We start from the raw sequence: 45054 nt of genomic DNA on the forward strand, positions 1-45054 counted from the left end.
GCCGGATCCTACAGTGGCACAATTGAAGTCATCCGCTTCGTGGATGGACGCCATCGAAAAGGCGGTCGGCTTCTACGAGGACCCACCGAGTGCGCCGGTCACTGTTGAAAGCGATTGGGGCGATGTCGTGGTCACTACGGCCGATTGGGTACAAGCCTTCGACGCTCCGCAAACTGGGACTCCGCATAACGAAGCGCGGGAAGACATTTGGCAAGAGTTAATCGACATCGCCACCGACAGATATCCCGGCATCCCTGGCCAAGAGTTGGTGGCGGCGCTCCGCTCGAGTGTCGAACTCGTCGCAGCACTCAACCGCGGTTGGCCGATGCTCAACGCTACCGACATCGTCGGTGACCTATGGACGGTGCCCGCCTACCTCAGGATGTGCGCCCCGTGGCTAAGCGTCCACGACCGAGAAATGCTGCGGCAGAACGAAGTGAAGACCTGGTCCTCCAGCGATTTGCCGCTACTCGACGCGGCGCGACGTCGGCTCGGCGATCGCGACGCCGTCGCACACGGTCGGCGGCGAGCAGCCGCGGCTGCCGCCGAGATGCGACGCAAGGCGGATGTGGTCGCGGAAATGGTTGCGGCCGAAGGTGACCGGGAGAGTCTACTGACCCAATTTGTCCGCGGCGGTTTGAGCGAGGCCCTGGTGGACGAGGACTCGCTGCCGCAGCACGCGATCGATCGTTTCTCGGAAACGTTCGCACACGTGGTCGTGGACGAGGCGCAGGAACTCACCGATGCCGAGTGGCAGATGCTTCGAGCGCGCTGTCCATCGGGCAGCTTCACCGTTGTCGGGGACCGCGCGCAGGCACGGGCGGGCTTCACCGAGTCCTGGACGGAGCGATTGAGCCGCAACGGTCTACGCGGCGTCGACGTCGCACACCTGCGAGTTAACTACCGCACCCCGCAGGAGGCGATGGATGCCGCTGAACCGGTGATCCGGTCGGCGATTCCCGATGCCAACGTCCCGACGTCGATCCGCAGCAACGGTATCCCGGTGACATACGGCAGTCGGGCCGACCTCGATGCGGTGCTGACCAGCTGGCTCGACACCAATGACGACGGGATCGCATGTGTCATAGGCGATTCCGAATTCGAGGCGTCCGATCGGGTATCTTCGCTGACCCCGCAGACCGCGAAGGGACTGGAATTCGACTTGGTCGTATTGGTGGAGGCGGATGTTCCCGCGAATGTCACCGCCGCCGGGAGCGAAGCGAGCGGGGCGAATGTCACCGCCGCCGGGAGCGAAGCGAGCGGGGCATATGTAACCGCCGCGGTCGACCGGTACGTCGCGATGACCAGAACTACTCAGCAACTCGTGATTCTGCGCTGAGCCGCGGCCATCGCAAACCCCACAGAAGCGGACATCCCCAGCACCTTTTGGCGCTGGGGATGTCCGCGTGTATGGGGTTTGCGATCTAGCTAGGTCTACGCACTCTTGTCGCGGCGTTCGTTACGTCGATTCTTGCGCGGCACGATGGTCGGCAGAACATTGTCGCGCACCGTTTCACCCGTGACGACAACTTTTTCGACGTCGTCGCGGCTGGGGATGTCGTACATCACCGGAAGTAGCACTTCTTCCATGATGGCGCGCAGACCTCGCGCACCGGTACCACGGTGGATCGCCTGGTCAGCGACGGCTTCCAGGGCCTCGTCGGTGAATTCCAGCTCGACGTTGTCCATGTCGAACAGCTTCGTGTACTGCTTCACGAGCGCGTTCTTAGGCTCCGACAGGATATTGACGAGCGATTCCTTGTCGAGGTTGGTCACCGACGCCACCATCGGCAGACGGCCGATGAACTCCGGTATCAGACCGAACTTGATCAGGTCTTCCGGCATCACTTCCGCGAAGTGATCACTGGTATCGACCTCGTCCTTGGTAGAGACTTCATTGCCAAAGCCGATGCCGCGCTTACCAATTCGGTCGGAGACGATCTTCTCCAACCCGGCGAACGCGCCAGCGACGATGAACAGCACGTTGGTGGTATCGATCTGGATGAACTCCTGGTGCGGATGCTTGCGTCCACCCTGCGGTGGTACGGACGCCTGCGTGCCCTCCAAGATCTTCAGCAGCGCCTGCTGCACGCCCTCACCGGAGACGTCACGGGTGATCGATGGATTCTCGCTCTTGCGGGCGATCTTGTCGACCTCGTCGATGTAGATAATGCCGGTCTCGGCGCGCTTCACGTCGTAGTCGGCGGCCTGGATCAACTTGAGCAGGATGTTCTCGACATCCTCACCGACGTAGCCGGCCTCGGTGAGTGCCGTGGCGTCCGCGATCGCGAACGGAACGTTGAGCATCTTGGCCAGAGTCTGCGCGAGGTAGGTCTTTCCGCATCCGGTGGGACCGAGCATCAAGATATTCGACTTCATGAGCTCGACTACCTCGCCAGTCCGAGCATCCTTCTTGTCGCCCGCCTGGATCCGCTTGTAGTGGTTATAAACCGCGACGGCCAGAGTCCGCTTGGCGGTGTCCTGCCCGATCACGTACTTATTCAAAAACTCGCGAATCTCAGCGGGCTTCGGGAGTTCATCGAGTTTAACTTCGCCGTTCTCGGCAAGTTCTTCCTCGATGATCTCGTTACACAGGTCGATGCACTCATCGCAGATGTACACGCCGGGTCCGGCGATCAACTTTTTGACCTGCTTTTGACTCTTTCCACAGAAAGAGCACTTCAAGAGGTCGCCACCGTCTCCGATTCGTGCCATCGCCCTTTGTACCTGCTTCCAAGAACTCGGTTGCGACATCATGCGCCGCCACCATCGTGTCGTGGTGTACCTCGACGGTACCCCTACTTACTGCCGATCTTCGATCGTAAAGCTATTTGCCCCGGAGTGTCGGGCCGACGCGCACATCTTCGCACTTGTTCGCCGGATGCGTTGCGACGAACCTACTTCTTCAGGGACTTCTTGCGATATTCGAAAACCTCGTCGATGATCCCGTATTCCTTGGCCTGCTCGGCGGTGAGGATGTTGTCGCGGTCGGTGTCCTTGCGGATCTTGTCGGCCGGCTGACCGGTGTGACTGGACAGGATCTCATCGAGGCGGTTACGGATCCGCTCGATCTCCGCGGCCTGGATCTCCAAGTCGGAGACCTGTCCCTGATACGCGCCACCGGTACGCGGCTGGTGGATCAGAATCGTGGCATTCGGTAGCGCGGCACGTTTGCCCGGCGTGCCACCGGCCAGCAGGATCGCGGCCGCGGATGCCGCTTCGCCGAGGCATACGGTCACGATGTCGCAATGCACGTACTGCATGGTGTCGTAGATCGCGAGCATATCCGGCACGCTGCCGCCGGGTGAGTTGATGTACATGGTGATGTCGCGGTCGGGATCCTGCGACTCCAACACCAACAGTTGCGCCATCACGTCGTTGGCGACCGTCTGGTCGATCGGTGTACCCACGAACACGATGCGCTCTTCGAAGAGCTTCGCGTACGGGTCGTATTGCCGTTGACCGTTGGGAGTGTGCTCGATGAACTGCGGCAGGATGTAACGGGCTTCGATGCTCTGCATGAATCGGGTGGAATCGGCGATTCCCGCAGCGACGGCGTCGACGGTGCTCTGTGTCATGTGGTCTATTCCTTCTCTAGGCACTGCCGTGGTCAGTTGGAACCGAGTCGGGACACGACGTGATCAACCAGGCCGTAGTCCTTGGCCTCGTCGGCCCGGAACCACTTGTCGCGGTCGGCGTCGGCCTCGATCTTCTCCAGCGGCTGGCCGGTGTGCTCGGCGTTGAGCCGGTTCATTTCCTTCTTGGTCAGCGCGAACTGCTCAGCCTGGATCGCGATGTCGGCGGCGGTACCGCCGATGCCGGCCGACGGCTGGTGCATCATCACCCGCGCATGCGGCAGAGCGTGACGCTTCCCCTTGGTGCCCGCGGTCAACAGGAACTGACCCATCGAGGCAGCCATGCCCATCGCGTAGGTCGCGATGTCACATTCGGCGAGCTGCATGGTGTCGAAGATCGCCATACCCGCGGTCACCGATCCGCCCGGCGAGTTGATGTAGAGGCTGATGTCTTTGGTCGGATCTTCGGCAGCGAGCAACAAGATCTGCGCGCACAGACGGTTGGCGATATCGTCATCGACCTGCGTGCCGAGGAAGATGATGCGTTCGCGCAGCAGTCGTTCGAACACCGAATCGGTCAAGTTCAGTCCGGCAACTCCCGAACTCATGGTCAGCTGTGAATCGCTCACAAAGTCCTACCTTCGACTACTTGATGGATATCTACTCGGCATATGCGACGCGGATGCGTAGCGCCGAGGTATTGCGTCGTTGTCACCGAGGTTAACCAATCCCTCGGACGAAACCCTCCCGAAGACACCGCTATTCGCTCACAGCAGAACGGCGGCCATCGGCCTCGAACAAACACACCGCCGCCCCGACACGCGCCAGGATGAGGCGCGGTGGGACGGCGGCGTAGAGGTTGTCCGGCCAGACCTACTCGTCGTCGGCCGCTGTCTCGTCTTCGAACGGACCGAAGAATTCCTTCGTATCGACGGCGGTGCCGTTGCTGTCGGTGACGGTCACATCGCGAACGATCTCGGCGAGTGCCTTGCCTCGGCGAGCGTCGGCGTAGACGGCACCGATCTGTCCGGCCTGCTGCAACTGGCCGATGAATTCCTGCGGCGCCATGTTGTAGCGCTGCGCCTGGAAGATGATCTGCTGCGTCAGCTCGTCCTGGCTGACCTCGGTCTCGCCCTTCTCAGCGACGGCGTCGAGCAGCAGCTGGGTACGTACGGACTTCTCGGCCGACTCCCGAGCCTCGGTCTCGAACTTCTCACGACTGGTGCCCTGCGCCTCAAGTAGCTGCGCGAAAAGGTCTTCGTCGTGTCCGATGCTGTGCAGCACCTGTTCAAGCTGTCCTTCGACCTCGGCGTCGACGACCTTCTCCGGCAACGGGAACGGTGCCTTCTCGGTCAGCTGCTCGAGAACGGCATCGCGAATCGCATTGGCCTGCTCGGTCTTCTTCGACTGCTCGACACGCTTGGCCAGATCGGCCTTGAGCTCGTCGACGGTGTCGAATTCGCTTGCCATCTGGGCGAATTCATCGTCGACGTCGGGTAGGTCACGGACCTTGATCGAGTTGACCTTGACGGTCACCTGAGCTTCTTGCCCCGCGTGATCGCCAGCGACGAGCGTGGTCGTGAATTCCTTGGTCTCACCGTTGGAGAGGCCGATGATCGCTTCGTCCAAGCCATCGATGAGTTCGCCGTTGCCGACCTCATGTGACAGACCCTCGGTCGATGCCTCTTCGACCTTCTCGCCATCGACGGTCGCATCGAGATCGATGGACACGAAGTCACCGTTCTCAGCGGGACGGTCGACGCCGTTGAGGGTGCCGAAGCGGGCGCGCAAGCCGTCGAGCTGCTCGGCGACCGCGTCATCGTCGACCTCGATCGCGTCGACGGTGACAGCCAGCGTCGAGTAGTCGGGCAATTCGATCTCGGGCCGGACATCGACCTCGGCGGTGAAGGTGATGGACTCGCCGTATTTGAGCTCGGCCAGGTCGATATCGGGCTGCCCGAGGGCGTTGATGTCTGCTTCGGTGACAGCTTCGGTGTACTTAACCGGCAGTGCCTCGTTGACGACCTGCGCGAGCACCGAGTCGCGACCGACGCGCGCTTCGATCAATTTGGCCGGAGCTTTACCCGGACGGAACCCTGGGATGCGAATCTGCTGAGCGAGGGACGCGTAGGCCCGCTCGAAGTCTCCGGAAAGTTCCTCGAAGGGAACTTCCACATTCAGCTTTACTCGGGTCGGGCTCAGCTGCTCGACAGTGCTTTTCACGCCTCTGGACTCCTTGGCTTCGACTTCTCACGTGCTACTCGATCGCCGTCGCCTGGACCGGCGACACGAACTGTCGGGATGACAGGATTTGAACCTGCGACCCTCCGCTCCCAAAGCGGATGCGCTACCAAGCTGCGCCACATCCCGGTCGGTTCCCCCCTCGCTAATCAATCACTCGCGACACACAACGCGTCGTCGGAGTCGAAACGAGAACCAACCGCACATAGTACGGTGCCGACTGCCGGTTTCCACAATCGGAGGGGCGATTTCTCAATCCGGTTCGGCACGTTGTAAGGTTCTGTTCCGCACGCGGAGCCTGGCGATCCCAGACGCCGCATGCTCGCGGGTGTAGCTCAATGGTAGAGCCCTAGTCTTCCAAACTAGCTACGCGGGTTCGATTCCCGTCACCCGCTCCACAGGTCAGAGGGCATTTTAGCCTTCTGACCTTTTTCTTTGCCTGAATCTTGCATCCTTGGTGCATCCTTCGTGTCTCCGTAGACAAGTTCGGCCCCGGCCAGCGTTGCACCGCTGATCGAGGCCTAGATCACAACATCGGAGACAATCGCTGTGACCTTGCCTTCCACAATATCGGCATGCGCTTTTGCCGCATTCGTATACCTAGTCCCCCTCACCGCGCTCTACATCGCCGTCTCGAACGGCTGGTGCGCCGCATGAGCCGTCTCGTACTCACCAAAACCGGATTACAACGAGTCAAGTTCGCAACAAGTTGCTCTAGCACTGCAGCGCTGGCCCAGTTGATCGGTGTCAGACAGTCCGATTTGTGGCGGGTCATCAGCCAGGTCGAGCAGCCAAAGGGCAGCCTGGTCGCCGCGATTCTGACGGCCTCGTGTGTGCCGTTCGATGAAGTGTTCGCCGTAGTCCCGACATAGTTTCCGCCCCGAGCGCGCTTTCATGGTTGACCATGAAAGGCCTGCTCAAGGCCCGATTGGCTTACTCCGGGGTTCGAGTCCCTGGCGGGCACTAAGCGCGCGTAACCGATTCCCAACAACGCGCTCGGTCGTTCTGCTCTGCCCGACCGCAAAACCAGTAGACGGTACCTAGCCCAGTCTCATGCGGTGCCCGTGAGCCACGACGACATGCTGTGATCGAGTTTGCCGACGTGCCATGAATCAACCTGCTGTCGTTGACGGTGGGCTATGAGTCGTGGTTCTACGCGGTAAGTGCTTGGTCCGTGGGTCGATTCCGGCGATGGGGTTCAATGCTTGGCCACCCGTAGGGTGTCGAAGCCTCGTATGTTTGCAGCGTGAACAGGTCAACGGCAACGTCGATAGCTTTTGAATTTCACATGACCCCAGGCTGGTCAAGTCTTGGCGTCATGCTGGTCGGCCTCTTGAGTCTTGGTGGCACAGTCTGGTACAACCGGAAGTCCTTACAGGCAATTGACGCCCGTCGAGTCTCCGACATAAGCGAGGATCGCAACAGGCAGATCCGGGAACTTGGAGTCCAGATTTTGAGCGAGACGTACGAGTACAGCGTGCGCTCAATGATCCTGGCGAGTTGGGTGGAACGCTGCATCAGTCAGCAGTCTGATAGAAGCGCGGTCCTTAAGGAAAATCTAAAGCTCCGCAATGAACGAATACATCCCATCGAACGTCGTATCGTCTCAGCCGCACAATCACTGATGCTGCTAGACACTGGCGGCCCGGCGTCGTCGCATGCTGGCACTCTCCTAGTACTCGCCGCCGAGAGTATGAGATATGCCGCAGACGCCCACGATGCAGTTGCGCTTGGCAAGATCGCGAGCGGATACCAAGCGTCAGCTGAGTTGGTGTCCGAGCACTCGGCGAAGCTATGGAATTGCTTGAAAGACGAATACGCTCCGAAATCCAGTTAGGAACGACCTAGAGCGCCCGCCAAATCCGTATTCGGGTTGCCGACCGGGTGTGGCCCGTATTCGTGGCTCATTGGACACTCCGGCGGTTGTGATGCTCGCGCACGGCCCGGCCTTGAGGACGAGCTAGTACTGATGATCTGGTTGAAAACAGCACGCCAATGCGCACCATGGTGGCACTCTTTCCCAATGACATGCCGCGTGCGCCACTGCCCTGAACAAGCCGTCACAGCAATTGATTTGGACCCCAACAAAATCGGTGGCCACTTCAGTTATCCCATGCAACCCCCAGTCTGCCAACGACATTTCGATGAGTTGTCCGATCCCGCAACACAGTGGGCGTGCGACGACTTTTCGGGGAACGGCCCTGAGGTGCTGATTGGCGAGACACTGAGCGAGCTGAACGAGTGGTACATAACCGGGAACGCCAGGATATCCATCGGTGGTACCTACCGACGTCAAAGCGCTGACCTTCCAGATCTCAAGCACATTGAACTGGCAACCAGGCAGGTCGGCACCGACAAAGATGGCAAAGTCGAGTTCCACGCAACGCGGGAAAACCTTGCCAAACTAGCCCATCTTCTTCAGGGCCATGCGGGCAATTGATACGCGAAAAGCGCCCCGCTGCAACCACATTCGGTTGCGCGGGGCGCTCTCGTTATTCTGCTATGCGCTTGCGGTGCCGATCTTCACCACACCACCAGCACGCAATACTGACACGCCGAACCGGCCCTCAGTGCGCACACGGACAAGGTTCTGACCGAAGTCATCACCCTTAGTGCCCCAAGCAACCCGGATACCGTGCGTGTCGGTGTCCACACGAACCGACGACTGATCGAGCAAAACACCGGTCTTCGTGGGCAGCCCCGTCGACACAACCACCGGCACACCATGCAGGCGTTGCGCAGCGCGGTCCACGGCAACGTTGCCTAGATCGAACGTGCCTGACCCACTCGCGCGCTGAAGGCTGATCGCCTCCCATGCCTCAGGCCGCAACACGAACACGTGCGGGGCGAAGCCCGATGATTCGAGCTTGGTAATCGCCTTGCGTGTCGTCGTGATGGGGTCGACGGCATAGGTTTCGTCCACAATTCCGTTGGTGTTGAGGATGCCCTGAAGATTTGGTTCTGTCCCGGAGCCGTTGAGCACCTGCGCTTCAAGGGCTTGACTCAGTCCGAACAGCATTTCGGCTTCAACAAACGCGGCTAGCTCGGCGTTGTCGAGTAGGTCGTAGGTCGATAGGCCGTCGCTGATATGGGCAACGACTTCCAGTTTCGCGTCTACGCTCTCAACACCGAACGTCGATTTGGCTTTGTCGCCGCTGACCCACGGTGCCGCGTTGAGGTTGCGTGCAGTCTGTCGCAGGTAGCGGTACTTCGGGCTGTCATGCTGCTTGACCGGCAGCAAGTCGAGAAACGACGTGGGAATACGCTGCATCTCAATCGGTGAGCGATCTTCGAGCGGTACCCCGACCGCGCTTGACCCAGCGGAAACCAACGACTTGATACCGACACCGCCCAGCATTGCCTGCGACAAGGTGCCTGCGGTGGCGCGTGCTTTGCGGCCCGTAAACGACAGGAACTTTTGGCTGCTCAGCGTCGCCTTCTCGGCTTCGTCTGGTTTGGCAGGTTCGCCACCGAGCGCGGCCACTGCCTCAATGAGCGCTTTCGATTCGAGCGCCGCCGCCGCCTTCGCGTCGAACTCCTTCACGGCGTCGATCAGTCCGGCAAGTTCTGCGCGCCCCTCCGGCGTAATCTCGCCCGATTTCACCTGTGCGGCCAGTTCGTCGGCCTTGGCTTTGGCATCGACGCGCTGGTCGGCGTTCTTGATTTCCACGGTCATGTGTTCCCCTCCGAGATGTTGACCGGCAGGTCCGGCCTTCACGTTGTTGATCGACGTCGCACGATTCGCGCCGATCGGAACCACTGAAACCTCAAGCAACTCAAGGTCTTTCAGCAGTAGGTGATCTGATTTCTGCTCACTGTCGCGGGTCACGTACCCGATCGACATTTCACCGATGCGGCCCGCCGCGAGCATTCGATGTGTCTGCGCCGCCTTGGGCGAATCCATATCGAGTTGGCAGGTCACTTTCAGGCCGTGGTCGTCCTCGACAGCGTTGACGACGTGCCCGATGCACATTTCCGGGTCATCGGTGCGATGCCCGTAGAACACCGGAATGTGGCCCTTGCGCGCCCATTCGGCGATCGTGCGAGCGAACGCGCCGCGCTGAACTATGTCGCCATAACTGTCCAGGTTGCCGAAGGCTGACGCGTACCCCTCGAACGTGCCGGTCTTACTGTCGGCGGTCTTGATCTGGGCGTCATTTTGCTTCGTCAGCATGCGATTCCCCCGAGTTTCCTTGTGTGGCAGCCATATTCAACGGGACGCGCAACGTGTCCCCGCCTGGCAATGCGGGCAGATTGAGTCGTGCTCGTACCTCGTTGACGGTCATGTATCCCGATACAAGCGCCGATGCGAGTTGTTCGGATTGTTCGGTGAACGATCCTTCGAGTTTTTCGCGTATGTTGAACTCCGCGTATAGATTTGAGTCGCGGAACCGTGCCACCAAGTCAGCATTGAGGCGTGCCTCAATCTGGGCGATGATCGGCCCGAGCGTGTCTCCGTACAGTCCTTTGCGGAACTCGACCACGTTTGAGTAGTTGGCGTTATCGAGCAGCCCGAGCATTGTCGGGTTGACGTGATAGACACTCGCCACTGTGGTCAGCGCGAGTTTCGAGCCTTCCACGTAGTCTTCGTCCTTGGCGGAGAAGCCAATTCGTTTGAGTTCCATGCCGTCTTCGAGCACTGGCACGCCGCCAACCTTGTTGCCGTTGCCGGTGTAGGCAGCTCGCCACCCGGCAAGGAATCGCTTGCGACCTGCATTCGACCACACGGGCGCGTCCTTAGGACGCGTCAGATATGAGCCGATGCGTCCGCCGTTTTCCCATAACTGTTGACGGAAGGTCTGCGCGTGAATCTGTTCTGCTAGAACGCTTTTCAACGCCTCAACTGGGCTAGCGCCGATGCGGGTATCGGCTGGGTTCCACCCGTGCAGTTCGATGACGTCAGATGTCGGGACAGTGATCCTGTGCTCAGAATCGGCGTCGGGAGCGAGCACATAGGCCCCAACCGCGAAAGGGGTGGACCCTTCAGTGTCGACAATCCAGCGTTCGGGGATGACCCGAAGTTGCGTGGGTTGCCCCGAGTCGTCGGGTATGACCCAGATCAGCACCCGGTCGAACAACGCCAACGCTGCCACAGTCTTGAACACGAAGTCGTAGCCCGTGTCTTGCTCATTTGGTGCGGCGAGCAATTTCGGCAGCGGGTGATCGCGGACCCGCTCCCGTCCACCATCCGCGCTACGCCTGTAGGTGTGCAGGCCGAGTTGTGCCACATTGCGCGCGAGGAATGTCACCACTGTGCGCAAGTACGGCTGTTCACGCCACAACTGCTCCGGCGATTTGCCAAGAACCGACACCGCTTCAGTTACCAATGGTTCGTCATCCACTGGTAACGCGCCTTGACGGCCCCGACTCACCTTCCCCAGCCAGCCGCGAGCCACTAGGCAATCACCCCCGTAGCGACCGCCTGAACCTCGACGTCGGCAAGATCGCGCCGGGCCAGCAATTCCCGCCGAACCTCGAAGGCGTCACCCGAGTGCCGCGCTGCCATTTCAGCAATCAGCTCAGAAGCGAGCGCATGAATTAGCGATTCCACACCGCCGAACCGCTCGAATGCTTCCGTGATGACCCGCGCCCATCCACGCGAGTCGCAATCATGGACGGACCGCGCGGCATCAATCGCCGCTAGAACGTCCTTGGGCGTCCGTTTCACCGTCGCCAAGGCAATCACCTTACCTAGATAGAGAAAACCCGCCAGCGTGGACGCCAGCGGGTCAGAATTGGTTGTCAGTCTTTAGTTGTGGGCGAGTATCGAACAGATGTTCGTGGGCCTCGCCTGACACGTGTGCACGCGCGCGATGGGCCTACACGGCTGGGGGGGAGAGGACCACTGCCGTAGGGTGTGGGCCGCTGATCTGCGGTTCTAGTGATCTATGCGCCCCCCCGCCAGACTTTCTAGCGGCGCCGCTAAAAAGGGCTGGTCACGTCTCAACATGTCAATCGGGTCTGGGTTTCGACCAGATGAACAGGTGACCGAGTTGTCCGCGTGCGGCGTCTCGCTGCTGCGCACTCGCTGTGAGCTGCTGTTGCCGTTTACGCCGCCCGATATGGGCTGGTGTTGCCGCATAACCATTGAATCCACTCTTAGGCATCTCACCACCCACTTTCATATGTTCGACGTTCAGGTTCAGCGCGCGCCGGTTCATCAGCAATGATCTTGCGGAGTAGAGCCGCTGGCCTGCGTGCTCTCGGTATCGCCCTGCGCAGATCGCCAACTGCTAACCGTTTGGTGACGGCCTGTTGCCAGTCGTCGGCGTTCAGTCCCGCGTTGCTGAACCATTCGGGCATTGCCCCGGCTGCGACCTCAGGTGATCCACCAACCTCTTCATACAGCCGCGCTGCTCCTAGCTTCATCGGCTTGTCATCGGGTGCCGCTTTCGGCGACTCAGGTTCGGGCGCTGCTGCTAGTTCTAATGGGTCTAGTTCTGGTGGGTATAGTTTGGGCGGGTGTTTACCCGCTACCGTGGCGGGCGTTTTCGGGGTAGGGGTAGCGGGCGTTTTTCGGGTAGGGGTAGCGGGTAAATCAGTCAACTTGTACAGCGTTGAAGTCGGCACCACATGACGATCAGATTGCACAAATGATCGGTCAGACGGGTCGTCGGCGCTACACCAGCGTTTGCGCATGGTGATGACCCCGGCGGATTCGAGCGCCTGCAAGTGCCGGTCAACGTCATCGGCGTTGCGGTACCCGCATTCCTTCGCGAGTGTCCTTCGAGACGGCCAGCATTCGCCGGTCTCGTTATCAGCGTGCCGCGAAAGGACTGCGTAGAGACCAAGGTGGTTCAGCTTCAGTTCGCGCGTTTCAACCTTTCCAAGTACCGCTGACGGCACGCGTGCGTAGGTCACCAGAACTTCACCACCGCTCCCAGGTCAGGCATATAGACCCCGCCCTCATAGTTGTCTATTGGCTCAATCAGGCCGACCTTTTCGAGTTGGTCAAGGTGATTGAGCGTCGCCCGCACACTCATCCCGCCGCACTCGATCCCGATTGCCCGCGCGGCAGCGCGACGTGCACGTTTCTGTCGGCTAGTCATCTGTTCGCGGTCCGTTCTTCATGCTCTTCGAGAAAGTCACTGATCGCATCACGCAACCGGTACATGCTGGCGATACGGCCAGAATGAAGTGTCGTTCGACGCCCACTACTAGCGACCGCGATTACCCGTTGCATGCGCGAGTCGCCGAGTGACGGCTCAACCACATAGTCAGCCACAAGTTGCCTTCCGGTTAGTTTGGTTCCTACTGCCACGCGGTCGGCCCTTGCCAACTCGTGACCGCTCAGCCATCAGCGCGGCGAAACGATCGAGTTCGTCGGTGCTGAACAGGCGTTGTCGGCACCGCGGCTGCCGAACATGCGGTAACCCCTCGCGCGCCCACTGATCAATTGTTTTCGGAGTGCGGCCGGCAAAATCGGCGGCATGATCCCGGATGAGATACATCGGATTCCTTAGTCATTTCGCGCGTAGAGCGCATCCTCAAGTTGTTCAGCCTTCTCGGCGGCAGCCCGCATTGCAGCGCGTGCGGCGATCTTCTGCGAGGCGGCGTCGGCTTTACGTTGTCGTCCGGCTGCGATCGCCTCGGACCGCTCAGCGGACGTGTATTGCCGTCCACGCCCAGGCCCAGCAACACGAACTTGATCGCGTTTACGCCTTTGCGCATCACGTAACGCGGCCCGCAATGGACCTTTGGCGTAGTAGATGCGCCGGTACCCATCTGGCGTGACTACTTGGTAGGCCAGCACAGTTCCGCGTTTCCGCCAATCCCACAGCGTGGTTTTGCCGCGCCCAACGAATCGTTGTGCCGCCTTTTCTGGGAGGCATTCGCGTCCATTGATCCGAATTGACCTGTAGTCGTAGTCGTGCAATTGACCTCCCGTGATGTGACATTAGGGAGAATGCCGCCAGGGTGTTCAGTGCGCGTTTACGACCAGCCGCCGTACCTGGTCGTAAAATCAGCGACAGTTGCCAACCGGGGCCATAAACCTGTCCAACTCCCGCGAATCGACCCGAATTAGGCGCGGTCCCGCTCGACGCGCGCTCAACCGTCCGGCAGCAATCCACCGGCGAACCGTCTTCGAACTCACGCCTAACAACTGCGCAGCCTGGTCAATAGAAAGATATGTCGTCACGTGTAGCCCATCAAAGATAAACCTATTGCAGCACAACAGGTTTGAAACGGATTGAACACTTCGATTGCGAGCCAACTCGCGAGCTACGCCGTGCGGGCAGATCGACGCCTAACTGCGCTCGATACCCTGCGTGTCATCATGGGTACTCGAATGTCCATTCGAGCGCAAGTGGCAAGTCAAGCACATCAACGCGATAACCGAACGACACGCAACGAGCCGCAAAGATACGTAAAGAACGCAAAGGCTGGGGTGACCAAGGTCACTCTCCTGCCAACTCTGACAGCCGCGTTGCAATCGCCGCATCACGCGCAGCACTACTGTGCTGGTATCGCATACTCATCGCCGGAGTCGAGTGCCCCAAACGGTCCATCAAATCACGGGTTGTAGCCCCCGCCTGCGCCGCAAGAGTCGCGCCCGTATGCCGCAAGTCGTGCACCCGCAAATCACCACGGCCAACACTCGCCGCCGACTTTTTGAAGGCCAAAGTGAACGCCCGCTGGGTCAACCGCGCACCGCCCCGGCGGGTCGAGAACATAAAGGAGTCCGGCCCGTTGTTCACCCGCTCACGCATGTGTTTAGCCAGCTCCGCCCCCACGTGGGGCGGAATCGCCACATCACGAATCCCGGCATCAGACTTCGGTTCTCCGACGACGATCGCACCATCAACCCGTGATGCCGCCCGACGAACCTTCACTGCCACCGGTACACCATCTGCGCGTTCAATATCCTTGCGCCGTAATTCAATTAGCTCACCGAACCGCAGCCCGCACCATGCTAGAACCAACGTAGCCGCCCGATACTCGACCGGCATATCGTCCACAACTGCCCGCAATTCCGCAGCCGTCAAAACTTCTAACTCGCGCCGCTGTGCCAGCTTCCCGGCCCCCTCAACCCTCACCGGATTCTCATCAATCAACTTGTCCCCCACCGCCGTGCCGAAGATCGTCCGCAGTAGCCGGTAGGCGTGACTATTGCCCGTTGGGGTGTTCGAGTTCAATCCGGCCCACCAAGTTCGCACCAGCGCAGGCGTGATATCTGCCAGCCGTTCATCGCCGAACGTGGGAAGAATCCGGGTGTCTAGTGCATTGCGATACAAACGCCGCGTTGTAGGCGCAAGGTCGCGTTCACGCACCCACTGGTCGGCGTAGTTCCGAACTGTCGTCTGCGCGTTTCGGTACTGCGCCTCCCGGTCCGCAGGTGGCTTCCACCCTCCCAATTCGATCAAACGGCGCTCATTCGCCAGCCAACCTTCAGCGTCCATCTTCGCGTCGTATACCCGCAGCGCGTAATAGCGCTCACCGTTGTGCAGATAGGAGGCCTGGTGTCCACCATTCCGCATGACACGAATGGTCCCCCATGTACGACGTTGACGTTTCGATCTAGCCATCGTGCAACCTTAGCGCAACCTCGACACGTCATATTGCGGGTATTTGCCTGGCCTTATGTCCACATGTAGGGTGCAAGTTGTCCGGCTCAAGTGAAGCTATACCAGCTGGTCAATAACTTAATAGCCCAAGTCTATGGAGCGCGCCTTCCAAACTAGCTACGCGGGTTCGATTCCCGTCACCCGCTCCACAGGTCAGCCGACCAAAACAGATCCACCTCGTCTACCTGGATTCACCTGCCTAAATTGGCGAGGTGAATCCGAGCAAACGAGGTGGATTTCTCACTTCATAGCTTTTTAACGGCCCGCACCTTTCCCCCGTCACTCGGAATCATTGTCACGTTGCGATGGTGTGGTTTTTCGCCCGGACGGTCGTGGGTCTCCAGGTCGACGCGACGCAGGATCTCGGTCACGACGATTCGCAATTCGGCCATGGCGAGCGCGGCCCCCAGACAACGACGGTTGCCTCCGCCGAATGGCATCAGCGTCTGCGGCGATGGCTTGGTCTCCCGGAACCGCTCGACGTCGAAGGCGAATGGCCGCGGATAAATCTCGTCGCGATGATGCAACAACAGAATGCTCACTAGCGCGACGGTGCCGGCATCAACATGATGACCGCCAAAGTCCCAGGGCACCAACATCTCTCGCGCCACCATCGGCACCACGGGCCGACTACGCATCGATTCGTTGACCAATGCCTCGACCGCGTCCTCGCCGTCTCCCGCGCGTACCTCATCGCGGACTTTCAGGTACTGGTCTCGATGCCGAGTCAACCGCTCGAAGGTCCAGGCAACGCTATTCGACGTAGTCTCATGTCCGGCGAGCACCAGGGTCATCAGCTCGTCACGGATCTCGTCGTCGGACAGCGCGCCGCCCGACTCATCCCGCGCATCGAGCAACACCGAAAGAATATCGTTGCCGCCCAAGCTGTTTCGACGTTCGGCGATGACTCGATAGACCGCTCGGTCAACCGGCTTGAGTGCCCATCTGGTAAAGCCGATCGGCTCGGGGTTGCGAGCGTTGATCAGCTGCGCGACGGTGGCCGCTGGCCACGTGGAACGACGCAGTAACCGGATAATCTCGGCTCTAAGGGCACGCTCGGCCGGCGTCGGAGCGCGCTGATCGCCGATTCCGAATACCGCCGCCATGATCACATCGAGCGTGATCTGTTGTCCCAGATCAGCCAGCTCGATGACCTCGCCGACTTTCCAGGTGTCGATAGCCCGTGTCGTGGCTCGAGCGATGTCCTCTCGATAACTCGCCACCGACTTCCCATGAAAATGCGGCATAAGAAGTGCTCGTTGACGTTTATGCCGCGCGCCGATCGAGGTGAGCACCGACTCGGAACCGAGGATCGGGCGCAGCGGGGACATTCGCGTTGCCGACGGGGCGATCGACGGGTCCGCGACCATTAACGACTTGATATGCCCCGGATCGCTAAGTACGACGGTTCGGCCGGCCCCGCCGATCAGCTCATAGCGCAGTAGCGGCGTATTCGCGGCATCCGCGAATAACGTGTCACCTTGCCTCAGAACTAGTCGCAGTGACTCTCGAATCGAATGCGGTGACACTTTCACCACCGGATGCGTATCAGTGGTCGGCAGGTCACCGATCGGCCCCGCCGTTGACTGCCCAACGACAATCCCGCTAAGCGCGTCCGGATCGCCGAGATGCCAACGTTCTCCGGTCAACCCCGTCCGCATGATCGTTGATGTCATCAGTTCCCTCCCAGTGCCGATATCCACCGGCCTCGACGTCGATGTACAGGCCGATCACGGATCGCGTCCCGCCTGTTCATCGCGGCACGAGTTTCCCTCGCCTGCCAATTGAGCCCGGATCCATCGTGCATCAGATACAGGCTCGCCACCAGTAAAACGATTGCCATCACCGTGATCTCCATGACTAAACGCTAATCCGCGAAGTCGCGCTGGTCAGTGGCCCCGGGACGGAACTATCCGCCCGACTTCGGGCGGATGTGGTGTCCTCCCCGAGTAGGATTCGCCGACGCGGTAAGAGCGATAAAATGCGCTGGTGCATTGGCTGCTGATGCGAACCCGTCGGACCCTGGCCCTGCTGGGCTACGAGTACCCGCCGTCGTATCTGCTGATTGCGTGGGCCGGGTATGCGCTGACCGTCGTGACCGCTGCGGCGGACCGTATCGTTCGCGGACTGGACGGCAACCAGTGGTTGGGCGTCGTTGCCGCGACGTGCGCGGGTCTTGCGCCGTTGACCGGCGTCTGCCACACGCGACGAATCTGGAAACCGATGCTCACCGTCATGACAGCCGTGACAGTCGGGTTGTTTTGGATAGTCCCGGTGCAGGCCGACGCCGCTGCGCTGCTACTAGTCATTTCGGTGACCATGTCGTCCGCGGTGGCTCGGCCCAGCGAGAACATCTTCGATGTCGTGGCGCTTCTTTCGGTGCTGGGTGCCGGAGTGGCCATCGACCGTGTCGAGCAAGGATGGCTCATCGCCGCGATGATCTGTTTCGGGGTGGCGGTCGGCAGGCTACTTCAGGCGCAGTTGCTGCTCCTACGGCGTGAGCGGCAGGCACGTGCGTCGCAGGCCGTCCTCGACCGCGCCGGGATGGCACGCGAAATTCACGACGTCGTGGCGCACTCACTGAGCATCGTGCTGCTCAATGTCACCGGTGCGCGACGCGCGTTGCAGCAGGATGCCGACACCGAGGAGGCTTTGGCGGCATTGAAAGATGCCGAGGCGCAAGGCCGTACCGCCATGACTGACGTCCGACGCACCATCGAACTGCTGCGGACCGAGGGCGAGTCCGAATTCGCCCAACCCGGCGTCGATGACCTACCGGCCCTAGTAGACACGTTTCAACGAGCGGGAACGTCGGTGGCATACAACGCACTGCCCTTGCCCCAAGAGCTCAGCAGCGCAACGGAATTGGCGATCTATCGCATTGCGCAAGAATCGCTGTCGAACGCGAGCCGACACGCACCGGGCGCACCGATAGAAGTGACCATTGCGCCCGCTCACGCCGGCGTGCTGGTGGTGGTGCTTAACGACATTTCCGAAGACACTCGACGGCGCGCAGGCGGATCTGGGCTCAGCGGCATGCGCTCGCGAGCCGAACTCCTCGGCGGGTACTTGACGGTGGGACGACACAGCAATCAGTGGCGGGTCGAGGCATTCATTCCGGTTCCGGAGTCGTGCCCGGATGACGGCTACGGTGACGTGATGACCAAACGCGACAACACGCACGCGGCGACCGATGGCTGAGGACCTCATTCGCACTCTGCTTGTCGATGACCAGGAACTCGTGCGGTCGGGACTTCGGCGCATCCTTCGGCGCAAAGACGGCTTCGACGTCATCGGCGAGTGCGGCGATGGTGACGAGGTACTCGACGCGGTCGCCTCCTATCGGCCCGACGTCGTTGTAATGGACTTGCGGATGAAGCGGGTCAGCGGGATGGACGCGACGCGGAAACTCCGGGAAACACAGTCACCTCCACCGGTCCTCGCTCTTACGACATTCCGCGACGACGCGCTCCTCTCGGAAGCACTGCGCGCTGGCGCAGCCGGTTTCGTATTGAAAGACTCGTCGGCCGAAGAACTGATCCGCGCGGTGCGGCTGGTGGCTGCCGGTGAAGCTGTCCTCGACCCCGCGGTTACCGCCCGCGTACTCGACACCTACCGCGCCGCGGACTCGAATAATGACGCCAAGGGCACTCCGACTCCCGCGCTCTCGCGCCTCACCGCGCGGGAAAGGACGGTGCTCACCGCCCTTGGACGCGGCCTATCCAACGACGAGATCGCCGCTGAACTGGTTATTTCGGTGGTAACGGTCAAGAGTCACATAAGTAGCATCTTCGCCAAATTGGACGTGCGAGACCGTGCGGGTGCCATCGTCTTCGCCTTCGACAACGGTTTGGTCACTCCCAGAGCGCATTGACTCCAATAAAGAATATGTGGCTTGCCTCACATTCCGATAAGGCGTCGGGCCGCTACCCAGCACAAACCGAAAGTCGGCTGGATTCACTCTGACAAATCACCTTCAACACTTTGGCTCATCGGCAACAGTTGTGTAACGATGGAACAGCGCATTTGTGGGGAAAGGCGCCGGCCTCCGCTCGCGGGGCCCGACTTTGCAAACGAAACGTAAGGGTTCGACTCAGTGCTGACTACTAAGCGTTCAGGACGTACGCGCCTGTTCACACGACTTCTGACCACCATTATCGGTGTTCTCGCCGTGATGGCATCGCTGCCCGCACTGGCCAGCGCCGCGCCGGTCACCATCATCCCGGGCCTTCCCCCGATCGAGATCCCCGGTGCTCCGACCACTCCGAAGCCAAAGCCAAAGCCGAAGGCTCCGAAGACCACGACTCCGACCACACCAGCTGCCCCGGCGATTCCGAATGTGAAGACGTCGACCGGCTGGATCGCCCTCGCCCAGGACTCGACCCATCAGATCACCTGGTGGCACAACGGCGAGGTCGTCAAGACCATGCCGATCTCGATGGGCACCAACGACCACCCGACTCCGAACGGTGTGTACTACACCGACGAGAAGTACCGGGATATGTACATGGATTCGTCGACCTACGGCGTGCCGATCGACTCGCCAGAGGGCTACCGCACCTACGTCGAGTACGCGACTCGCATGTCCAGCGACGGTATCTTCATCCATGCCGCCCCTTGGTCGGTTGCTCAGCAGGGCAAGAGCAACGCGAGCCACGGCTGCATCAACATCTCCACGGCCAATGGCAAGTGGGTATACGACACCATCCCGCGTAACACCCCGATCGTCGTTCGCGGCACCGTCGGCGGCAAATACGACGGAAACTGATTCGTAGAATCACCGCGTCAAGGGCCGGACTTCCCGAGGGGGAGGTCCGGCCCTTGACGTATTGCCGGTACCGATTGGAGGCCCGCTATGCCCAACAACCACTATCACCACCTGGCCTTCGGCGACCGGGCTCTCGCGCGGCAGCAAAGCAACGGTAGTTTCGTCGCCTACGGCGCGGAGACATCTCGAGCCGACGACGGACCCGAGCCACTGGATCAGCGCGCGGTCAACCTGTTGACCGAATCGTTCCAGTTCCACCTGGCAACCGTCACCCCGCACGGCTGGCCGTACGTTCAATATCGCAGTGGCCCGCCGGGATTCATCCACCACCTCGGCGGGAACCGCATCGGCTTCGCCGACCATCGCGGCAACGCACAGTATGTGTCGGTCGGCAATATCGAAACCAGTGGTCGGGTCGCCATGTTCGTCGCCGACTATCCCCGACGACGTCGGGTGAAGCTGTTCGGGCACGCCCGGGTCATCGACGCCGCTGACAACCCGCAGTTGCTCGATGACCTTCGGCGGGTCGGCGACTTACGAATCAGCGCACACTGTGAGCGCTCGATCATCATCGACGTCGAGGCGCTCGATTGGAATTGTTCGCGCAGCATGGTTCCGCAGTACACGCAGGAGTACGTCAGCGAGTTGACGTCGGGCTATGTCACCGCGATCGACGACCTGCGCGACGAGGTAGCCGAGTTGCGCCGTCAACTCACGCGGCATGAGCCGTCGGATTGACAATGGGAGTCTGCGTCGGCGCGGTGAACGTCGCCTCAACTTGCATCCAGCGCGCCAATATTTCACATCCGGTCGCCTCGCATTCGGTGAGCGAACTCGAACGATAGGGCTCGGCCGCATAGGACGTATGCCGACCGCCACGGCTATTGCGCAGAGCCAGTCCACGCCAACTGAGCACGGACGGGAGGTAGCCGGAGACTTCCCGCACTGCCACCGCCAGTCGGCCGATGTCGCGACGCCACTGAGCCGGCGACACCGCCGTTCGCGTCGAATTCTGAAATCTGTTGCTACGCAATACTTCCCACACCGATAACAGCCAGCCGCGGATCGCACGCACACTGGTGAAGCCCAGCTGGCCGGTCAGGTCGGCAACATCGCGAATCAACGAATCGGCGCTGGCATTACAGATCATGTCGTCGGCCGCTCCCACCCAATAGGCAGGCACGGCATCGACCCGACCCAACGACTCATCCCCCGCTCCGGCCACCCCGAATCCATCACAGCCATCGACCACACCGACAGGCTGATGTGGGTCAGCGACGAGCCCCGCCCCGACGATCCGGCCAAGGGCCGCCGGTTCGGTTTCGCTAAGCCAAGCGATAAGACGTCGAACCACCACGGCGCCTTGCGAATAGCCGAGCAACATCACCGGTCCGGAAACCGCTTCGAAGGCACTTGCAAGATTCGCGCAACCAATTCGCACACTGTCGTCGTATGCCATGCCGGAGAACTGCGTCGCGGGGCCATAGCTCGCCGGATAGGGCACCCAGATCGGGCTAAAGCGGCTGTCGAGATTAGCCGTTACTCGCTCCAGCATCCCGGAAACGTCGGTGCGAGTATCGCCGACCCACGACTCACCGGTGCCGCCGACGACGAGCACACTGATCTGCGGAACTGAAGTCACCCCACGATTGTTGCCGCGAAAGTTGAGAACTGCGCGCACCGCTGCTGAGAACAGTGTGTGGATCGCGATGGCGGTTGTCCAAGAGCCCCTGTCAGGGGTGTCAAAGATCACGACCGATAGCGCCTCGGCTTGCGCGATCGCTGCCGGCGAATTGTATTGCTGGGGAGAGCCTTTGAGCGACTAAGCGGCCGAATCAGGCGCATCTAGGCCCCTGACCACGGCAAACGTACCCAAGATCACATTGAAAGCCACCGTGGGAGCGAGGATATTGGATAGTGCAAGTCGTCCCACATACAAGGTAGTGATTCCGCAATGTTCGCCCGCATTCGTTCCATCTTCAGCGCTTCGCAAGAAGTTCAGCTCTACAACCGCATCCAGCAGGTGCCGAGTCGCAATCAGCGCGACGAGTTGCTGGTGATGGCGCAGCGCGCTCACATTCTCTGAAAGACGCTGTAGCTCAATAGCTTTCAGCGCAACGGATCGCTAGGTCTGGCAGCCGGGGCACCAGAACAGGTTTCGGCCGTCGAGGGTCGACGTCCGCACCTCAGTCCCGCAGATTCGGCACTTCTCCCCCGCTCGCCGATAAACATAGGTGCGCGGACGATCCACCGCATACGACGGCGCACCATGATCATGTTCGGCGCGTACCACGTGCATCTTGCCGCGTCGGACGCCAATTGGCATGAGTCTCAACAAATCACGCCATATGCCGTCAAACTCGCCACGGGAGATCTGTTTGCCTTCACGCAGCGGATCGATGCCCGCGCGGAACAACACCTCGGCCCGATAGACATTCCCGATGCCGGCGATCACCTTCTGATCCATCAGCAGGGCGCCGATCGGCCGGGCCGACCGCGAGATCGCTTCATAAGCCAGTGACGGGTCGGCGTCGGCTCGCAGCGGATCGGGGCCGAGCCGCGCCACTAGGGCATCGAGCTCATCCGGGGCAATCAGCGCACATTGGTTGGGTCCACGCAGATCGATACCGACCTGTGCCCCGACGACGCGCATCCGCACCTGACCGACGGGCTCGGCCATCGGTGTGGTCCCTTCGGTGAAAGCGCCGTACAGCCCGAGATGGATATGGACCAGGCGCTCATCGGCACGCGAGCGGCCGGCGCCGACCGGCCGATAGGACTGCACCAGGTGTTTGCCCCACGCTTGAGCACGCGCGAACACCATGCCGTCAAGAATCGCCGCCTCGGTGGCGAAACGTCCCTGCGGACTGCTGACCGCGACCACCTGTCCACCCAGGAGACGCTGCTGTCGCCGGGCCAGCCGGTGCAGCGTATGCCCCTCGGGCATCTACTCCGGCAGCGCCGGTGCGACGCCGGTGCGCTCGTATTCGGCCAGGATGTCGATACGGCGCTGATGCCGAGGCTCTTGTGACCACGGCGTCGACAGGAAGGCATCGACGATGGCCAACGCTTCCTCTTTGCTGTGCATCCGCCCGCCAATGCCGATGAGTTGCGCGTTGTTGTGCTGGCGCGCCAACTGCGCGGTCTCGACACTCCACGCCAGCGCGCATCGCGCGCCGGGAACCTTGTTGGCAGCGATCTGCTCACCATTTCCGCTGCCGCCCAACACAATTCCCAAACTTCCGGGATCTGCGACGGTGCGCTGCGCGGCTGCGACGCAGAACGCGGGGTAGTCGTCGAGCGCATCGTATTCAAGGGCTCCGCAATCGACTACGTCGTGACCGCCAGACGCCAGATGTTCGGCGATCTGATTCTTCAATTCGAAACCGGCATGGTCGGCACCTAGATAGACACGCATGGCGCCACTATAGATTGGACGCGTGGACCCACAATCTTCGCTCCCCCATGAGACCGCCCCGGCATCGGATGACGACGCGGCCCCATCCCCCAGCGCAGCCGAACTGACGGTCACACCGATCCCTTCGGTCCCCGGTGTCGTGCCCGGCACGGCCGGGTCGCCGACTGCCGCAACCGCCGAGCCGCCCCAGGTGCCCGGCTACACACCGCAGTGGCTGCCGCCGACCAAATATTCGGGACCCCCTAAGCGGCATCCGTGGGAGATTCCAACCCTCGTTACATTTATCGTGCTGACCGGGCTGTTCTACGTATTCGCCATCCTGCTGGTCATGCTGGGCAATCTCAGTGAGCTGTTCCTTACCGCGTTGCTTCTGCCCCTCCTGTACGTCTTCATCCGTGGCACCACGTATGCGCAGATGCGGGTCAACGGTGTCCAGATGACGCCAACGCAGTTTCCGGAGGGCTATCACATGGTCGTCGACGCCGCTGCACGTTACGGCCTTGAGTACGTGCCGGATGCGTACGTCGTCACCGGCAACGGCGCGATCAACGCGTTCGCGTCGGGACACGGGTTCCGGCGATTCATTGTCGTCTACTCAGACCTCTTCGAGATCGGCGGCCAAGCGCGTAGCCCCGAAGCACTCCGGTTCATCATCGGCCACGAGGTGGGACATATCGCCGCCGGCCACACGTCCTATTGGCGACAGTTGACCACCGGCCTGCTCATGCAGGTACCGATCATCGGCTCACTTCTCTCGCGTGCCCAGGAGTACACCGCCGACAACCACGGCTATTACACCCAGCCATCGGGCGCACCGGGTGCCATCGGCGTGCTGGCCGCGGGAAAGTACATGCTCTCCGGTGTTGACTTCGACGAGTTCGCCGACCGCGCAAGTCGGGAGAAGGGATTCTTCGTCTTCATCGTCAACGCGATGTCGTCGCATCCGGTCCTCACCTGGCGTGCTGCGGCCTTGCGCGACCGCACTCGCGCGGGTGCGATGCTGTGGCGACCCGGCACCCTCAAGCGTGGCATCGGCAACGGCAATGCGATGCCGGTACTCCCGACGCCGCACCCGGCATCCCAACCGTGGGGGGCATTGCCAAACGGCCTGGAATCACAAACCAAGCCGTAGACCCCCGACGCCGGTCCAATTCGCAAACCCCACACGAGCGGACGTTCCCGACCCTGATTTGGTGTCGGGAACGTCCGCTCGTGTGGGGTTTGCGGAAAAGACGGTCAGTCGAAAGCCGGGTCCTCGGTTCGAGTTCGCTTGAGTTCGAAGAAATGCGGGTTGGCCGCTACCGCGACAACCCCGTCCCAGAGCGTCCCCGCATCCTCACCACGCGGAATGCGCGAGAGCACCGGGCCGAAGAACGCGGCGCCATTGACGTGGATGGTTGGTGTCCCGACGTCGGGGCCGACCTTGTCCATCCCCTCGTGGTGACTGGTGCGGATAGCGGCGTCGAACTCCTCGGAATCGGCAGCCTTCGCCAACGACGCGTCGAGACCGAGTTCGGCAAGAGCTCCAGCGATCACGTCATCGAAGTCCTTGTTGCCCTCATTGTGGATCCGGGTGCCCAGCGCGGCGTAGAGCGGCGCCAGGATCTCATCGCCCTTCTGCGCGGCAGCCGCGGCCAAAACACGTACTGGCCGCATGGCGGGTTTGAGGATCTCCCGGTATTCGTCCGGCAGGTCGCGGCCCTCGTTGAGCACCGACAGACTCATGATGTGGAAGTTCACGTCGATCTCACGGACCTGCTCGGCCTCGAGGATCCAGCGCGAGGTAATCCAGCACCACGGACACAACGGATCGAACCAGAAGTCGACGCGATTCTTCTTATCGGACACAAGATTCCCTTCGATGACGGACACGACGTACGAATCAACCCGCGTTGCCCCGGCAAACATTCCCGGCCAACGCTCCGATCACTCCTGCTTCGGGCCGATCCACACCTGTTGCGCGTTGACGAATTCGTGAATACCCGCCTTACCCAATTCTCGACCGTATCCCGAGCGCTTCACACCGCCGCTGGGCAACCGCGGATCGGTTTTGACAATCCCGTTCACCGCCACCTGACCGGCGACGATCTCACGCGCCATCGCCTCCCCTCGCTCCGACGACGTCCACACACTGGCGGCCAGTCCGTAGGGCGTGGCGTTGGCGAGATCCACCGCGTGGTCGGCATCGACGGCGACGAGCACGGCGGCTACCGGACCAAAGGTTTCCTCCGAACACGCCGCCATCCCCAGCCGCACGTCGGTCAACAACGTCACGGGATAGAAATACCCTGCGCCCGTTGGCATTTCGCCACCGAGAAGGCATTGCGCGCCGGCAGCCACCGAGTCGGTTACCTGACGATGGAGATTGTCCCGCAGGTCAGCGCGGGCAATCGGGCCGACCTGCGTTGCCTCGTCCCGTGGATCGCCGACGACCAGCGCGGCCAGCCGCTCTCGCAATAACTCGACGAACTCGTCGTGGACCGCGCGCTCGACGATGATCCGCTTGGCGGCAATACACGACTGCCCGGCATTGATGATTCGCGACAACGCAACGACGTCCGCCGCGGCGACCAGGTCGGCATCGGCAAGAACGATGCACGGATCGGAACCGCCCAGTTCGAGCACCGAGGGTTTGATCTCGCTGGCCGCCATCGCGGCGACCGCCGCGCCGCCCCGGTCGGAACCGGTGAACGACACCGCACGTATCCGCGGATCACGAATCGCACGTTCGACGTCTTCGGTTGCCGCCGGCAACGACGCGAAAACACCGTCGGGTGCACCTACCTCGCGAAACACCCGGTCGATGGCCGCCGCGCAACCCGGCACATGCGGATCATGTTTCATCACCGCGGTGTTGCCGGCCATCAGCGCGGGTGCGCAGAAGCGAAATGCCAACCAGTACGGCGCATTCCACGGCAATACGCCAAGTACCGGGCCGAGCGGCAGATACTGCACATAGCTGCGGGTGGCATCGGATGCGATGACCTCGTCAGCGAGATAGTCCGCGCCATGGTCGGCATAGTGCTCGGCGGCCCACGCCGCCTTGATCACCTCGGCACGTGCCTCCGTGATCGGTTTGCCCATCTCCTCGGTCATCAGGATCGCGTGGTCCTCGACGTCGGCGCGCAGCCGTGCGGCGACGGCCCGCAAGACCCCGGCGCGTTCGGCGAATGACTTGCGGCCCCACTCCGTGTAGGCGTGCTCGGCGCGAGCGATCACCGCATCGATTTCGGCGGACGCCGCAGCGGGGACTTCGCGGACGACTTCACCCGACGTCGGGTCGGTTGCTATCAATACGCTCACAGCGCCTCCTCGGTGTCGTGGTCGGTCAGCGTCGGGGAAACCGGAGTGAGTACGGCACCGCTCTCGTGGACCGTGAAATCCTCGTCGAGCGTGAAGAATGATTCGCATCCATCCTCGGTGACCCGAATCGTGTCCGAGATGCCGACGGTCTTATCCCCGTCGACACCCCACATCCACGGAATAACGTGGAATGTCATCCCCGGTTCCAACGCATTGAAGTCGCCCGGATTCAGGCTGAGAATGTATCCCTCGTCCCAGGACGGCGGGAATGCGATGCCGATGGAGTAACCCGATCGGGTGACCAACCGAGCCTGCACGTTGTTATCCGAAATAACCCGGCGCACAATGGAATCCGCGTCGGATACGGTAAGCCCTGGCCGCATCACCGATTTCAGCTCGGCCAGTGCCAGCTTCATCCGTTCCTGCGCCTGCCACATCGAATCGGATAGCTCGCCGTTGACCGCCGTACGCATCATCGCGGTGTGGTAGCGCCGGTAACAACCACCGACTTCGAGGAAGACATGCTCTCCCGGTTCGATGGTGCGGCCCTCCCAGGTCGCGTGACCGATCATGCTCCGTGGCCCGGAGGCGACATACGGCATCACCGCGGGGAATTCTCCACCCGCCCGAAACATCGCGGCGCTGATCTCCGCCGCGACTTCGTTCTCGGTGCTGCCCGGCACCGCGGCCGCTAGACCGGCAGCCATGCCAGCCTCGGTCGCGGCCGCGGCTTTTCGCATCACCTCGATCTCGACGTCTGATTTTCGTGCGCGGCCCGCTTCGACGATGCCGAAGCAGTCCATCAGCACACCGTGCGAGAAGGACGTGTGCACCCGATCCTGTTGGTAAGCGGGGAAGAAGTAGCTATTGCGTTCGTAGCCAACACGTTTGGTGCCCAAGCCCGATTGATTGAGCGTCAAGACCAACTCCTGGATGGCATCACCGGTGTCCGGGTAGGGCCGTGTCCGCTCCACCCAGGTACGTGCGATCGCGTTGGATTCCTCCATCGCACGCGTGATCATCACCGGCTCATCGTCGAGCGGCACGACCAGCGCCTGGAAGAACGAGTAGCCGGTGGTCTGATAGTCGGTGAGATACATCAGATTCTCGGGATCGGTGATGACCACCGCGTCTAAGCCCCGCTTCTCCATCCGATCACGCAATTCGCCCAGTCGGCGTTCGTATTCGGCGATCGGGAACGTCATGTCATCGCGGGCTCTCATTTGGCGGCCTCCGTGATCGCGGCGGACAGGATGTCGAGACCGGCAGTCAGGTCATCGTCGGGAATGGTCAGTGGCGGAATCAGTTTGAGAACGCGACCACCGGTGCCACACGGTCCGATCAACAGGCCGTTGTCGAAGGCCAGCGCCTGGACCCGTTTGGCCAACTCACCGTCGCCGACGTCGAGCGCCTGCATCATGCCTCGGCCGCGCACTTCCCAGTCGCGGTCAGAATGTTCGGCGGCCAGGGTGGAGAGGACCTGTGCCATCGCATCACCCTTGGCGGCAACTTCGGACATCAGCGTGTCATCACGGAAGTAGTCGAGCGCGACGCCACCGGCGACCAGTGAAAGTCCTTGTCCGCGAAAGGTTCCGGTATGCGCGCCGGGTGCCCAATGCCGGTCGATGTCGGGCTTGTTGAGGTTCATTCCGATCGGCGTCCCGTAGCCGCCGAGTCCCTTGGCCAGGGTAATGACGTCGGGGTCCAGACCGAATCCGTCGAAACTGAAGTAGCTGCCGGTGCGCCCGCAGCCAGCCTGAATATCGTCGACGATGAACAGCGCCCCAAGGTCGCGGGCCAATGCCTGTACATCGCGCAGCCACTGCGCGCTGGCGACGTTCACGCCGCCCTCGGCCTGCACCGCTTCGACGAGGAACGCGGCTGGCGCGGTTACTCCGCTCGAACCGTCGGCGATGGCGGCGGCGTAATCCGCGAGCGCGGTCTTCCCGCCGGGCGCGGTTTCGTACGGCAATCGCACGACGTCGCGCAGTGGAACACCCGCCCACTTCCGGAATGCCTCATTAGCCGTCGCGGCCAGGGCGCCCAGGGTCATGCCGTGGAATCCGTGACTGAACGCGACAATCTCCCGACGTCCGGTCGCCAGTCGCGCCAGCTTCAGCGCGGCCTCCACCGCATTCGTCCCGGTAGGACCGGTGAATTGCATCCGATGATCCATCCCGCGCGGCTCCAAGATCACGTCGTGGAACTTGGTGATGAACTCGCGTTTGGTCGTGGTGTACATGTCGAGACCGTGTGCGATGCCATCGGCTTCGAGGAAGTCGATCATCGCGCGTTTCATTTTCGGATTGTTGTGTCCGAAGTTGAGCACTCCGGCACCTGCGAAGAAGTCGATATACGACCGCCCCTGTTCGTCGACCTGACGTGCGTTCGACGCGGATTCGAAGACCGTGGGGAAAGCGCGACAGTACGCGCGAACCTCCGACTCCCATTGTTCGAATGCGGTGGTATCCATGCGGGTAGTCCTCCTAACTAATCTTCCTTCGGTGGTTCTCGCATCTTTTGTTCGTGGTTCGGTCAACCGGAGTCGATATGCGGGTCGGGCGCGCCGGCGACGCGGACGAGTACGCGCGCCGCCAGGTCGATCAGGTCGTCGTTGAAGTCGTAACCGGCGCTATGCAGTGGCTCCCTGGTTCCCGCGCCGATGAGTGCGAATGCCCCGGGAATCTCGCGCAGGTAGTAGCTGAAATCTTCCGAAGCCATTACCGGGGCCGCGACGTCGTGACGTGCACAGTCATCGCCGAGTACCAAAGCCAGCGAGTCACGTAACTCCGCGGCCGCAGCTGGATGGTTCACCGTGGCGTCATAGCGCGGCGACGTCTCGACGGTTGCCGTCACGTCATGTGCGGCGGCGATGCCCTGCGCCACCTGGTTGATGAGGTCGAATACCCGATCCCGATCAGCGGTTTCGGCGATTCGTACGCTCCCGGCGAGCTGCGCGACCTCAGGGGTGACCGTGGCGGCCGACTCGGCGATCAGCGAGGTTACTGCCACGACCGCCGCCGTATGTGGTGCGAGCCGGCGAGCGACAACCTGCTGCAACCCAACGGTCACCGCCGCCGCGGCCAATACCGGATCTCGTGTCACCTCCGGCTGCGACGCATGGCCTCCCCGACCGTGTAGCCGTACCTGGAACGTCCCGTTCGCCGACATCACCGCTCCGTCGGGACAGATCGCGCGTCCGACCGCCAGGCCTGGCCAGTTATGCCATCCGAAGACAGTGTCGACGGGCCTGCTTCCCCGTCTTCCGGAAAGACAGCCGTCATTGATCATCTCCCGTGCGCCGTGACCGCCCTCTTCAGCGGGCTGGAAGAGTAATGTCACCGGGCCTGGCAAGTGGTCCTCGTGGAACTTCAACCAGCGGGCCACAGCCAGCAGCGTCGCAGTGTGCCCATCGTGGCCGCAGGCGTGCATTATGCCGTCGATCTCCGACGAATAGGCGACGCCGCTGGATTCGGTGATCGGCATCGCATCGAGGTCGGCCCGCAGGGCGACATGGCGGCCGGTTGCCGACGACGCGAGGTATGCGACGGTGCCGGTTCCAGCGCAGTCCCGGTACGAGATTTCGAGTGCGTCAAGGTGGGCCCGAACAGTGCGTGCGGTGTCGGTCTCCGCCCAGGCCGGTTCCGGGCGGCGGTGCAGGGCATGTCTGACCTTGGTGGCCTCGGCGACTACCTCTGGCCATTCGACGCGCACACCGAACCTCCTCGCTTTTGACGCCCGTCTCTCCCCAACCTAGCGTCGATCGGGCAATCCGGCCCGCCATAGTCACCAGATCGACCATTAGAGTGGCGATGGTGAGCGCACCCAACCTGACCCGAATCCAAGCCGCCGAACGCGCCGAATCGGTCCGCGTCGCCAGCTACCACATCGATCTCGACCTGACCACCGGTACCGAAACGTTCCGCTCGACAACAACGGTCGAATTCTCTGCCAGCGCCGGAGCCTCGACTTTCATCGACCTCGTCGCACCGACGTTGCGGTCGGTCACCCTCAATGGAACGACACTGGCCGTCGACAACTTCGACGAGGAGACGGGCATCGCGCTGCCGGATCTCGCCGAGTCCAATCAGCTAGTCGTCGTTGCCGATTGCGCATATTCCAACACCGGCGAAGGGCTACACCGTTTTGTCGACCCGACCGATAGCGCCGTCTACCTCTACTCTCAGTTCGAGACCGCCGATGCCAAGCGGATGTTCGCCTGCTTCGATCAGCCCGACCTCAAGGCGGTCTTCGACGTCGTGGTGAAGGCGCCAGCGGACTGGCAGGTTATCTCCAATGGCGCGACCGCGTCAGTCACCGACAATGGCGACGAAAGCGCGACGCACGTATTCGCGACCACCGAGTTGTTGAGCACCTATCTGATCGCGTTGATCGCCGGGCCGTATACGAAATGGACCGACTCGTATTCCGACGAACACGGCACCATCGACCTGGGCATCTTCTGCCGGGCGTCCCTGGCCGAACATATGGATGCCGACCGGCTGTTCACCGAGACCAAACAGGGTTTCGCGTTCTACCACAAGAACTTTGGCATCCCCTACGCGTTCGGCAAATACGACCAGTTATTCGTACCCGAGTTCAACGCCGGGGCGATGGAGAACGCGGGTGCGGTGACCTTCCTGGAGGATTACGTCTTCCGGTCGAGGGTCACCAACTACCTGTACGAGCGCCGCGCGGAGACCGTCCTGCATGAGATGGCGCATATGTGGTTCGGCGATCTGGTAACCATGAAGTGGTGGGATGACCTGTGGCTCAACGAATCTTTCGCAACATTCGCGTCGGTACTGTCGCAGGCCGAAGCCACCGAATACAAAAACGCGTGGACCACCTTCGCCAACGTCGAGAAGTCGTGGGCGTACCGCCAGGACCAGTTGCCGTCGACCCATCCGGTGGCCGCCGACATACCCGACATCGCCGCCGTCGAAGTTAACTTCGACGGCATCACCTACGCCAAGGGCGCCTCGGTACTCAAGCAACTGGTCGCCTATGTCGGCCTCGAACCGTTCCTCGCCGGCCTGCGCGACTACTTCGCCGCACACAAGTTCGGTAACGCGACCTTCGCGGATCTCCTTGCCGCACTGGAGAAGTCGTCCGGACGTGACCTGTCCGACTGGGGCACTCAATGGCTCAAGACCACCGGCATCAATGTGATCCGTCCCGATTTCGACGTCGACGCCGACGGCAACTTCACCCGGTTCACCGTCGTCCAGGAGGGTGCCGCGCCCGGTGCCGGCGAGACTCGCGTACACCGGATGAAGATCGGCATTTACGACGATGATGCCGGCTCTGGCGCATTGACGCGGGTGCATTCGGTTGAGCTCGACGTCGAAGGCGAACGCACCGATGCGGCCGACCTGGTCGGCATAAACCGCGGTCAGCTCATCCTGCTCAACGACGACGACCTGACCTACGCTTCGGTCCGCCTCGACCCGGATTCACTGTCGGTTGCGACCGCGCGTATCGGCGATATCGCCGACTCGATGCCACGTACTTTGGTGTGGTCGGCGGCGTGGGAGATGACGCGGCAAGCGCAGATGCGCGCCCGCGATTTCGTTGAACTCGTTGCCCGCGGAATCTCGGCTGAGTCGGAAATCGGTGTGGTGCAACGAGTTCTGCTGCAAGCGACGTCGGCGCTGGAAAGTTACGCCGATCCGTCGTGGGCCTCGGCACACGGTTGGCCGACCTTCGCCGCGCGACTGCTCGAACTCGCCCAGCAGGCCGAGGCCGGTTCCGATCATCAGCTCGCCTTCGTTAACACATTGATCGGCGGCGTACTCGGCGAGCCACAGCTCGCCGTGGTGCAGGCGCTATTCGACGGCGCCGATCCGGCAGACCATGGCCTGTCAGGCCTGACCGTCGACACCGATCTGAAATGGCGGCTACTACGCGCACTCGCCACCGCTGGCGTCGTCGATTCATCAACGGAGACACCAGAACTCACCCCGGTTATCGACGCGACGCTCGCGGCCGACAACACCGCGACCGGTGCACGTCACGCCGCCGCGGCGCGGGCGTCCCGTCCGCTCGCCGCGGCAAAATCAGCCGCCTGGGATTTGGCCATCGACGACGACTCGATCGCGAATATCACCACACGAGCAATCGTCGAGGGGTTCGCCCGGCCCGGTCAGGGCGCGCTGCTGGCGGAGTACCTACCGCGTTACTTTGAGGCCGCGCCGAAGGTCTGGGCCCGCCGTTCGTCGGAGGTCGCCCAGACGGTCGTCATCGGACTGTATCCGCACTGGGTGGTGTCCGACGATGCCCTCGCCGCCGCAGATGCCTTGTTGGACAACGACATTCCGGCGGCATTGCATCGGCTCATCCTGGAAGGCCGCGATAGCGTGGCGCGCGCTCTGCGGGCGCAACACTTCGACGCTCAGTAACCACCCCCATCCGCAAACCCGACCCGCGCGGACATTCCCGACCCAGATCGTGGGTCGGGAATGTCCGCTGGAGTCGGGTTTGCGATGAGGGACGGGGTGCTCAACTCCGCTTCCACCGGTAACGGATCTGCGGCCGGCCCGCGCTGCCGTACTCGGTCACCCTCGACACCGTTTGGTCATCGGCAAGACGTTCCAGGTACCGCCATGCCGTAACCCGCGAACTGCCCAGTGCCGCAGCGACTTCCGACGCGGTAAGACCGGCCTCGCTGTCGCGTACCGTCCGCCCGACGGCATCTTCGGTGGCCGCCGACGCCCCTTTCTTCGCGGTGCGTCGTTCATCGCTCGTGCGTAACTGCGCCAGCGCCCGATCCACGTCTCGCTGGCTCACCGCGTCGCCCCCGACGCCCATCGCCTCGCGATACCGCAAGTACTGCTCGATCTTGTCTTTGAACGCGGCGAAGGTAAACGGTTTAAGCAGGTAGAGCAGCACACCACGCGACATCGCGTCGCGGACCGACGCCAGGTCGCGCTGGGCGGTGATGGCGATGATGTCGGGTATCGGTGTCACACCTGACAAAGCCGATGCCAGATCGACACCGCGCGCGTCGGGCAGACCAAGGTCGAGTAGGACCAGGTCGACCGGCGCGAGTGTGTGCGACGCTTCTGTCGCGATGCGCAATGCACGCTGGGCCGTGGTCGCTTCGGCAATGACGTCAAATCCGCCGATCCGACCGAGATAGGCTCGATGGGCTTGTGCGATCAGCGGATCGTCTTCGACTATCAGCACCCGGATCATTCGCTGTTCCGTTCTACCGCAGGTAGTTTCACTCGCACCACCGACCCGTAACTGTTCTCTGCCTCGATGGTGCCGCCGTGCCGCTGCACCACCCGCGCGACCAATGCGAGCCCTATTCCGCGTCCCGCCCCGTCGCCATCGGGCTTAGTGGAGTAGCCCCGACGCTGGGCTCGGGCAAACATTTCCGGGTCCATCCCCACTCCACTGTCGGCGACGACGATCTCCAGCCCTGACTGATCGCCGGTGATGCTCACCTCAACCCACGGATCGTCCGGGTCGGTCGCGTCGAGGGCATTGTCGACCAGATTGCCGACGACCGTGACCAGCTCCGGTGTGCTGAGTATTTGTGTTGCGGCGTCGGATAATTCCGAATCCTCGGTCACCGTGAGGACGATCCCGCGCTCACCAGCCTGCGCGACTTTACCCAGCAACAAGGCCACCAACGCCGGTTCAGCTACCGAATCGGTGAGTCGATCGATCAGCTGCTGCGACAAATCCAGCGAATCCGTTGCCAGTGCCACCGCGTCGCCTGTTCTCCCCAGTTCCACCAGCGTCACAATCGTGTGCAACCGATTGGCGGATTCGTGCGCCTGCGAACGCAGCGCCTCGGCGAACTTCGTCATCGAATCCAATTCGCCTGTGGTAGCTGCCAATTCGGTGCGATCACGGATCGTGACCACAGCGGAGCCGGGTTTGGTGGGCACCGGCATACGGTTGACGACCAGGACGCGAGCGCCATCGACGTAAAGCCGGTCGGATATCTCTTCGGCCCCGCCGCTGAGGAAATCAGGCAGGTCGGACACGTCGGTGTCGACATCGATAGCGAGTAGACGGCGCGCTTCGTCGTTAATCAGGACCGGACGACCTTTTTCGGTCACAACCAGCCCTTCGCGGACCGCGCGCAGTACCGCGTCGTGGTGTTCATACATATGCCGAAGTTCCTGCGGGGCAAGGCCTCCGGTATCGCGGCTGATCCGGCGGCGGAGAATCCACAAACCGACCAGGGCGCAGATGAGTAACGCACCGGCCAGCGCGGCGATCAACGGGATCTGCGACTGCCAACTGCGGCTGAGACTATCGGTGGTAATCCCCACCGAGACCAGGCCAACAATCGCTCCGGTCCCGGCCCGGATCGGTACCACCGTGCGGATCGACGGTCCCAAGGTTCCGCGATAGGTCTCGGTGAAGATCTCGCCGCGCAGCGGTGCCTCGACGTTGCCGAGATAGTGCCCGCCAATGTACGACGGGTTCGGGTGGGTGTAGCGGATGCCGTCACGGTTCATGATGGTGATGAATCCGACGCCGGTCCGCGCGCGAATACCCTCCGCCATCGGCTGCAGAATCGACGTCGGGTCGTCCGACGCCAGCGCGCGCGCCGTCGACGGCGCTGCCGCGACACTGACCGCCACCGCACTTACCTTCTCGCGGGCCTCGAGTCGACCGTCGGCGCGGGCATCAAGCGTCGCCAACACGCCTGCCGCGAGCACCAGCACCACGACAACCGACAGTGCGATCAGCATCGCTTGACCGGCCAAGCTCGACGGCATCAGCCTGCGCATTCTCACCTCCAACCGGGCATCGGTCTGTATCAAGTCGTGAACGAAATGAAATCAATGGTGACGTGGGTCACCCCTTTCCCCCACAATTCATACTCGTTGATCGTTCCACATCCCGTGGCCGTTCCCGATGCGAAAGAGGCGCCCCATGACCGCACCACCCCCGCCTACCGACGACCAGTCGGCACCGCCAACCGGTAAGAAGCGCGACCGCACCCACTGGCTCTATATCGCCGTGATCATCGCGGTCATCGGCGGTGTGGTGGTTGGCTTGCTGTTCCCCGAATTCGGCAAAGACGTCGGCATTCTGGGCACCCTCTTCGTCAATCTGATCAAGATGATGATCGCGCCGGTGATCTTCTGCACCATCGTGCTGGGGATCGGATCGGTCCGTAAGGCCGCGACCGTCGGCAAGGTCGGCGGCCTCGCCTTCGTCTACTTCCTGGTCATGTCGACGATCGCACTGGCTATCGGGTTGGTCGTCGGCAATCTGATCAAACCCGGTGAGGGACTGAATATTTCGTCGATGTCTGGCAAGGGTGCCGAACTCGCGGAGAAGGCCCACGAGGCCGGTGGCACCTGGGACTTCATCCAGGGCATCATTCCGGAAACGATGATCTCGGCACTGACCGGCGGCAGCGTGCTGCAGGCACTATTCGTCGCGCTGCTTGTCGGCTTCGCGGTGCAGGCGATGGGAAAAACAGGCGAGCCGATTCTAGTCGCGGTGACCTACTTCCAGAAGCTCGTATTCAAGGTACTGACCATGGTTCTGTGGGTCGCTCCGATTGGCGCGTTCGGCGCGATCGCCAGCGTCGTCGGACAGACGGGTTGGGCTGCCGTGCAACAACTTCTGACGCTGATGCTGGCGTTCTACATCACCTGCATCATCTTCGTGTTCGGCGTGTTGGGTGTCATCCTGCGAACCTCGGCCGGTGTGTCGATCTTCAAACTCGCTCGGTACCTGGCTCGCGAATACCTGCTTATCGTGGCGACATCGTCATCGGAGTCCGCACTCCCCCGGCTGATCGCCAAGATGGAACATCTCGGCGTCGAGAAGACCACCGTCGGGGTCGTCGTGCCCACTGGCTACTCGTTCAACCTCGACGGCACCGCCATCTACCTCACAATGGCGTCGATCTTCATCGCCGATGCCATGGGTGATCCGCTGTCGATCGGTGAGCAGGTCGGTTTGTTGGCGTTCATGATCATCGCGTCTAAGGGAGCGGCGGGCGTCAGCGGCGCTGGGCTGGCCACCCTCGCCGGCGGCTTGCAGGCACACCGGCCAGAAATGCTCGATGGCGTTGGCCTTATCGTTGGCATCGACCGCTTCATGTCCGAAGCGCGGGCACTAACCAACTTCTCCGGTAATGCCGTGGCCACGCTGCTCGTTGGCTCATGGACGCACACGATCGACTCGCAGCGCGTCGACGACGTCTTGTCGGGACGACTTCCGTTCGATGAGTCCGACATGGTTGACGACACTCCAATCGAGACACCGAAAACACTGGCCGCCGCCCACTGACGTCCCGACGAAAACTCAGGCCCGGCACCTCGTGGTGCCGGGCCTGAGTTCGGGAAATTCGTGGGTCAGGGTGCGACGGCAGCGGTTGCCATCACTCGCAATGCCGCGATGAGCCCGTCGATGAGTTCACCATTGCGGAACGCGGGCACCGCGGCGGTCACGCCGAGCTGCGCGACGCGATCGTTGACGCGGCCAGCGACGGCACTGCCCGAAACGATGGCGATGTCTTTGCTGTTTGGCGAGACCGCGATGAGCGCGCCGTGAGCCGGCTCAGGCGCGTTGGCCAGCTGCGCACGCGCTCCTGCGACCGGATCGTCGCCGAGGTCGCCGATATAGATCGAGAATCGCACCAGCGCTTTTTCGCTCGCGTCCTTCAACGCGTCGTCGAGGCCGATGAGTTCGTCCTTGCTGAACGGCGGCGTGGTTGGGGCGTCGCCCGGCTGGCGCGCCGCGGAAATGCGGCCACTGTTGGTCACTACCGTGCCCTCGGGCAACGACGACGGGTCTACGGCAACTACCGCGTGATCACCACTTGCCATTTGCTGCTCCTCCGTCCACATCCGTCTCCTCGCCATGGGTGGCCAGTGCCATCGGCGCGATCTCGGTTGCGCTGAACAGCAATGGGGCCTGCGTCCACTGTTCGCCGAGCTTGTACTGCTGTACGGCCGGGTACTTCACGCCGCCCGAGAAGATCATCGAGGCAACACACAGTGCGACGGCCACGAGCACCAAGATGGTGATCGGTAGGCCGATGGGAACAATGAGGTCTTCCATCGTCCACCCTTCGGAGTCGTTATGGGTTCACATCGTCGCGAACGGATGATTGGCACACCGTCTACGACAGAACATCGTAGTTAATCTATCCCAAAGTTCCCAGCACGATGCACGAAGGGTCACTCAGCGTCGAGTCGCCCGGTCGGATCAGGCCGCACCAGCGTCAATATATGGCTCCCATGTTGGGTCGATGTCCTTGACCGAGGCGATTAGCCGCCAATGCCGACCACGCGGGGCGACTGGCTGAACGGCCAGACGCCAACCCAATTCACTCAACAATCGGTCCGCCTTGCGGTGGTTACAACCCGAGCAACAGGCCACGCAGTTGTCCCACGTGTTTCGACCGCCCCGACTGCGCGGAATCACATGATCGATCGTGGTCGCTTTGGCGCCGCAGTATCCGCAACGCGAACTATCGCGGTACATCAGGGCGGCCCGCGTCATCGGGATGACCGCGCGATAGGGCACCCGCACGTAGCTGGTCAGCCGGATCACCGACGGCGTAGGCAGCGAAACCTCGGCCGAATGCAGTCCCCCATCCGCGCCGTAGTCACCATGAATGATCTCGGCGCGTTCGCGCAAAACAAGCACGACGGCACGCCGAATGGTGACGACGGTCAACGGCTCGTAGGTGGCGTTGAGCAGAAGTACCTTCTGCCGCCCCCACGCGCTCCGTTCCCAAGAAGCACTTCGCACGTCTTGTCCTCCACGTTTGCGCAAGTCGGGAAATTCCTGATCCCAAACTGTTGGACGCCAACCATCGAAACACATCTGAGCTCGTCGGGCACGACAATTCTTCGTGTCGTCGCAGGTCGGTTGTGTGAACACCGAGTAGCGAAACTCTCCCGAACCAGCGACGCCCGGCGGAAGTGACACAATGGCCAACGTGAGTCAGCCCAACCCCCAGCCCGCGTCCACGCCGGCCACTTTCTACGAGGAGGTCGGCGGGGCGCCTACTTTTGCCCAGCTCACCGCCCGCTTCTACGAAGAGGTCGCCAAAGACGAGCTCTTGCGACCGTTGTATCCCGAGGAGGATCTGGGCCCAGCCGAACGTCGGCTGCGGATGTTTCTCGAACAGTATTGGGGCGGTCCGCACACATATTCCGACGAACGCGGACATCCACGTCTACGCATGCGTCACGTGCCCTTCCACGTCGGCCCGCTGGAGCGCGACGCCTGGCTGCGGTGCATGCATATCGCGATCGGGTCGATCGATGCTGCAACCCTCGACGACGACCATCGCACCGCGTTGATCAACTACATGGAGATGGCCGCCAACTCACTGGTGAACAGCCCCCTATAGTTGAGTCCCATGAGCAACGTGGTCCCCAGCAAGAACACCGGATCAAGTGACCTTGCTGCCCGAACAACCGACGAAACCTCCCGTATAGCTTCACAATTGGACGACAGCAGCACCTGGTGGCGTAACGCCGTGGTGTACCAGATCTATCCTCGCTCGTTCGCCGACGGCAACGGCGACGGCATAGGCGATCTGGGTGGCGTCATCAATCGATTGGGCTATCTCGAATTGCTCGGCGTCGATGCGATTTGGCTCAGCCCAATCATGACGTCACCGATGGCCGACCACGGCTACGACGTCGCCAACCCACGCGACGTCGACCCGCTGTTCGGCGACCTCGCGACCTTCGACGCACTCGTCGCCGCCGCTCACGATCGCGATATCCGCGTGACGATGGACCTCGTCCCCAACCACACCAGTGATCAGCACCCGTGGTTCGCCGCCGCGCTTGCCGCCGGGCCAGGGTCGCCTGAGCGTGATCGCTACATCTTCCGCGACGGTCTCGGCCCCGACGGCTCGCTGCCCCCGAACAACTGGCCGAGCGTGTTCGGCGGTCCGGCCTGGACCCGCGTCATCGAGTCTGACGGCACCCCGGGACAGTGGTACCTGCATATCTTCGCCCGCGAACAGCCCGATCTGAACTGGGACAACCCCGAGGTATTCGACGATCTGGCGAAAACCCTCCGTTTCTGGCTCAACCGCGGTGTCGACGGTTTCCGCATCGACGTTGCCCATGGCATGGCCAAACCGCAGGGCCTGCCCGACATGGATCTGACCTCGGTCGGCCTCCTGTCCAACGACGACAACGACCTGCGCTTCAACAATTCGGGCGTACACGCGATCCACCGCAAGATCCGCGAAGTGATGGACGACTATCCGGCTGCCGCCAATGTCGGCGAGATCTGGGTCGACGACAACACCGCCTTCGCCGAGTACATCCGCCCAGACGAGTTGCACCTCGGGTTCAATTTCCGTCTCGCCAAGGCAGAATTCGAGATCAATCAGATCCGCGGCGCGATCGACAACGCACTGGAGTCGGTCGCATCGGTCCGCGGCGTTCCCACCTGGACACTGTCCAACCATGACGTCGAGCGGGAGGTCACCCGCTATGCCGAGGGCGGTGATCTGCGCGTCGGTATCGACCGTGCTCGGGCGATGGCATTGGTCGAGTTCGCATTGCCCGGCTCGATCTTCATCTACAACGGTGAGGAACTCGGCCTGCCCAACGTCGACCTGCCCGATGACGTTCTGCAGGACCCGGTTTGGGAACGATCAGGCCACACCGAACGGGGTCGCGACGGCTGCCGAGTGCCGCTGCCGTGGGAAGGCACCGAGCCTCCGTTCGCCTTCAGCAGTTCACCCAACACCTGGCTCCCCATCCCGGCGTCCTGGGCATCGCTCACCGTCGAAGCACAACTGGAGGATGTCGACTCAACTCTGTCGCTATACCGCCGAGCCATCGAATTGCGTTTCGAGAGAAGAGAACTCGATAGCGACGAGATCGAATGGTATGGCGCGCCAGAGGGATGTCTTGCCTTCCGACGCGTCGGCGGGCATCTAGTGTGCGCGCTGAACACCAACGCCCATCCGGTTGCCCTGCCACCCGGCGAGGTGTTGCTGACCAGCGCCCCGCTGATCGACGGACAGCTGGCGCCAAACGCGGCGGCGTGGCTGGCGGGCTAGGTTCGCGGACAGGCCGAAGCTCCTACGGCATCGAGCGCAATATACGGCGTCGGCGAGTGCCGCATTTGACGATCCATGCCGTACTTGCGGTCTGGCGACCGGCCATTACTGTCTCGCTAGGCTCTGCCGAAGCCGCGGGACAACATAGCCTCGCTCGAGATCTCTCCATATCCACCTCACCACGTCGAACCCACGCGACCGAAGCAAGTCCTCTCGGATCTTCTCCTCGACGATGACATCGGACGATTCCTGATCTTCGCGCACTAGTTTGGTGTACTTCTTGATGCCATCGAACTCGCCAATCGTATTGTCGGGCAACAGAAAATCCGTGAAGAATGTCCGCCCGTCGATAAGGAACTTCTGTTGCAGTATCGGCGGCGGCAGATGCGCCAGAATCATCTGGGCCCGACTCCACGACTCACCGACGCTAGCGGACAGGCCACTCGCCAACGGCAGAGCCCTCCGCGCTACCGCAATGCCCCGGCGTCGGCGCCGCTGAAGAATATCCGACATCATTTCGCGATCGGCGCCGAGCCGCAAAGCTGAGTCGAATACCGTCAGGGCCGCTTCGAAATTTCCTTGACAGGCGACATCAACCGCGGTGCGCTCTTTGGTCGTCATCAACACGTCGTCGACAACCACCAACTCGTCATCGTCGAGTGGCCCCGGGGTGCGTGTGACGAAGGGCGCGGATATTGCCGTATGTCGCGAAATTCGTGAAGTGCACCTGTTCAAAATCCGCGTTCAACAGTTCCATACCGTGCACGGCGGCAGCCGATTGATGACTGAGCACCGACGTCGGGCCTCGCGACGCCGGCGTCTCGGACGCGACTAGCCGGTGCCATTCCGCCGGAAACACCGCTGCTCTGGACGGCGCAGATAGATCCCCGGTGCAAGTTTCGAGAGATGCCTCGTCTTCGATGCGGCGCGTTTGAGCTGCGCATCGGTTAGTCCGTACGCCAAAGCCGCCGAGCGGAACACAAAGCCGTGGGCGTCGAATGGAATTTCCGGCATAGAGATTGGACGCACGCCGCCGTGCATTTGGTTCCACCAAATCTCCTACGGCGTCGATCTCAACTTACGGCACGCGCTCGCACCGCAAGTTGAGATCCGTGCCGTAGGAAACTACAGCACCATCACCGAGAACTGATCCGCCCGACGTTGATATACCGAACCGAATCGCGCGTCCAGTCGTACCCAGGTGGCACTCGCACGTACGCGCACGGGTTCGTTCTCCGCTATCGAATCCAGCGACGAGTTATCGGTGATCTCGCGATTGTCACGATCTCGCACAAAGCCCATCGCAGTCAGCGCGAACAACGAACGCAGTTGCACCCCAACTGATTTCGAATTCGGCGCATCGACGCCCACTCCCGGCGACACCTCCAACACCACCTGATCCAGCAGTCCGGTCGCCGGACCGTGCGCGCTCCCCTCGGTCCGTGCCAATACCGCTCCGCGGCGCGACAACTCGACCACGGTACGTACCGGAACATCGTCGACCTGCGCGAACCCCACCGTCGCAGGCAACGCTCCGCGCCAGGCACTATCCATCGAGAACCCCGGATTTATCAGTGCCGCAGCGCTTTCCAGATCACGGCGCAAAGTCGCGGCATCGCAGATGAGGTCGTCGGGCCGAATCGACCCGACGACCGATCGTGTCGCTAAGACCTCGAAGCCGGTCGTTACCCAGAGCCCGATCCGGCCGTCGGTCCGACCTTTGAGTCGTACGACCGCGGCCTCGTCCTGCCGGAGCGCCCGAGCGAGAAAGGCTGCGGCGTCAACTCTTTCGTCGGCATTGATCTCGATGAACCGTTCCGGTCGCGGATCTGACAACTCACTCATCACGCAGGAACTCGCTTAGGTACGACTTCTCCTCGACCGTCATCCGCCTCGGCCGCTGCGTCTCAATGTCGAAGGACACGAGTTGAGTCGATGCCACCACAGCCGGTTTCGACGTCGGATCGCCTCCGCGCGGGCGCACCTCGTAACCGACGAAGAAGTCGACGGCGCGTACCTTCTCGACGTACATGGTGACCTCGATCGGGCCCTCGTCGTGCCGCAACTGTCCCTGGTATTTGACGTGCAGGTCGGCGACTAAGCATCCTTCGCGCATCGACGCGGTGGGCCGCTCGTCGTAAAACAGCCATGGGATCCGCGCCTCCTCTAGCAGAGTGACCATCCGGGCGTGATTGATGTGCTGGAACACATCCATATCCGACCAGCGCACCGGAACTTTCACCACATATCCGCGATCGGTTACCACCCCGTCCTCTAGTTCGTCGGTCGAATCCTGCCCAGCCACAGCGGCCTCCTCTATCAGATCGGGTCGTTACCGGACGGGTGGCTTTCGCCAACGCCGCCTACCTGATCACACTACGGAGTTGTCTGGTGATGACCGACAGGGTAGCCAGGTCGAGCGTTCCCGACGACAGCACCTCGTCAAGTGTTCCGCGCACGCGGGTCAATCGCGACGCGTTCGACAGCTCCCATTCCGCGATCTTCTCGGTCGCCGACTCCGATGGCTCGCCGAGCTCCAGAATCTTCAATGTCAACGACCGGAGCGCGGCGTGCAGATCATCGCGTAATGCCAACCGCGCCAACGAATGCCAACGATCGCCATGTTCGAGATCCGATACCGCGGTCAGCATGCCCTCGATACCGAGATGTTCGAGGATCGCACAGTACAGCTCGCCGACTTCGGTCAGCTCTCGCTCAGCGATATCAGCCGCGTCGATGATGTCCAAGAGCAGGAATCTATGCAGACTGATCGCGACGTCGTCGGCCAATTCTGCTGGTACACCGAGCTTTTGGAATCTCGCCGAGCGAGCGTGCACGTCGTTCGTCGACGACTCGCCCAGCCAGGTGGGCAGCTCGTCCCGCACCCGTTCGATGCGCGCGGAATAGCGCTTGATCTCGGCGGCCATCGCCAGTGGCTGCGGCCGATAGGCGAGCATCCAGCGCGAGCCACGGAAGGCGAGTCTGCGCGAGTACAACAGCATCTCGTCGATCGCGGCAGTCTCGGTGTCACCGGTGGTAATACGCCGCCACAACTCGGGCAGTCCAAATATCTCCGCCGTCACCACGTAGGCCCGCACTCCGTCCGACGTCGACGCGCCGGTGCCCTCCCCCAGGCGGAAGAGATGTGTGGCCCCGGCGAGGTCGACGACGTCGTTGACCAGTGTCGTCGTAATCACTTCACGACGTAGACGATGCCCGAGAATTCCCTCGGAGAACTTCTGCTGCAACGGTTCTGGGAAATAGCGCGACAGCCGGGTGAGGAACACGTCGCTGTCGGGAACGTCGCTGGCAAGCAAGTCTGCTTTAGTGGTGAGTTTCACCTGCGCCATCAACGTCGCCAGCTCCGGGGAGGTTAGGCCCCGGTGCAGTTCCCCAGCGAACCGCTTACGCAACTGCAGCGGCGTCGGCAGCGCTTCCAGTTCGAGATCGACGTCATGGTCGGCAGCAAGGTGTTTTAGCAATCGGGCATGCACATCCACATAGGTGTCGGCGAAGGTGCGGGCAAAGCCGAGTTCGGTGTTCTGGGCGATATTGTCAGCGAGCACCAGCCGCGCCACCTCGTCGGTCATCGACTCCAGCAACGGATTTCGGTTCGCCGCGGCCAATTGCCCACCCGACACTTGGGAATCGAGCAAGATCTTGATATTGACCTCGTGATCGGAGCAATCCACGCCGGCCGAGTTATCCATCGCGTCGGTATTGATCCGGCCGCCGGCCAAGTCGTATTCGATGCGACCACGCTCGGTCACACCAAGGTTGCCGCCCTCGCCGACTACCTTGACACGCAACTGATCTCCATTGACGCGGATAGCATCGTTCGCCTTGTCCCCGACGTCCACGTTCGCCTCGAACGACGCTTTGACATAGGTACCGATGCCGCCGTTCCACAATAGATCGTTGGGCGACAACAGGATCGCGTGGATCAGCTCGGGAGGCGAGAGCTCTTCGACTCCGTCGTCGATGCCCAGCGCCTCTCGCATCTGCGGGGAAATGGCGATCGACTTGAGTTCGCGCGACCAGACGCCTCCCCCACTGCTGATCAGCGCGGTGTCGTAGTCGGCCCACGACGAACGGGGCAGTGCGAACATTCGCTTTCGCTCGGCGAATGACTGTGCCGCAACGGGATTCGG

At 61.8% G+C, this 45054-nt stretch carries 45 protein-coding genes and 2 tRNA genes (1 of these 47 cut by a window edge); 14 read left to right on the top strand and 33 right to left on the bottom strand.

What is annotated here, in order from left to right; genetic code table 11:
• Positions 1-1339: the 3' portion of an RNA polymerase recycling motor ATPase HelR gene (gene helR, locus GOEFS_RS08225; protein WP_007317437.1), read on the top strand. Its footprint begins 887 nt before the window's first position; only the last 1339 of its 2226 coding nucleotides appear in the window; its start codon lies off the left edge, out of view; it ends in the stop codon at positions 1337-1339.
• Between the two features lie 95 nt (positions 1340-1434).
• Here the strand turns inward: helR and clpX are convergent, their stop codons facing one another.
• From clpX to GOEFS_RS08250, 5 genes are all read right to left on the bottom strand, one after another.
• A complete protein-coding gene (clpX, locus tag GOEFS_RS08230; RefSeq protein ID WP_040524756.1) occupies positions 1435-2715 on the bottom strand; it encodes an ATP-dependent Clp protease ATP-binding subunit ClpX in 1281 nt (426 codons plus the stop codon).
• Positions 2716-2897: 182 nt separating this feature from the next.
• The gene (locus tag GOEFS_RS08235) at positions 2898-3578 is read right to left on the bottom strand and encodes an ATP-dependent Clp protease proteolytic subunit (RefSeq protein ID WP_007317439.1); all 681 of its coding nucleotides are present in this window, start codon (positions 3576-3578) and stop codon (positions 2898-2900) included.
• 32 nt (positions 3579-3610) lie between these two features.
• Entirely contained in the window at positions 3611-4183 is a 573-nt protein-coding gene (locus GOEFS_RS08240; RefSeq protein ID WP_040524776.1) for an ATP-dependent Clp protease proteolytic subunit, read from the bottom strand.
• A gap of 265 nt (positions 4184-4448) precedes the next feature.
• Positions 4449-5798, bottom strand: a complete 1350-nt coding sequence (gene tig / locus GOEFS_RS08245) for a trigger factor (RefSeq protein ID WP_007317441.1) — start codon at positions 5796-5798, stop codon at positions 4449-4451.
• Positions 5799-5871: 73 nt separating this feature from the next.
• Positions 5872-5945, bottom strand: a tRNA-Pro gene (locus GOEFS_RS08250).
• Positions 5946-6140: 195 nt separating this feature from the next.
• Here GOEFS_RS08250 and GOEFS_RS08255 point away from each other — a divergent pair.
• The 3 genes from GOEFS_RS08255 to GOEFS_RS08270 all read left to right on the top strand — a co-directional run bounded on the left by GOEFS_RS08255 (position 6141) and on the right by GOEFS_RS08270 (position 8256).
• Positions 6141-6214 (top strand) — tRNA-Gly (locus GOEFS_RS08255).
• 848 nt (positions 6215-7062) lie between these two features.
• The gene (locus GOEFS_RS08265; RefSeq protein WP_138917938.1) at positions 7063-7653 is read left to right on the top strand and encodes a hypothetical protein; all 591 of its coding nucleotides are present in this window, start codon (positions 7063-7065) and stop codon (positions 7651-7653) included.
• Between the two features lie 186 nt (positions 7654-7839).
• The gene (locus GOEFS_RS08270; protein WP_007317443.1) at positions 7840-8256 is read left to right on the top strand and encodes a hypothetical protein; all 417 of its coding nucleotides are present in this window, start codon (positions 7840-7842) and stop codon (positions 8254-8256) included.
• A 60-nt stretch (positions 8257-8316) separates the two neighbouring features.
• Here GOEFS_RS08270 and GOEFS_RS22405 read toward each other — a convergent pair whose 3' ends face one another.
• From GOEFS_RS22405 to GOEFS_RS08325, 10 genes are all read right to left on the bottom strand, one after another.
• The gene (locus tag GOEFS_RS22405; protein WP_007317444.1) at positions 8317-9990 is read right to left on the bottom strand and encodes an HK97 family phage prohead protease; all 1674 of its coding nucleotides are present in this window, start codon (positions 9988-9990) and stop codon (positions 8317-8319) included.
• Positions 9971-11158 (bottom strand): phage portal protein, encoded by a 1188-nt coding sequence (locus GOEFS_RS08285; RefSeq protein ID WP_007317445.1) that lies wholly within the window; start codon positions 11156-11158, stop codon positions 9971-9973. Before GOEFS_RS08285 ends, GOEFS_RS22405 begins: the two co-directional genes overlap by 20 nt.
• 53 nt (positions 11159-11211) lie before the next feature.
• Positions 11212-11493, bottom strand: coding sequence for a hypothetical protein (locus GOEFS_RS08290; RefSeq protein ID WP_007317446.1), 282 nt, complete (start codon positions 11491-11493; stop codon positions 11212-11214).
• A 274-nt stretch (positions 11494-11767) separates the two neighbouring features.
• Positions 11768-11923 carry a hypothetical protein gene (locus tag GOEFS_RS23420; RefSeq protein WP_170323141.1) on the bottom strand — a complete coding sequence of 52 codons (156 nt, stop codon included), beginning with the start codon at positions 11921-11923 and terminating at the stop codon, positions 11768-11770.
• A 1-nt stretch (position 11924) separates the two neighbouring features.
• Positions 11925-12677, bottom strand: coding sequence for a helix-turn-helix domain-containing protein (locus GOEFS_RS22810; RefSeq protein ID WP_007317447.1), 753 nt, complete (start codon positions 12675-12677; stop codon positions 11925-11927).
• Complete coding sequence (locus tag GOEFS_RS08300; RefSeq protein ID WP_007317448.1) at positions 12674-12865, bottom strand: hypothetical protein; 192 nt, start codon at positions 12863-12865, stop codon at positions 12674-12676. The genes GOEFS_RS22810 and GOEFS_RS08300 overlap by 4 nt, the downstream gene beginning before the upstream one ends.
• Before the next feature lie 410 nt (positions 12866-13275).
• The gene (locus tag GOEFS_RS08310; RefSeq protein WP_007317449.1) at positions 13276-13692 is read right to left on the bottom strand and encodes a hypothetical protein; all 417 of its coding nucleotides are present in this window, start codon (positions 13690-13692) and stop codon (positions 13276-13278) included.
• Between the two features lie 87 nt (positions 13693-13779).
• Positions 13780-13956, bottom strand: coding sequence for a helix-turn-helix domain-containing protein (locus GOEFS_RS22815; RefSeq protein WP_083837267.1), 177 nt, complete (start codon positions 13954-13956; stop codon positions 13780-13782).
• A 259-nt stretch (positions 13957-14215) separates the two neighbouring features.
• On the bottom strand, positions 14216-15343 hold the full coding sequence (locus GOEFS_RS08320) for a site-specific integrase (protein ID WP_138917940.1): 1128 nt from the start codon (positions 15341-15343) through the stop codon (positions 14216-14218).
• Positions 15344-15627: 284 nt separating this feature from the next.
• Positions 15628-17058, bottom strand: coding sequence for a cytochrome P450 (locus tag GOEFS_RS08325; RefSeq protein ID WP_007317451.1), 1431 nt, complete (start codon positions 17056-17058; stop codon positions 15628-15630).
• A gap of 313 nt (positions 17059-17371) precedes the next feature.
• Between GOEFS_RS08325 and GOEFS_RS08330 the strand changes: the two genes are divergently transcribed.
• The 4 genes from GOEFS_RS08330 to GOEFS_RS08345 all read left to right on the top strand — a co-directional run bounded on the left by GOEFS_RS08330 (position 17372) and on the right by GOEFS_RS08345 (position 20888).
• Positions 17372-18583 carry a sensor histidine kinase gene (locus GOEFS_RS08330; protein ID WP_007317452.1) on the top strand — a complete coding sequence of 404 codons (1212 nt, stop codon included), beginning with the start codon at positions 17372-17374 and terminating at the stop codon, positions 18581-18583.
• Positions 18576-19256, top strand: coding sequence for a response regulator transcription factor (locus GOEFS_RS08335; protein WP_007317453.1), 681 nt, complete (start codon positions 18576-18578; stop codon positions 19254-19256). The genes GOEFS_RS08330 and GOEFS_RS08335 overlap by 8 nt, the downstream gene beginning before the upstream one ends.
• A gap of 222 nt (positions 19257-19478) precedes the next feature.
• A complete protein-coding gene (locus GOEFS_RS08340; protein WP_007317454.1) occupies positions 19479-20150 on the top strand; it encodes a L,D-transpeptidase in 672 nt (223 codons plus the stop codon).
• 87 nt (positions 20151-20237) lie between these two features.
• A complete protein-coding gene (locus tag GOEFS_RS08345; protein ID WP_007317455.1) occupies positions 20238-20888 on the top strand; it encodes a pyridoxamine 5'-phosphate oxidase family protein in 651 nt (216 codons plus the stop codon).
• Here GOEFS_RS08345 and GOEFS_RS08350 read toward each other — a convergent pair.
• On the bottom strand, positions 20863-21792 hold the full coding sequence (locus tag GOEFS_RS08350) for a PE-PPE domain-containing protein (protein WP_050949832.1): 930 nt from the start codon (positions 21790-21792) through the stop codon (positions 20863-20865). The two genes, GOEFS_RS08345 and GOEFS_RS08350, sit on opposite strands and share 26 nt — an antisense overlap.
• Before the next feature lie 312 nt (positions 21793-22104).
• Between GOEFS_RS08350 and GOEFS_RS23885 the strand changes: the two genes are divergently transcribed.
• On the top strand, positions 22105-22236 hold the full coding sequence (locus GOEFS_RS23885; protein ID WP_280985272.1) for a hypothetical protein: 132 nt from the start codon (positions 22105-22107) through the stop codon (positions 22234-22236).
• A 39-nt stretch (positions 22237-22275) separates the two neighbouring features.
• On the opposite strand, the gene GOEFS_RS08355 is transcribed toward GOEFS_RS23885, so the two are convergent.
• Together GOEFS_RS08355 and GOEFS_RS08360 are read right to left on the bottom strand one after the other, a co-directional pair.
• Positions 22276-23097: an Fpg/Nei family DNA glycosylase gene (locus GOEFS_RS08355; protein ID WP_007317457.1), complete on the bottom strand. Its 822-nt coding sequence runs from the start codon at positions 23095-23097 to the stop codon at positions 22276-22278.
• Positions 23098-23568 carry a ribose-5-phosphate isomerase gene (locus tag GOEFS_RS08360; RefSeq protein WP_007317458.1) on the bottom strand — a complete coding sequence of 157 codons (471 nt, stop codon included), beginning with the start codon at positions 23566-23568 and terminating at the stop codon, positions 23098-23100. It abuts the gene before it with no gap.
• 22 nt (positions 23569-23590) lie between these two features.
• Between GOEFS_RS08360 and GOEFS_RS08365 the strand changes: the two genes are divergently transcribed.
• Positions 23591-24700 (top strand): M48 family metallopeptidase, encoded by a 1110-nt coding sequence (locus tag GOEFS_RS08365; protein WP_007317459.1) that lies wholly within the window; start codon positions 23591-23593, stop codon positions 24698-24700.
• 104 nt (positions 24701-24804) lie between these two features.
• Here GOEFS_RS08365 and GOEFS_RS08370 read toward each other — a convergent pair whose 3' ends face one another.
• The 5 genes from GOEFS_RS08370 to doeB2 form a co-directional block, all read right to left on the bottom strand.
• Positions 24805-25476: a DsbA family oxidoreductase gene (locus tag GOEFS_RS08370; protein ID WP_007317460.1), complete on the bottom strand. Its 672-nt coding sequence runs from the start codon at positions 25474-25476 to the stop codon at positions 24805-24807.
• Between the two features lie 18 nt (positions 25477-25494).
• Positions 25495-26871, bottom strand: coding sequence for an NAD-dependent succinate-semialdehyde dehydrogenase (locus tag GOEFS_RS08375; protein ID WP_007317461.1), 1377 nt, complete (start codon positions 26869-26871; stop codon positions 25495-25497).
• Positions 26868-28094: an ectoine hydrolase gene (doeA, locus tag GOEFS_RS08380; protein WP_007317462.1), complete on the bottom strand. Its 1227-nt coding sequence runs from the start codon at positions 28092-28094 to the stop codon at positions 26868-26870. The genes GOEFS_RS08375 and doeA overlap by 4 nt, the downstream gene beginning before the upstream one ends.
• Complete coding sequence (locus tag GOEFS_RS08385; RefSeq protein ID WP_007317463.1) at positions 28091-29344, bottom strand: aspartate aminotransferase family protein; 1254 nt, start codon at positions 29342-29344, stop codon at positions 28091-28093. Before GOEFS_RS08385 ends, doeA begins: the two co-directional genes overlap by 4 nt.
• Positions 29345-29406: 62 nt before the next feature.
• Positions 29407-30585 carry a N(2)-acetyl-L-2,4-diaminobutanoate deacetylase DoeB2 gene (doeB2, locus tag GOEFS_RS08390; RefSeq protein WP_007317464.1) on the bottom strand — a complete coding sequence of 393 codons (1179 nt, stop codon included), beginning with the start codon at positions 30583-30585 and terminating at the stop codon, positions 29407-29409.
• 101 nt (positions 30586-30686) lie between these two features.
• Between doeB2 and pepN the strand changes: the two genes are divergently transcribed.
• Positions 30687-33272, top strand: coding sequence for an aminopeptidase N (gene pepN / locus GOEFS_RS08395; protein ID WP_040524784.1), 2586 nt, complete (start codon positions 30687-30689; stop codon positions 33270-33272).
• Between the two features lie 100 nt (positions 33273-33372).
• Here pepN and GOEFS_RS08400 read toward each other — a convergent pair whose 3' ends face one another.
• The gene (locus GOEFS_RS08400) at positions 33373-34068 is read right to left on the bottom strand and encodes a response regulator (protein ID WP_007317466.1); all 696 of its coding nucleotides are present in this window, start codon (positions 34066-34068) and stop codon (positions 33373-33375) included.
• A complete protein-coding gene (locus GOEFS_RS08405) occupies positions 34065-35627 on the bottom strand; it encodes a sensor histidine kinase (RefSeq protein WP_007317467.1) in 1563 nt (520 codons plus the stop codon). Before GOEFS_RS08405 ends, GOEFS_RS08400 begins: the two co-directional genes overlap by 4 nt.
• A 145-nt stretch (positions 35628-35772) precedes the next feature.
• On the opposite strand from GOEFS_RS08405, the gene GOEFS_RS08410 reads away from it, so the two are divergent.
• On the top strand, positions 35773-37146 hold the full coding sequence (locus GOEFS_RS08410) for a C4-dicarboxylate transporter DctA (protein WP_007317468.1): 1374 nt from the start codon (positions 35773-35775) through the stop codon (positions 37144-37146).
• 65 nt (positions 37147-37211) lie between these two features.
• On the opposite strand, the gene GOEFS_RS08415 is transcribed toward GOEFS_RS08410, so the two are convergent.
• The 3 genes from GOEFS_RS08415 to GOEFS_RS08425 all read right to left on the bottom strand — a co-directional run bounded on the left by GOEFS_RS08415 (position 37212) and on the right by GOEFS_RS08425 (position 38616).
• Positions 37212-37685, bottom strand: coding sequence for a DUF5130 domain-containing protein (locus tag GOEFS_RS08415; protein WP_007317469.1), 474 nt, complete (start codon positions 37683-37685; stop codon positions 37212-37214).
• Complete coding sequence (gene ctaJ, locus GOEFS_RS08420) at positions 37672-37920, bottom strand: aa3-type cytochrome oxidase subunit CtaJ (protein ID WP_007317470.1); 249 nt, start codon at positions 37918-37920, stop codon at positions 37672-37674. The genes GOEFS_RS08415 and ctaJ overlap by 14 nt, the downstream gene beginning before the upstream one ends.
• Positions 37921-38067: 147 nt before the next feature.
• Positions 38068-38616 (bottom strand): HNH endonuclease, encoded by a 549-nt coding sequence (locus tag GOEFS_RS08425; protein ID WP_007317471.1) that lies wholly within the window; start codon positions 38614-38616, stop codon positions 38068-38070.
• Positions 38617-38797: 181 nt separating this feature from the next.
• Between GOEFS_RS08425 and GOEFS_RS08430 the strand changes: the two genes are divergently transcribed.
• Positions 38798-39223 carry a globin gene (locus tag GOEFS_RS08430; RefSeq protein WP_007317472.1) on the top strand — a complete coding sequence of 142 codons (426 nt, stop codon included), beginning with the start codon at positions 38798-38800 and terminating at the stop codon, positions 39221-39223.
• Between the two features lie 9 nt (positions 39224-39232).
• Positions 39233-40903, top strand: coding sequence for a glycoside hydrolase family 13 protein (locus tag GOEFS_RS08435; RefSeq protein WP_083837268.1), 1671 nt, complete (start codon positions 39233-39235; stop codon positions 40901-40903).
• A gap of 105 nt (positions 40904-41008) precedes the next feature.
• Here GOEFS_RS08435 and GOEFS_RS23760 read toward each other — a convergent pair whose 3' ends face one another.
• From GOEFS_RS23760 to GOEFS_RS08455, 5 genes are all read right to left on the bottom strand, one after another.
• Positions 41009-41545, bottom strand: coding sequence for a hypothetical protein (locus GOEFS_RS23760; RefSeq protein ID WP_050949827.1), 537 nt, complete (start codon positions 41543-41545; stop codon positions 41009-41011).
• Positions 41546-41734: 189 nt separating this feature from the next.
• The gene (locus tag GOEFS_RS23765) at positions 41735-41932 is read right to left on the bottom strand and encodes a hypothetical protein (protein WP_245549793.1); all 198 of its coding nucleotides are present in this window, start codon (positions 41930-41932) and stop codon (positions 41735-41737) included.
• Between the two features lie 96 nt (positions 41933-42028).
• Positions 42029-42748 (bottom strand): DUF8010 domain-containing protein, encoded by a 720-nt coding sequence (locus GOEFS_RS08445; protein WP_040524765.1) that lies wholly within the window; start codon positions 42746-42748, stop codon positions 42029-42031.
• Positions 42741-43208 (bottom strand): acyl-CoA thioesterase, encoded by a 468-nt coding sequence (locus tag GOEFS_RS08450; RefSeq protein ID WP_007317477.1) that lies wholly within the window; start codon positions 43206-43208, stop codon positions 42741-42743. The genes GOEFS_RS08445 and GOEFS_RS08450 overlap by 8 nt, the downstream gene beginning before the upstream one ends.
• 58 nt (positions 43209-43266) lie before the next feature.
• A partial coding sequence (locus GOEFS_RS08455) for an NAD-glutamate dehydrogenase domain-containing protein (RefSeq protein ID WP_007317478.1) occupies positions 43267-45054 on the bottom strand: 1788 nt, incomplete at its 5' end.

It is taken from the genome of Gordonia effusa NBRC 100432 (genome assembly GCF_000241305.1).
Lineage (GTDB): Bacteria > Actinomycetota > Actinomycetes > Mycobacteriales > Mycobacteriaceae > Gordonia > Gordonia effusa.

Bases quoted from the DNA above. Each gene is read 5' to 3' on its own strand.
- ctaJ (WP_007317470.1), bottom strand. From the start codon at position 37,920: ATGGAAGACCTCATTGTTCCCATCGGCCTACCGATCACCATCTTGGTG.
- GOEFS_RS08435 (WP_083837268.1), top strand. From the start codon at position 39,233: ATGAGCAACGTGGTCCCCAGCAAGAACACCGGATCAAGTGACCTTGCT.
- GOEFS_RS08240 (WP_040524776.1), bottom strand. From the start codon at position 4,183: ATGAGTTCGGGAGTTGCCGGACTGAACTTGACCGATTCGGTGTTCGAA.
- GOEFS_RS08415 (WP_007317469.1), bottom strand. From the start codon at position 37,685: ATGGCAAGTGGTGATCACGCGGTAGTTGCCGTAGACCCGTCGTCGTTG.
- doeA (WP_007317462.1), bottom strand. From the start codon at position 28,094: ATGAGAGCCCGCGATGACATGACGTTCCCGATCGCCGAATACGAACGC.
- clpX (WP_040524756.1), bottom strand. From the start codon at position 2,715: ATGGCACGAATCGGAGACGGTGGCGACCTCTTGAAGTGCTCTTTCTGT.
- GOEFS_RS08235 (WP_007317439.1), bottom strand. From the start codon at position 3,578: ATGACACAGAGCACCGTCGACGCCGTCGCTGCGGGAATCGCCGATTCC.
- GOEFS_RS08405 (WP_007317467.1), bottom strand. From the start codon at position 35,627: ATGCGCAGGCTGATGCCGTCGAGCTTGGCCGGTCAAGCGATGCTGATC.
- GOEFS_RS08270 (WP_007317443.1), top strand. From the start codon at position 7,840: ATGACATGCCGCGTGCGCCACTGCCCTGAACAAGCCGTCACAGCAATT.
- GOEFS_RS23420 (WP_170323141.1), bottom strand. From the start codon at position 11,923: ATGCCTAAGAGTGGATTCAATGGTTATGCGGCAACACCAGCCCATATC.
- GOEFS_RS08430 (WP_007317472.1), top strand. From the start codon at position 38,798: ATGGCCAACGTGAGTCAGCCCAACCCCCAGCCCGCGTCCACGCCGGCC.
- GOEFS_RS08400 (WP_007317466.1), bottom strand. From the start codon at position 34,068: ATGATCCGGGTGCTGATAGTCGAAGACGATCCGCTGATCGCACAAGCC.
- GOEFS_RS08370 (WP_007317460.1), bottom strand. From the start codon at position 25,476: ATGTTTGCCGGGGCAACGCGGGTTGATTCGTACGTCGTGTCCGTCATC.
- GOEFS_RS08300 (WP_007317448.1), bottom strand. From the start codon at position 12,865: ATGACTAGCCGACAGAAACGTGCACGTCGCGCTGCCGCGCGGGCAATC.
- GOEFS_RS08385 (WP_007317463.1), bottom strand. From the start codon at position 29,344: ATGGATACCACCGCATTCGAACAATGGGAGTCGGAGGTTCGCGCGTAC.
- GOEFS_RS08355 (WP_007317457.1), bottom strand. From the start codon at position 23,097: ATGCCCGAGGGGCATACGCTGCACCGGCTGGCCCGGCGACAGCAGCGT.
- GOEFS_RS23885 (WP_280985272.1), top strand. From the start codon at position 22,105: ATGTTCGCCCGCATTCGTTCCATCTTCAGCGCTTCGCAAGAAGTTCAG.
- GOEFS_RS08445 (WP_040524765.1), bottom strand. From the start codon at position 42,748: ATGAGTGAGTTGTCAGATCCGCGACCGGAACGGTTCATCGAGATCAAT.
- GOEFS_RS08345 (WP_007317455.1), top strand. From the start codon at position 20,238: ATGCCCAACAACCACTATCACCACCTGGCCTTCGGCGACCGGGCTCTC.
- GOEFS_RS22405 (WP_007317444.1), bottom strand. From the start codon at position 9,990: ATGCTGACGAAGCAAAATGACGCCCAGATCAAGACCGCCGACAGTAAG.
- GOEFS_RS08360 (WP_007317458.1), bottom strand. From the start codon at position 23,568: ATGCGTGTCTATCTAGGTGCCGACCATGCCGGTTTCGAATTGAAGAAT.
- GOEFS_RS08320 (WP_138917940.1), bottom strand. From the start codon at position 15,343: ATGGCTAGATCGAAACGTCAACGTCGTACATGGGGGACCATTCGTGTC.
- GOEFS_RS08410 (WP_007317468.1), top strand. From the start codon at position 35,773: ATGACCGCACCACCCCCGCCTACCGACGACCAGTCGGCACCGCCAACC.
- GOEFS_RS08335 (WP_007317453.1), top strand. From the start codon at position 18,576: ATGGCTGAGGACCTCATTCGCACTCTGCTTGTCGATGACCAGGAACTC.
- GOEFS_RS08325 (WP_007317451.1), bottom strand. From the start codon at position 17,058: ATGACATCAACGATCATGCGGACGGGGTTGACCGGAGAACGTTGGCAT.